The sequence below is a fragment of the Alsobacter sp. SYSU BS001988 genome (assembly GCF_054796215.1).
The window spans coordinates 438891-493172 of the sequence record NZ_JBTAMK010000003.1 but is presented as its reverse complement, the minus strand read 5'-3'; the positions used below and the strand labels follow the sequence as shown (position 1 = coordinate 493172).

Sequence of the window (54282 nt, the reverse complement as noted above, 5' to 3'; positions counted from 1 at the left end):
TGGTCCAGCCCGGTGAGGGCGAGGCGCAGCGGCATGAAGAGCGGCTTGCCCTTGCGGCCGGTCGCCTGCGCCACCGCTTTGGTCCATTCGCTCCAGGTCTGGTCCGTCCAGGGCTCCTGCGGCAGCAGCCGGGCGGCCGCGTCGGCGAAGCCCGCATCCTCGATGACGGGCGCGCAGGGACCCTCGACGACGCCCTTCCAGACCGCGACGTCCGCGAACACGGCGCAGTTGCCCCGCACGGCGAGCCAGAAGGCCTCGCCCCCCGTCACGCCGGCGGCCGTGAGGCGGTCCGCCACGTCGGCGTAGTCGAGGCCGTGCAGGACCTTGGCGTTGAGCGCCTCGAGTTCGGCCTCGTCGAAACGCGCCGGGGCCCGCGACAGGCGGGCGATGTCCACGAGCTTCGCCAGTTCGTCGAGGCTTCGCACCGGCCGGACGGCCTCGGCCGAGCCGACCAGCACCGCCAGGGCGGCGACGGCCAGCGGCTCCATGCCGCGCTCGCGCAGCGAACCGAGCGAGAGGTGGCCGAGCCGCTTCGACAGCCCCTCCCCGCTCGCCGTGGTGAGCAGGTTGTGGTGGCCGAACAGGGGCACGGCTCCGGGGCCGCCCAGCGCCTCGAAGATCTGGATCTGCACGCCCGTGTTGGTGACGTGGTCCTCGCCGCGGATGACATGGGTGACGCCGAGGTCGATGTCGTCCACCACCGAGGGCAGCGTGTAGAGATAGGCGCCGTCATGGCGCACGAGCACCGGATCGGAGAGCGACGCGCCCTCGACGTGCGCCTGGCCGCGCACGAGGTCGTCCCACGCCACCGAGCGGTGCTCCAGCAGGAAGCGCCAATGCGGGCGCCGACCCTGCGCCTCCAGGTCGCGCCTCTCCTCCTCGGTCAGCCGCAGCGCCGCGCGATCATAAATGGGCGGCAGCCCCCGCGCGGCCTGGCGCTTGCGGCGGCGGTCGAGCTCGTCCTCGGTCTCGTAGCAGGGATAGAGCCGCCCGGCGGCGCGCAGGCGGTCGGCCGCGGCGTCGTAGAGGGCGACGCGGTCCGACTGGCGGACCGTGAGGTCCGGGCGGACGCCAAGCCAGGCGAGATCGACCGCGATGGCGTCCGCGAACTCGGCCCGCGAGCGCTGAAGGTCGGTGTCGTCATAGCGCAGGATGAAACGGCCGCCATGGCGACGGGCGAAGAGCGCGTTCAGCAGCGCCGGCCTCGCATTGCCGATATGCAGGCGGCCGGTGGGCGACGGGGCGAAACGGACGACGGGCGCGGTCATGAGTGGCTTATGGCCGAGCCGCGCGGCCCACGCAACGACGCCGAGGGCGGATCGGCCCGTGCGCCTGACATGCGTTAATCGCCTTAACCGGACAGTAACGTTACCGGTTTACTCATCACAACATCGATTTCCGGGCGAGCGCCCCCTCCTGGCAAGGGTTTCACCCATGCGTTTTCTATCCCTGATCGCCCTCGTCGTTGCGGCTCCGACGCTCGCGCAGGCGGCGGACTACCTGCCGCCCGCCCCTCCCCTGCCCTATGCCGGCCCTGCGGCCGAGTTCAACTGGGGCGGCCTCTATGGCGGCATCCACGCCGGCGTGACGACGGCCGACTTCAAGACCAAGGAGCTCGGCAGGACGCTGGTGGACGACGCCTACTACGCCCACATCGCGCATGACCTGGCCTCGACTTTCGTGCGGCTCGGCCGCGACTTCTCCGACCAGCAGCCTCACCTGGGCGGGTTCGTCGGCTACAACATGATGTTCGAGGACGCCGTGTTCGGCCTCGAACTCGACTACACCCACATGAAGGACAAGCTGCTCGGGCAGACTTCCATGTCGGACGGCCGGCGGCAGGACCGCGGGACCTATTCGGACAACATCAGCTACACGGCCAGCGCTCGCGCCGAGATGGGCGACTACGCCATCCTCAAGGCGCGCGGCGGCTACGCGTTCGGGCGCTTCCTCCCCTTCGCGACGGTCGGCCTCGTGGTGGGACGCCAGCGGCTCGCCGCCGCCCTGAACAGCCAGTACACCGAATATCTGATCGACCCCGACACCGGGCGCCTGGGCGGGATCAATGTCGGCCCCACCCCGCGCAACTCCAGCATCGGCAAGACCGGCTACAATTACGGCGGCGCCATCGGGCTCGGCTTGGACGTCGCCGTGCTCGACAACGTGATGCTGCGGGCCGAGTACCAGTATATCGGCATGGCCTCCTACCAGGGCCTCAGCACGGCCGTCAGCTCCTTCCGGGTCGGCGCCGGCGTGAAGTACTGAGCTCGCCCGCCCCGGCGGACGCTTCGCCTCACACGAAAACGGCGCCCCGAAGGGCGCCGTTCTGGCGTTCAGGCCCGCGCCTCACTCGGCGGCTTCGACCATGGGCCGGCCGCGCGCGATGCGCTCGCGCTTGAGCTGCTCGGCCACCAGGAAGGCGAGTTCGAGCGCCTGCTCCGCGTTCAGCCGCGGATCGCAATAGGTGTGGTAGCGGTCGTGCAGGTCCGTGTCCGTGATGGCGCGGGCGCCGCCGGTGCACTCCGTCACGTTCTTGCCCGTCATCTCCAGGTGGATGCCGCCCGCATGCGTCCCCTCGGCTTGGTGGACGGCGAAGAAGTCGCGCACCTCGGCGAGGATCAGGTCGAACGGGCGGGTCTTGTAGCCCGTCGCGGCCTTCACGGTGTTGCCGTGCATGGGATCGCAGGACCACACGACGGTGCGGCCCTCGCGCTGGACGGCGCGCACCAGCGCCGGCAGGTGGTCGCCCACCTTCTCGGCCCCGAAGCGGCAGATCAGCGTCAGTCGGCCGGCCTCGTCCTGCGGGTTCAGGACGTCGATGAGCTTGACGAGTTCGTCGGGCTTCAGCGACGGGCCGCATTTCAGGCCGATCGGGTTGCGGACGCCGCGGCAATACTCGACATGGGCGTGGTCGAGCTGGCGGGTGCGGTCGCCGATCCACAGCATGTGGCCGGAGGTGGCGTACCAGTCGCCCGTGGTGGAGTCGACCCGGGTCATCGCCTGCTCGTAGCCGAGCAGCAGCGCCTCGTGCGAGGTGTAGAAATCCGTGATGCGCATCTCCGGATGCGCCTCCGGATCGAGCCCGATGGCGCGCATGAAGTCGAGCGTCTCGGTGATGCGCTCCGACAGCTCCTGGTAGCGGCCGGACTGAGGGCTGTCCTTGACGAAGCCCAGCATCCAGCGATGGGCGTTCTCCAGATTGGCGTAGCCGCCCGTCGCGAAGGCGCGGATCAGGTTCAGCGTCGCGGCCGACTGCCGGTAGGCCTCGGTCTGGCGGCGCGGATCGGGAAGGCGCGCCTCGGGAGTGAACTCGATGCCGTTGATGATGTCGCCCCGGTAGGACGGCAGCTCCACGCCGCCGACGGTCTCGGTCCCGGCCGAGCGCGGCTTGGCGAACTGGCCGGCGATGCGGCCGACCTTCACCACGGGCGACGAGCCCGCGAAGGTCAGCACCACCGCCATCTGCAGGAACAGGCGGAAGAAATCGCGGATGTTGTCGGCGGAGTGCTCGCCGAAGGACTCGGCGCAGTCGCCGCCCTGCAGCAGGAACGACTCGCCCGCGGCGACCTTGCCCAACGCCCGTTTGAGCTTGCGCGCCTCGCCCGCAAAAACCAGCGGCGGAAAACCAGCGAGCTGCGCCTCGACGGACTTCAGTTCGTCCCCGTTCGGATAGACGGGCGCCTGCTGGATGGGCTTGTCTCTCCAGCTCGACGGGGTCCAACGCTCGCTCATCACCCTCTCCTCCATCATCCACGGCCCTGGCGGGTCTCCGCGGAGGGTGTTCTTCTTCGGGAAGCCGGGCTTATACAGAATGCTTCCGCGACACGCCACCCACAGGGCCGCGCCGTGACTTAAAATGGGACAGGCTTGTAGCGCGCTCGCCTCAGCTCCGCCGCGCAAGCCGGATGCGCAAGCAACGGTTTGGCTTCATACTGCGTTGAGACGGCGCCGAAATCGCGATGCGTACCAGCGTAGGGGGCCCGAATGGCCGATCTTCATCGTCGAGCAGTCCTGACCGGAGCAGCGTCCGCCGCCATGGCCCTGGCGGCCGGTTCGGCGCGCGCGGGGCAACCCTTCTGGCTGCCCTCCTCCCCCGAACCCGCGCCCTACGGCTATGGGGCCGGCACGGGCGGCCTCTATCCCGAGCCGATGCAGCCCAGCATGCGCGGCCGGCGTCCGCCGGCCACGGGCGGCGGCCTTTACGGCCCGGTGGCGGGCGAGCCCTTCCCGGTGCCGGGCCTGAAGCCCTCGATCGTGCCGGAGGCTTTCCACCGCACGGTGGTGGCCTATGACAGCGGCGAGGCGCCCGGGACCATCCTGGTCGATCCGCGCAGCCACTATCTCTATTTCATCAACGGAGACGGGTCGGCCATCCGCTACGGCGTGGGCGTGGGCCGCAGCGGCTTCGGCTGGTCCGGCGTCGCCAATGTGCGCACCAAGCAGGCCTGGCCGGACTGGTATCCGCCCAAGGAGATGCTGGAGCGCCAGCCCGACCTCGCCGCTAAGATGCAGGACCTGCAGAGCGGCATCGGCATGCCGGGCGGCCCCGGCAATCCGCTCGGCGCGCGGGCGCTCTATCTCTGGCAGGGCAACAAGGACACGCTCTACAGGATCCACGGGACGGTGGAGCCCTGGACCATCGGCAAGAGCGTCTCGTCCGGCTGCATCCGCATGATCAACCAGGACGTCATCGACCTCTACGACCGCGTCCCGGTCGGGGCCAAGGTGATCGTGGCGGGCTCGGCCACGCCGACCGCCAAGGTGCGCCGCCGCCGCCGCGACGACGACATCGACGACGCCGCGCTGTGAGGCTGGCGCCTCACCGGCCCAGATAGGTGGTCTGCAGCGACGTCGCGATCTGCGAGAACACGGCCGCCAGCGCGGCGGATTCCACCGCGTCGAAATAGTGGTCCGAGCCCGAGGCGCAGTTCTGCAGCAGCGTCTTGGCCGCGGCGTCGTCCACCATCAGGGCGATGCTGTAGATCTCGATGCCCTTCTTGGCGATGTTGGCGCACAGCTTGGCGGTGGTGTCGTCGGCTTCGTTGCGGCTCGACCCGGTGTGCCACTGCTTGCTGCTGTCGAGCGACTTGGTGTTGTTGCCGTCGGTCATGAACACCATGACCTTGCGGGGAAGCTTGTTGACGGGGTCATAGGCGCCGCCTTCGTTGAACGGGGCGTCGGGCGACAGCACGTTCAGGCCCCAGACCAGGCCGGACGGCAGATAGGTCTCGCCCTTGGGGGTCATGGCGTTGATGGTCGCCTTCACGGCGGCGTAGTTCTTGGTGAGCGGGATCAGGGCCGTGGTGCAGGGAGCCGTGCTGGCGCTGGGGTTCTTGATGCGCACGCCCGGATAGGGGATCAGCGGCTGGTCGTCCGTCAGCCGCAGCGGGGTCGGCGTGCGCGAGCCGACGCAGCCCAGCCAGCGGTACCAATCCGTCCCGCTGGAGGCCGGCGTGCACTGGCGCACGCTGGTCGACGAATACTCGTAGTCGCATTTCGTCGACGAGCAGGAGTAAGGGACGCCGTCATTGTAGCAGGTGCTGATCGTCTTCACGCAGTTGTAGGTGCGGGTGACCGGGTAGTAGTCGGTGCACCTCTCGGGTGTGGACCAGCCGGCGCTGTAGTCGGTGGTGCCGGAGAGCCAGAGCTGGGACCGGTTGGAGAGGCCCACATTGACGTAGTCGGCGAAGGGAACGACGCCGATCTTCACGTCCGCCTTGGGGTCGGAGGTCAGCGTGTCCACCATGGCGTTGGCGGCGGCCTTCAGCGTCGTCATCTTGTTGGACATCGACATCGAGTTCGTCGTGTCGAGCACGAGGACCAGTTCGACGCTGCCGGTGACCGCCCGGTAGGCCTGCGCGGTGGCCCCGATGATCGTGAAGTCGTTGCCGAAGCGCGCCATGAAGACGTTCTTGACCGAGGTCGTGGCCGTCACCGTCACGGACCGGCCGTCGGGGGACAGGGACGCCTTGACCTGGAGCGGGTTGGCGAAGGCGTAGCCGGACTTCGTCTCCGCCGCGAGGATCTGCTCGGCGGATCCCTGCATCATGTCGGCGGTGTAGCGCGGGTTGCTGAGCGCCAGGGCGGTCGAGTCGGTGATCGCCTGCAGGGCCGCCTGGGAGGCGTTGCTGCGGCTGTAGTCGACGGCAGACCCCAGCGCCGCCACGAGCGGGATCAGCAGGACTGCGAACAGGACCGCGGCCATCCCGCTGTCATTGCGGCTGAACTGCAAGGGGGAACGCACGTGAGCCACTCCTGGGTTTCTCAACCCTAGATTGCACTCACATCCATCGCGTTTTTGTTAATGTGCGGAACGAATCCGCCGGACTTTCGAAAGCATCCGGTCACCATTCCGCCCGCCCCAGGACCGAAGCGGCGGTCAGGTGAAGCCGCCGCCCTCCCAGGGGGTGCGCATGGTCACGAGCTCCTCGGCCGCCGTGGGGTGGACGGCCAGCGTCATGTCGAAGTCGCGCTTGGTCGCGCCCATGCGCACCGCGATGGCCAGACACTGGATCATCTCGCCGGCGCCCTCGCCGAAGATGTGCACGCCCAGCACCCGGTCGGTGGCCTTCTCCACCACGATCTTCATCAGGGTGCGGTCGACCGAGCCCGACAGCGTCGCCTTCATGGGCCGGAAATTGGTCTTGTAGACGGTCACCTCGCAGCGGCTGCGGGCCTGCCCCTCCGTGAGGCCGACGGAGCCGATCTCCGGCGTGGTGAAGACGGCGGAGGGCACGAGCGAATGGTCGACCTCGGTGGGCCTGCCGCCATAGACCGTATCGGCGAAGGCGTGCCCCTCCCGGATGGCGACGGGGGTCAGGTTCACCCGGTTGGTGACGTCGCCCACCGCAAAGACGGACGCCGCCGTGCTGCGCGAGGCGCGGTCCACCCTGATCGCCCCCGCGGCGTCCACCTCCACGCCCGCGTCGGCCAGCCCGAGGCCCGCGGTGTTGGGGATCCGGCCCGTGGCGTAGACGACGCGCTCGCAGGCGATCGCGGCGCCGGTGGTGAGGTTGACGGAGATGTTGCCGGCGCGCCCGTCGATGCTGGCGATCTCCGCCCCGGCCACGATCCGGACGCCCCCATAGGGCAGATGCGCCGTGAGGGCGTTGCGCATGTCCTCGTCGAAGCCGCGCAGCACCTTGTCGGCGCGCAGCACCAGCGTGACCTCCGACCCGAGCCGGGCCAGGAGGCTGGCGAATTCGACCGCGATATAGCCGCCGCCGGCGATCACGACGGATTTCGGCAGGCTCTCCCACTCGAAGATGTCGTTGGACGTCTCCACCAGCCCGCAGCCCTTGATGGCCTCCGGCACGAAGGGATGCGCGCCCACGGCGACCAGGATGCGCTCGGCGGTGACGCGCGAGCCGTCGGCGAGGCGCACCGCGTTCGGGCCCTCCAGGACGGCGCGGCCCGGGACCAGCGTGGCGCCCGAGCGCTCCAGATTGGCGCGGTAGGCGCCCTCCAGGCGGACGATCTCCTTGTCCTTGGCGGCCTTGAGCGCGGCGAAGTCGAAATGCGGCTCGGGGAGCGACCAGCCGAAGCCGGCGGCCTCCTCGAACTCGGCCGCGAAACGGCTGGCGTAGACATAGAGCTTCTTGGGAACGCAGCCCCGGATGACGCAGGTGCCGCCGACGCGGTGCTCCTCCGCAACCATGACCCTGGCGCCGTAGCCGGCCGCGATCCTGGCGGCCCGAACGCCGCCGGACCCTGCGCCGATCACGAAAAGATCCACGTCGTAGCCGGACATCGGGTTCTCCCGGCGGCGGCGGCGGCGCGCCGTCCCGCTCACGTTTCGAGGGCGCGCCGGCGCTTTGGCCGGCGCGCGCTAAAGGCGGCGCGCAAGCGTCAGAGATCGACGCCCTTCTTCTTCATCTCGGCGCGGACCCGGCCGATCATGAACTCCGACAGCCGCTGGCTCCAGGCCTGCATCTGGCCGAACAGCTCGTCCATGACGGGCGGCTGGGCGGCGACGTATTTCTGGCCCGAGGCGGACTTGTAGAAGGCGGCCACGTCCTTCAGCTCCGGCTCGCTGAGACGGGAGGCGAAGATGCGCGCCGCGGCGTTGAGGATGTCCTCGCGCTGGCCCTCGAATTCCGGCTTCAGCCGTCCGAGGACCTCGGTGAGGTCCTTGCCGATCTCCGGGCGCGTGGTGAGCAGGTTGGACTTCATCTGCTCCATGAATTGCGGGACCATCGACTCGAAGGAACGCGACAGGCCGGAGGCGACCACCACCTCGCGGGCGACCGCCAGATGGGTCGCGGTGGGCTGCGCCGCCTGCTGGGCGACGGCCGGGGCGCCGGCGAGGGCCAGCGCGAGGCCGGCGGCGGCCAGCATGGTCTTCAAGGGGCGGCTCCTGGACGTGGGAAGGATGGCGGACACGCTGCGTCTCCTGTCTGTGATTCGCGCGGGGCGCGACGAAGGGTGATGAGGGATCACGGCGTCAGCCGAGGTCGCCGATGACGTCGACCCCCTGCGCGGTCGCCAGGATGGCGGCGTCCGCGAGGCCGATGAAGAGGCCGTGCTCCACCAGGCCTGGCACGCCGTCCAGCCGGGCCGCCAGAGCGTCCGGGTCGGGGATGCGGCCGAGGGCGGCGTCGAGCACGAGATGGCCGCTGTCCGTCCGCACGGCCGCGCCGTCCGGGCGGCGGCGCAGGGCGAGACCGCCCGAGCAGCCCGTCGCGGCGAAGACCTTCTCGATGGCGACGCGCGTGGCGCCGAGGCCGAACTCCACGACCTCGAGCGGCAGGGGGAAGCGCCCCAGCGTCGCAACGAGCTTGCTGTCGTCGGCGATGACGATCATCCGCCGCGAGGCGTTGGCGACGATCTTCTCGCGCAGATGCGCGGCGCCGCCGCCCTTGATGAGGCGCAGTTGACCGTCGACCTCGTCCGCGCCGTCGACGGTGAGGTCGAGCTCGGGCGTCTCGTCGAGGGTGGTCAGCGGCACGCCGAGCGACGCCGCCTGCGCGCGGGTGGCCTCGGAGGTCGGCACGCAGACGACCTTAAGGCCGCCGCGGACGCGCTCGCCCAGAAGGTCGACGAAGTGCCTGGCGGTGGAGCCGGTGCCGAGCCCCAGCCGCATGCCGGGCTCGACCAGCGCCACGGCCCTGGCCGCCGCCTCCCGCTTGAGATCCTCGACGCTCACGGCCGAGCCGCTGTGGCGGCGCGGGCCGGAAGGGCGAAGGACGCCCGCGCCCGGCCGGGGCGCCTGAGGACGAGGCGTCGCCGCTCGGGCGCCGCGCGATGGTCGATCATGCCGATGTCCGCTCTGAATGGCGCGAGCGCGTGTTCGACGCTCGTGACGAGGATGCGCCGCCCCTCCGGGAAAGGGCCGGCCGATGTCCCCTAGCACGCCAGCGGTGCGCCAGAAAAGAAGCGAGATCAAGGCTCGGCGAGCGGCGGACCCCGCGCGGGCCCCGCGGATCAGGGCTTGCGGACGGCTCCGGTCGTCTCGCCGCCCGCGCCGGTGCGGGCCGAGGCGTCGGCCACCGCGCCCTTTTCGGACGGGGTGCAGACCACGCGCTCGTCGAAGACGTAGCAGACGCTCATCGCGCCGGTGCGGGTGTCGACCCGGAACACGCCGCCCTCGCGCTCGTGGCGGGACGAGACGAGGCTGTACTCGGACGGCTCCTGCTTGCCGGCGCCGTCGCCGGCGGGGAAGCACAGCGTCACCCCGAAGGTGCCTTCCTTCTGCCCGTACTGGCAGGCGCCGACCTCGCCGGTGACGCGGTCGATCCGGTAGATCCGGTTCAGATCGGTCTGCGGGGCGGGAATGAACTCGAATTGGCCGGCCATGGCCGGGGCCACGCCGGACGCGAGCGCCACCAGGGAAATCATGAGCCGCTTCATCGTCGCAAGGTCTCCAGAACCGTCGTCCCGCCGGCGGTCGCGCCGGTCGATTCGGCCCGCGCTGCGCGCTGCGGCCCCCGCGGCGACTCTGGGTCGCTATGGTTAATGAATGGTAACCGCCACTTAGCCCGGCGCGTTGACGCCGCCGCGACGATCCGGCACACAGCCAGCATGGCGAGACAACCGCTCACAGACCGCGCCACCGTGGTCTTCGACCTCGACGGGACGCTGGCCGACACGGCCGCCGACCTGATCGAGACCATGAACGTGCTGATGCGGCGCGAAGGCGTCGAGCCGGTGCCGATCGATCGGGCGCGCGACGTGGTCGGCGCGGGCGCGCGGGCGATGATCCAGCGCGGCTTCGCGCTGGGCGGCCAGGCGCTGGCGCCGGAGCGGCTGGACAGGCTGTTCGTCGACTTCCTCGACCACTACGCGCAGAACCTCGCGGTGAAGACGCGGCTGTTCCCGGGCGTGGTGGAGGCGCTCGACGCCCTGCAGGCCCATGGCCACCGGCTGGCGGTGTGCACCAACAAGGTCGAGAGCCACTCGGTCGCGCTGCTGGAGGCGCTGGGCGTGGCGGACCGGTTCGCGGCGATCTGCGGCCGCGACACCTTCGCCTACGCGAAGCCCGACCCGCGGCACCTGACGCTCACCATCGAGCGGGCCGGAGGCGACCCGCGGCGCGGCCTGATGGTGGGCGACTCGCGCACCGACATCGACACCGCCAGGGCGGCGGGCCTGCCGGCCGTGGCGGTGACGTTCGGCTACACGGACACGCCGGTCTCGGCCCTGGGGCCGGACCTGATCATCGACCATTTCGATGCGCTGCTCGACGCCGTGCGGGCGCTCGACCCGGATCTCGCGAGCGCGGTGGCCTGAGGCCCCCGCGCCGCGCGCCGGCGTTCAGTGCGCAGGGTGGGCGTCCCCCGGCTTGCCGGCGGCCGGCTCGCCAGGCTTGGCCCCGATCGACTGGACCTTGAACTCCACCGGGACCGGCCCGGCCTTCTCGAAGGTCAGCACGCCCTTGACGCTGTCGCCCGCCTTGAGGGCGTCCTTCAGGTCCATGAACATCACGTGATAGCCGCCCGGCTTGAGTTCGAGCGCCCCGCCCGGAGGAATGGGCAGGCCCGCCGGGACCGGGCGCATGGTCATGACGCCGTCGACGTTCGACATCTCGTGGATCGTGACGCGGCCGGCGACGTCGGACGTGACCGACAGCAGGCGGTCCGGCGCGGTCCCGGCGTTTCGCACGGACAGGTAGCCGCCTCCGACGGAAGCGCCGGGCGGCGTGGCGCGGGCCCAGGGGTGGTTGATGACGAGGTCGCCGGCCTTGTAGTCGTGCGCCGAGGCGGGCGCGGCCAGAGAGGCCGCCGACAGCAGCGCGGCGGCGAGCAAAGTGCGGGTGATCATGGCGTAACGCTCCGGGGCCATGGGCCCCATTATCCGAATCTCGTGAAAGGGTTCAGGCGAGGCGTTCGGACGCGGGTGGAGCGCGCTGCGCCGCGGGCGCGGCGGGCGGAGGGCCGGAGGGGGCGAACCCGGCGTCGGCCAGCGACGGACCGCCGCGGGCGGTCTCGTGGTCCGGGCCAGGGACCCGCCCCTCGGCGGGAGCCAGGAGGACGCCGGCCGCATGGCATGCGGCGACGAGGCAGCACTCGTCATGTCCGGAGGCGGGATGATGGGCGGGGCCGGCGGGCGCAGGGGCGTCCGCGCCGCCATGCTCAGGCAGGCACAGGACCGGGACGGCCGAGCCGGGGTGAGACGCCGCGTGCTGGGCCCAGGCGCCCGCGAGCGACTGCAGCGCAAGCGCATAGGCGAGCAGCACGGCCCCGATCAGCCTGAACCCGCTCCTCTGGCGCACCTTCGGCCCTCCGCCGGCCGCCGCCCGGCTCAGGGCGGCGCTACCGTGGAGCGTGGCCTAGCACGGCTCCGGCGCCGGGCCAATTGAGCTGCGACAAACTCGCGTCAAAGAGGGGCGGCCTTGGACGCGCCGCGCTGCTTCTTCTTCGAGCCGAAGCTCTTCATCATCTTGGAGATGCCGTGCTGGTTGCGCACGGTGGGGTTCGACTTGTCGATCGGCTCGGTGCGCATGGTGCTCTCGCCGCTGATCGACGAACCGGCCGGAGCCCGGCCCGACTGGGCCGAGGCCGGCGAGGCAAGGACGGCGGCGCCCACGAGGGCGCAGGAAACGACGACGGCGCGTGTGCTGGTGCGGAACATGGCGTCCTCCCGTGTAGGGTCGCAAACTCAACCCGATGGGGGAGCCGATCGTTCCTGAAAAGGCTGGAGGAGGCGGCGTTGGCGGCCGCCGAAATGGTGGGCGCGACAGGGATTGAACCTGTGACCCCTCCCGTGTGAAGGGAGTGCTCTCCCGCTGAGCTACGCGCCCGTCCGGCGGCGGCGCTGGGCCGCTCTCTCGAACGTGGTCGGCCTTCTAGGCAGGCGCGCCGCGCAAGTCAAGCGCGCGGCGCCGGGCCCGCTCCCCGTCGCGCCCACTCGGCCGGCTCGGCCAGACCGCGGGCTCAAGCTAACCGGCCGGCGTAATACGCCATGGCTACGCTCCAGCCGGCCTCAAAGCGGCCACATCGCCGCCATTGTGTGTTCTACTCGTCACGTCTGTGCGAAATGCAACAATCTGTGATGAAACCAAGTGCGAGGGTGTTGAATTCCTTAGGAACAGCCGCGTAACGCTCAAGCCGCGCGGCCCCGCCGCCCTGTGTCAAAACCGAGACCGAAATCGAGGCAACCCTCATGCGCCGTTGGACTCTTGCGCTGTGCAGCGCCGCGGCAGGCCTGCTCCTGTCGGGCGCCGCCCACGCCTACCAGATCGACCCCCTCACGCGTCAGCCGCTCGTCGAGGCCTACCCGGAATCGGCCAAGCCGCAGGCGACGGCCGTTCCGCGCGAGATCGTGAGCTATGACGGGCGCTTCGCCCCCGGCACGATCGTGATCTCCACGTCCGAGCGGCGCATGTACTACGTGCTGGGCGACGGCAAGGCCGTCCGCTACGGCGTCGGCGTCGGCCGCCCGGGCTTCGAATGGTCGGGCGTCAAGACCGTCACCATGAAGCGCGAGTGGCCGGATTGGCGTCCGCCGTCCGAGATGCTGCGCCGCCGCCCCGACCTGCCCCGCTACATGCCGGGCGGCCCGGACAACCCGCTGGGCGCCCGCGCCATGTATCTGGGGACCTCGCTCTACCGCATCCACGGCTCGAACGAGCCGGAGACGATCGGCCAGGCCGTGTCCTCGGGCTGCATCCGCATGGTCAACGAGGACGTGATCGATCTCTACGAGCGCGTGAAGGTCGGCGCCAAGGTGGTCGTGCAGCACTGAACCCTTCGGGTTTTGGCGAAGAGGCCGGCCGTCGCGCCGGCCTTTTTCGTGCGCGCTCCTCGGTCAGCGGCGGCGGACGGGATCGCGGCTCAGGCCTTTCTGGGCGAGTTCGGCGAGGTAGGCGGCCCATTTCTCGTCATGCCGGTCACCGAGTTCGCGCAGATAGGTCCAGCTGAAGAGGCCCGTCTGGTGCATGTCGTCGAAGACGAGCCGCACCGCGTAGTTCCCCACGGGCTCAACCCCGATGATCTCGACGGCGCTCTTGCCCGGCACGGTCTTGCGCTCGCTGGCGGCGTGGCCCTGCACCTCGGCGCTGGGGCTCTGGGTGCGCAGATACTCCGCCGTGAGGTCGAACGCGGCCCCGTCGTCGAAGGCCACGTGCAGCGTCCGCTTGTCCTTGGACAGCCGGATCTCGGTCGGCCACACTGTCGACATGGCGTGATCCTCATCTGATCGGCACATCGGGGCGCAGGCGCCTGACATCCCTTGCCAGCGTCCCTATATCGGGCAAGATGCCGCCCGTCACGCGGGCCGCCGCGCACCGAAATCGAGAAACATGCCCGAATCCATCCGAGTCCCCTCGCCCGCGCAGCCTCTCGTCGATCCCTTCGGGCGCTCGATCACCTATCTGCGCGTCTCCGTGACGGACCGGTGCGACTTCCGCTGCGTCTACTGCATGTCGGAGGACATGACCTTTCTGCCCAAGAAGGACCTGCTGACGCTGGAGGAGCTCGACCGGCTGTGCAGCGCCTTCGTGCGCCAGGGCGTGCGCAAGCTGCGCATCACAGGCGGCGAGCCGCTGGTGCGCCGGGACATCATGACCCTGTTCGCCAACCTCTCGCGCCACCTGCAGTCGGGCGTGCTGGAGGAGCTGACGCTGACCACGAACGGATCCCAGCTCGCCCGCTACGCGGCCGACTTGGCGGCCTGCGGGGTGAAGCGCATCAACGTGTCGCTGGACACGCTGGACCCGGACAAGTTCAAGGCCATCACCCGGCGGGGCGACCTGGGGGTGGTGCTGAAGGGCGTCGAGGCCGCCCAGAAGGCCGGCATCGCCGTGAAGGTGAACGCCGTGGCGCTGAAGGGCGTCAACGAGGACGAGGTCGAGCGGATGATCGACTGGGCCCATGCGGGCGGCATGGACATGACCTTCATCGAGGTGATGCCCATGGGCGACATCGAGCCGGACCGCTTCGACCAGTACTGGCCGCTGAAGCAGCTGCGCGCCCGGCTGATGGAGACCTACACGCTGGAGGACATCCCCTACCGCACCGGAGGGCCGGCGCGCTATGTGCGCGTCAAGGAGACCGGCGGGCGCATCGGGTTCATCACGCCGCTCACGCACAATTTCTGCGAGAGCTGCAACCGCGTGCGCGTGACCTGCACGGGCACGCTCTACATGTGCCTCGGCCAGGAGGACGCGGCCGACCTGCGCGCGCCCCTACGGGCCTCGGAAAGCGACGAGCCGCTCGACGCGGCGATCGCCGCCGCGATCGCGCGCAAGCCCAAGGGGCACGACTTCATCATCGACCGCGAGACCTCCCGCCCGGCGGTGGGGCGGCACATGAGCGTGACGGGCGGCTGAGGCCGCCGCCGCGCCTCACGACGACCAGTTGTGCTTGAAGTCCGGGTAGAGCGTCAGGCCGCCGTCAATGAACAGCGACTGTCCGGTGATGTAGCGCGCCTCGTCCGAGGCCAGGAAGGCGTAGGCCGGGGCCATGTCCTCCGGGTCGGCGGCGAACCCCATCGGGATGTGGCTCTCCACCGCGCGGCGCTTCTGCGGATCGTCGCGCCAGGAGTCGTTCATGGCCGTGACGGTGGCGCCGGGGCCGATGGCGTTCACCCGGACGCCCTTGTCGGCGAACTCCAGCGCCAGAGTGCGGGTGAGATGGCCGAGGCCGGCCTTCGACATGGCGTAGGCGGCGTAGCCGGGCTTGGGAATGACCTCGTGCACGCTCGACGTGTTGAGGATGACGCCGCCGCCGGGCCGCCCGAGGAAGTGCCGGATGGCGATGCGCGACGCCATCGCGGGTCCCTCCAGGTTGACGGCGATGATGCGGCCGATGTCTTCCGCCGTCATGGTGTCGCCTGGCGTCTCGCTCTGGACGCCGGCGTTGTTGACCAGGATGTCGACGCGGCCCCAGGCGGAGACCAGCGCGGCGAACATCGCCTCCAGATCCTGCTCCTTGGACACGTCGCCCACCTCGATGCGGTGGGCCGCCTGCGGCAGGCCCGCCTGCGCGGTGGCGGCGTTCAGCGCCTCCAGGGTCTCCCGCGCCGCGTCCGGATCGTTGCGATGATTGATCGCGACCACGGCGCCTTCCTGGGCGAAGCGGATCGCGACCGCCTTGCCGATGCCGCGCGAGCCTCCGGTGACGAGGGCATGCCGGCCGGCGAGCCGTTGGGGGAACTGGGGCACTGGCGTCTCCTGGGCGCGGCGGGATCGGACGAGGCGCGGGACGGACCCGCGTTCAAGCAGAGCGCAAACGGGTGACCAGAAGGTCGAGTTCCGATCCGAACGCGCTCGACTGCTGGGCGAGCAGCATCGAGCGCCGGCGCATCTCCCCGCCCGACTTCTCCAGCGCGTCCATGGCGTCGCGCACGCTGTGGGCGGCGTCGCCCACGGTGGCGGCTATGCGGGCCGCGTCCTGCGCCCCGGTCGCGATGGCGTTGGTGGCGGCGCTCTGCTCCTCCACGGCCGAGGCGATGACGGAGGCGATGTCCGACACCTGGTCGATGGAGCCCACCATGGTGGCGATCTGGTTCACGGAGGCCTGCGTGGCGGCCTGGATGGCGTGGATCTGGTTGGCGATGTCGTCGGTGGCGCGGCTCGTCTGCGCCGCCAGGGACTTCACCTCCGAGGCGACCACCGCAAAGCCCCTGCCGGTTTCGCCCGCGCGCGCCGCCTCGATGGTGGCGTTGAGGGCGAGGAGGTTGGTCTGGGCCGCGATCTCCGAGATCAGGCCGACCACCGACCCCACCCTTTCGACGGCGCCGGCGAGTTCGCGCATGGTGCGGGCCATCTCGGCCACGTCCATGGAGGCCTGCTGGGTGATGTTGAGGCTTTTCTGGACCTGTTCGCCGATGTCGGCGATCGAGCGCGACAGCGTCTCGGTGGCGTCGGCGGTGGCGGTCACCCGGTCGGCGCTGTCGCGCGAGGCGCGGTCGGCCCTGTCGACCTCGGTGCGGGCCCGATCGGAGGCGTTGAGCGTCTCGGCCGCGGTGGTCTCGACGGCTTCGGCGGCCTGCGTCAGCGCGGTCGAGACGCCGCCCGCCGAGGTGGTGAAGCCGGTGAGGGCCTCGTCCACCCGCGCGCGCCGCTCCTCCAGGCCGTGCTTCAGGTCCGCCTGCTCCACCGCCATGGCGTTGAGCGCGTCGACGGCCACATAGCGGATGACGGCCGCGCATTCGTCCGCGACGCGCCGGCCGGAGAATCTGTGCCTGCGGCCGATCAGGTCGAACAGGTGGGCGCTGAGCGTGACGGCGGTAGCCAGCCGGATGCGCGGCCCATAGCCGTCGCGCATCTCGCGCCCGATGGTCTCGCGCAGGCGCTCCACATAGGCGTCGTCCATCCGCCCGTCGAACATGCGGGCGTAATAGTCGGACTGGAAGCCCACATAGGCCTCCGCATGCCGCTGGGCGAATTCGCTGAAGCCGGGAAGCGCGTTCCAGCTCTCGTAATAGCCGCGCAGGACCCTCTCGACGTCGCGCGCCACGAGCGGCTGCAGTCCGCGCACGATGGCGGCGGTCCGGTCGTCGATGGCGAACGCCTTCTGACGCGAACGAAGATCGTCGAGGAACGACATCGAGCCCTGCTGAACTTTTCAGTGGCAGGGATGCTAGGGCGCCAGACTTAACGAGCACCTAAGCAGGTCTGACGCCGTCGGTTGAAAAATGTCATACCCGATCCGGTGGTCGGCGGCCGGCGCGACCTCCCATGACGCGACCTTTTCTCCGGGCGGACATGCGCCCGGACGGCGCCCAAGCGCATCGGGATGGGATAGGGTCCCGTCCCCGCCCGCGCTTGCCCCCGAGACCGATGTCCAGCTTCGTCCAGAACCGCCGCGGCGTCCTCGCCATGCTCGCCGCCATGGCGGTCTTCACCACCAGCGACGCCCTGATGAAGCTGGTCCGCACCGCCCTGCCGCCCGGAGAGGTGGTGTTCGTGCGCGGGGTCTTCGCCGTCCTGTGCAGCGTCGCCCTGCTGGTGGGGATGGGCCATGTGCGCGACACGCGCCGCGTGCTGGCCGGACCGGCGGTCCTGCGCGCCGGCGTCGAGGCGATCGTGGCGCTGTGCTTCGTGACGGCGCTCGGCCATATGGCCCTGGCCGACCTGACGGCCATCGGCCAGTCCTCCCCCATCCTGATCGCGGTGTTCTGCGCCGTGACCGGGCTGGAGCCGATGGGCTGGCGCCGGTGGGCGGCGGTGCTGACGGGTTTCGCCGGCGTGCTGCTGGTGGTCAGGCCCACGGGCGAGAGCTTCGACGTCTACACGCTGGTCGCGCTGCTCTCCGCCGTCTTCGTCGCTGTGCGCGACCTCGTGACGCGGAGGATCCATTCCTCCGTGCCGACCGCGGCGGTGCTGGCGGCGACGTCGACCGCCGTGTGCGCCGCGGGCGCGGTCCTGGGGCTGTCGGAAGATTGGATCGCGCCGACGCCCGCCCAATGGGCCGGGCTCGCCGGCGCGGGACTGGCGGTGGCGCTGGGTCATCTGTGCGTCATCACCGCCTTCCGGGGCGTCGACGTCACGGTCGTGTCCCCGTTTCGCTACAGCGTGATCGTCTGGGCGATCCTGGCCGGGGCGGCCGTGTTCGGCGAGATTCCGGACGCCACGACGCTGGCGGGCGCGACGCTGGTGGTGGGCAGCGGCGTCTACACGGTCCATCGCGAGCGCATCCGGGCGCGCGACGCCGCGCGGGAGCTCGGGACGGCGGACGCCTGAGGCGAGCTTTCGCAGTCCGCGCGCTAGCCCAGTTTTCGCCATGATGTTATAGCGGTCAGGCTTGACGACGCTCCCCCATCGTGAAGAAGAGGGCTCGTCTGGCGAGAAACGTCCGAAGGGCGGTTTCGAGGAGGGGTGCAGGTGTCAGGTTTGCTCGGACTGAGCCGTCTGATCGACGGAATGAATACGCGCATCGGACGGTGGGTCAGCTGGCTGATCGTCGTGGCCGTCGTGGTCTCCACCAGCAACGCCATCATCCGCAAGCTCTTCGACATGTCGTCGAACGCGTGGCTCGAGTTGCAATGGGTGCTGTTCGGGATCGTCTTCCTGATGTGCTCCCCCTGGACGCTCCTGAGCAACGAGCACATCCGAATCGACATCGTGAACAGCATGCTGCCCAAGCGCGGCCGCGACTGGATCGACGTGATCGGCCATGCGCTGTTCCTGCTGCCGCTCACGATCGTGATGCTGATCACCTCCGTGCCCTTCGCGCTGCGCAGCCTGAACATCAACGAGCAGAGCGCCAATGCGGGCGGGCTGCCGCAATGGCCCTCCAAGATGCTGCTGCCGATCGCCTTCTTCCTGCTGTTCCTGCAGGGCGTGTCGGAACTCATCAAGCGGGTGGCCATCATGCGGGGCCAGCTCGCCGACACGGCGTCGGGCGGCGGCCATCATGCGGCGGCGGAGGCCGAGGCGGAGCGCCTGCTGGCGGCCGCGGGGCTGGAGCCGCCCAAGCCCGTCCACTGACGACACTCCCAGGCGGGCCGGCTGGGCCGACCGCCCCCGCGCCCAGCGCATCGCCTCTCCGGGATCTCTCCCCATGACCGCATTCCTGATCGAGAACATGGCGCCGATCATGTTCGGCGCTCTCGTGCTCTTCCTCCTGCTGGGCTACCCGGTGGCGTTCGCCCTGGCCGCCAACGGCCTGTTCTTCGCGCTGCTCGGCATCGAGTTGGGGCTGTTCCGCCCGGACTTCCTGCAGGCGCTGCCGGAACGCGTCTACGGGGTGATGAACAACGACACCCTGCTGGCCATTCCATTCTTCACCTTCATGGGCCTGATCCTCGAACGATCAGGCATGGCCGAGGACCTGCTGGACACCATCGGCCAGCTCTTCGGCCCGGTGCGCGGCGGCCTCGCCTATGCGGTGGTCTTCGTGGGCGCCCTCCTGGCCGCGACCACCGGCGTGGTGGCGGCGTCGGTGATCTCGATGGGCCTCATCTCCCTGCCCATCATGCTGCGCTACGGCTATGACCGCAGGCTGGCCTCCGGCGTCATCGCGGCCTCCGGCACGCTGGCGCAGATCATCCCGCCCTCGCTCGTGCTCATCGTGATGGCCGACCAGCTCGGCCGCTCGGTCGGCGACATGTATGAGGGCGCGTTCATCCCCGGCATCGTGCTGGCGGCCCTCTATGCGCTCTACGTCTTCCTGGTCGGCGTGTTCAACCCGAAGGCGGCTCCCGGCCTGCCGCCCGAAGCGCAGACCCTGCAGGACGCCGACGGACAGACCCGCCGCCTCTCGGTGCTGGTGGTGACGGTGCTGTCCGGGGTGATCGGCTACCTGACGATCAGCAACTTCACCAAGGTGGGCGCTGGCGCCGACTTCGTCGTCCTCACCATGACGGTGGCGGTGGCGGTGTCCTTCGTCATCGCGGTCCTCAACAAGATCTCCGGCCTCGGGCTGCTGTCGCGCATGGCGGAGCAGACCGTCTTCGTGATGGTGCCGCCGCTCGGCCTCATCTTCCTGGTGCTGGGCACGATCTTCATCGGTCTCGCCACCCCGACGGAAGGCGGCGCGATGGGGGCGGCCGGCGCGATGCTGCTGGCCATCGCCAAGCGCCGGCTGAGCTGGGAGCTCGTCCGTCAGGCCACCGAGTCCACCGCCAAGCTGTCGGCCTTCGTGGTGTTCATCCTGGTCGGCGCGCGCGTGTTCTCGCTCACCTTCTTCGGCGTCAGCGGCCATGTCTGGGTGGAGCACCTGCTGACCTCGCTGCCGGGCGGCCAGGTCGGCTTCCTGATCTTCGTGAACCTGCTGATCTTCATCCTGGCGTTCTTCCTCGACTTCTTCGAGCTCGCCTTCATCGCCGTGCCGCTGATCGGGCCCGTCGCCGACAAGCTCGGCATCGACCTGATCTGGTTCGGCGTGATGCTGGGCGTGAACATGCAGACCTCGTTCATGCACCCGCCCTTCGGCTTCGCGCTGTTCTATCTGCGCTCCGTGGCGCCCCGGGAGGCCTACAAGGACCGGGTCACCGGCGCGACGATGGAGCCGGTCACGACCGGGCAGATCTACTGGGGCGCGGTGCCCTTCGTGGTGATCCAGCTCATCATGGTGGCCCTGGTGCTGCTCTTCCCCAGCATGGTCATGCACTACAAGAACAGCGGGCCCGTGGTGGACCAGAAGAAGGCCATGGAGCAGTTGGACAACCTCACGCCCAAGATGGACGACGCGCCGCCGACGCTGGACTTCGGGACGCCGCCGAAGATCCAGTAGCCGGCGGAAGGTTTTCAGCACGCGAAAAGGCCGGGGTCACTCCCGGCCTTTTTCGCGCGCCCGTGACGACTGTGACGCCTATAGCCCGCTCAAGGGGGCCAGCGTCACCGCCTTCGGGTCCTGGGCGTGGCCGGGCAGTTCGCCCGTCGCCTCGATGGTCTCCAGCGCGCGGCGGATGAGGCGCAGCCCCATGGGGGCCAGTTCGCGCTTCCACAGAGAGCCCGCGTCGTCGTCGGGGTAGACGAAGCACCATTCCTGCTCGCCCACGAGGCCGTCGTCCCAGCCGTCGGCCAGATGGTAGATCGAGCCGCCCGCGATGGGATCGCGCGCCTTGATGGTCCACTCCACCGCCGCGATGCCGCGGTGGCGCGGCAGCAGCGACGGATGGTAGCCGAACGCCTCCTTGGCCCTCGCCCGCGCGTCGGCGTCGATGAAGGCGTGGCAATGCGCCGCGATCATGGCGTCGAACCGGCCGCCGGGCAGCAAGTCCGCGCCGATCCTCCTGGGATTGTCGAGCAGCCTGTGGGGCGCTCCCTTCTCGACCGCCAGCTTGCCGAGCTGGTCCTCGCCGTTCGTCCCGATCACGAAGACCTCGTCGCCGCGGTCGAGCAGGATGTCCAGCACGCGGGCGGCGAACCACCGGGATCCGATCAGGGCGACTCTCATGCGGCTCAATCCCATGCTGGTGGACGTCGCCTCCTTCATAGCGCGGCGAGCCGGGACGTGAACCCCCGTTCGCTGCAGCGCAGCATGAACCGGCGCGAGGCGCCCAACGAAAAAGCCCCGGGACTGGCCCGGGGCTTCCTGCGATCGATGAGGCCGGCGTCCGCTCAGCCGCGGGCGCGCGCCCGGATCATGAAGTTGTCGTAGGTGAACTCGGCGACCTGGAACCAGAGATATTCCTCGTTCCGGTAGGCGATCATCGCGTTGATCGCCTTCTTGAAGTCCTCGTTCTTGGCGCTGATCTCGGCGTAGAGCTCGTTGGACGCCTTGAGGCAGGCCTCCATCACCTCCTGCGGGAAGGGACGCAGCTGCACGCCGGCGCCGACGAGGCGCTTCAGGGCGCCCGGGTTCTGCATGTCGTAGCGCGCCTGCATCCAGGTGTTCGCGGCCGTGCAGGCGTTGAGCAGGATGGCCTGGTAGTGCTTCGGCAGCGCGTTGAACTTCTCCTGGTTGAAGAAGGCGTGGACGGTCGGGCCGCCCTCCCACCAGCCGGGATAGTAGTAGTAGGGCGCGACCTTGTTGAAGCCGAGCTTCTCGTCGTCATAGGGGCCGACCCACTCGGCCGCGTCGATGGTGCCCTTCTCGAGCGCCGGGTAGATGTCGCCGCCGCCGATCTGCTGCGGAACCGTGCCGAGCTTCTGCAGCACCTGGCCGGCGATGCCGCCGATGCGCATCTTGAGGCCGCTCAGGTCCGCGGAGGTCTTGATCTCCTTGCGGAACCAGCCGCCCATCTGGGTGCCGGTGTTGCCGCAGGGCGCGCCGACGACGTTGTACTTCTTGTAGAACTCGTTGAAGAGCTCGTTGCCGCCGGCCTGGAACAGCCAGGAGTTCTGCTGGCGGGCGTTGAGGCCGAACGGGACCGACGCCGCGATCGCGAAGGTCGGGTCCTTGCCGACATAGTAGTAGGAGACGGTGTGGCAGGCCTCGACGGTGCCGTTCTGCGTGGCGTCGAGCGCCTGCAGGGCGGGCACGATCTCGCCGGCGGAGAACACCTGGATCTGGAACTTGCCGTCCGTCATCTCGGACACCTGCTTCGCCATGTATTCGGCGCCGCCATAAATCGTGTCGAGGGACTTGGGGAAGCTGGAGGTGAGGCGCCACTTCACCTCGGGGCTGGACTGGGCGATGGCGGGGGCGGCCACCGCGCTGGCCGCAAGGCCCACGCCAGCGGTCTGGATAAACTGACGACGCTTCATTCTGAGTTCCCTCCGATGGCCTCGCGAAGAGGCCAGAAACCGATGTCGTTTTTTGATGACCGCGGCCGCGCTCGGGAAAGCTGGACGCAGGGCGCCGAATGTGGACCATCGCATCCGGCGGGGCAATCGCACCGCCGGGGATCGAACCACGCCTAGCGTGGCGCAGCTATGCGACGGGCGCGGATCGATGGCAAGAGAAGACTGCGAGAAAGGTGAGTTTTTGCGGTCAATCGCCGCCGTCCCGGACGGAGCGGGCGCAGATCCCGCCCTTTGATCGCGTTTTCAGGAGCGGAAGGTGTTCTCATCCGTCTCGGCACGAGACCTCATCGCGGCGGCGGGGGCGTATGACCTCGCTTTCGCCCTGTTTCACCTTTGCTTCCCGCTGATCTTTCGCTGGCGCAGCCGGCTGGCGAAGCTCGACCCGGTGAACCGGGCCATCGTGCACACGCTCAACCTCATGTTGGTGTTCGTCTTCGCCGGCGCCGGGGCGGGCCTGGCGGCGAAGCCCGAGGTCGTCGCCGCCGACCCGCTCGGGCGCGGACTGCTGTTCCTGGGAGCCGGGTTCTGGCTGCTGAGGACCGCGCTGCAACCCATGATGTTCGGACTGCGGCACTGGGCCTCGAAGCTGCTCTTCGTGGTCTTCGTCGCCGGCGTGGCGCTGCACGCCGCGCCGGCCTGGCCCTAGAGGTTGTATTTCTCAACCTGCAATCCGTTGTCTTCGAGTCCCGACTGTCGCTGCGGCAGCGTTGGCCTTGATCGGCGGCGCGGATTGCGCCTGGGCCGAGTGTCGCGTCTTCACCAGAAACCAGCGTTTCTTTCCCGCCCAGAACGACTCGGTGACCTGGCGTTCCATGATCGGAGCCGACTCGAAGCGCTGCTCCTACACTTTTACATCCGCCGGCAAGCTCATCTTCACGTCCTCGAAGATCGCGACGCAGCCCAGCAGCGGCGTCCTGACACAGACGGGAGCGTTCAAGTTGGCCTACGCCAGGAAGGGCGCGGGAACCGGCCGGGACAAGTTCGCCGTCTCGGTGTGTGGGACCGGCCCCCAAGGCAGCGGATGCTCGACGGTCAACTACGACGTCGTCCTCGAATAAGGGCGCGAGCGGGCCGGCTTATTCGATGACGATCCGGGGAGCGGGCCGCGCGCTGGCGGCGCCGCCCTCCAGCGCGGTCCAGACCTGATCGGCGATGGCGCGGTAGGCCAGCGCGTGCGGGCTTTGCGGGACCGTGGCCACCACCGGCAGGCCCGCGTCCGAGCGCTCGCGGATCTCCATGTCGAGCGGCACCTCCCCCAGGAAGGGCACGCCGAGCCGAGCCGCCTCGTCGCGCGCCCCGCCATGGCCGAAGATGTCCGACCGGCCGCCGCAATGCGGGCAGATGAAGGTCGACATGTTCTCCACGAGCCCCAGCACGGGCACGTCGGTGCGCTTGAACATCGCGATGCCGCGGCGCGCGTCGATCAAAGCGAGATCCTGGGGCGTGGAGACGATCACCGCGCCCGCGAGCGCCACCGCCTGAGCCATGGTGAGCTGCGCGTCGCCGGTGCCGGGAGGCATGTCGACCACGAGCACGTCGAGGTCTCCCCAGGCCACCTCGCGCAGCATCTGCTGCAGGGCGGACATCACCATCGGGCCGCGCCAGATGACGGGAGTCTCGTCCTCGATCAGGAAGCCGATCGACATGATCTTCAGGCCGTAGCGCTCGAGCGGCTTCATGATCTTGCCCTCGAGGATCTCGGGCTTCTCATGCAGCCCGAAGAGCTTGGGCATGGACGGGCCGTAGATGTCGGCGTCGAGCACGCCGACCTTGAGGCCGCGGGCCGCGAGCCCAAGCGCCAGATTGGCGGCCGTCGTCGACTTGCCGACGCCGCCCTTGCCGGACGCGACGGCGATGATGCGCTTGACCCCCGGCACCCCGGCGCGCGCCGTGGCGGCCGTCGCGCGCGGGCCCGGAGAGGCCGGGCCCGGAGAGGCGCCCGCGGCTCCCGGCGCCCGCTCGGCCGTGAGCGTGGCCAGCACGGCCTCGACGCCGGGAAGCGCCTTGACGGCGGCTTCCACCGCCTTTCGCATCGGCTCGGCGGCGGCGGCGCGGGACGGGTCAGCCGCCAGCGAGAGGTACACTTTCGCGCCCTGGATCGAGAGGCCGGAGAGCGCGCCGCTCTGGGTGATGGGCGTGCGCCCGTCGGGTCCGGGAACCCGCGCGAGCGCGGCGAGGACGTCCTTCTCGGTGACCAACGGCTGACTCCTCACGGCGAATTCGGCTTGGCGCCCCACCGGGGGCGCTGCGATCGGCGGCCCGCGCCCGCTCTGGGGTCCCGACGCCGCCGCCTCTATGTAAAGATCGGCCGGAGCCGGTCAATGACGCGGCGCCGCACGAACAGGAGTCGGCCATGGAGAGCGAGAGCGGGTCGCAGCGCGCGCCCGAAGCCGTGCTGGGCGTCATCCTGGCCGGCGGGCTGTCGTCCCGGATGGGGCGCGAGAAGGCCTTCGTGGAGCTGGGCGGCCGGCCGCTGCTGGCCCATGTGATCGAACGGTTCGAACCGCAGGTCGACCGGTTGGCGCTCAACGCCAATGGCGACCCCGCTCGTTTCGCGCCGTTCGGACTGCCTGTGGAGCCGGACCGGCACGGCGAGAATCCCGGGCCGCTGGCCGGCGTGGCCGTCGCGATCGCGCTGGCCCGGCGCGACGGCTATTCGGTCGTGGCGACCTGCCCGTCGGACGCGCCGTTCCTGCCGCTGGACGCCGTCGCGCGGCTGCGGGACGCCCTGACGGCGGAGGTCGACGTCGCGATCGCCGGCGGCCCGAACGGGCTGGAGCCGCTGTTCGGGCTCTGGCGGATCCGGGCCGGGGCGGCCGTGGAGGCCGCGCTGGCGGAGGGACGGCGGGCGGTCCATCGCGTACTGGCCCGCCTCGCGCACCGGATCGTCGCGTTCCCGGCGGGCGACGGCCCGGACCCGTTCTCCAACCTGAACACCCCGGAGGAGCTGTCGGCGGCGCAAGCGCTGCTGGCTTCGCAATAAACCGCATTGCCGCGTCCATGGCGCTGCGCATAATGCCAGCGCAATCGTGAGCCCGGCCGGGCCGCCGTTTTTCAAAGCAGAGCCGTGAACAAGAGCCTGCCCATCGCCGTCCTGGCGGCCCTGCTCGCAGGCGCCCCGATCCCGTCGTCGCGCGCCGCGGACTGGGCCACCATCCGCATCGCCACCGAGGGCGCGTATCCTCCGTTCAATTTCGTCGAGGACGACAAGCTGCAGGGCTTCGAGATCGACGTCGCCAAGGCCCTGTGCGAGCGCATGAAGGCGGAGTGCGTCTTCGTGCTGGACGACTGGGACGACCTCATCCCCGATCTGAAGAAGCGCAAGTTCGACGCCATCGTGGCCTCGCTGGAGATCACCGAGGAGCGCCGGCAGAAGATCGCGCTGACCAAGCGCTACTACCGCACGCCCGCCGTCTTCATGGCCCGCAAGGACACCGACCTGGCCGACGTCACGCCGCAGGCCCTGAAGGGCCGCAAGCTCGGCGCGATGAGCGGGACGGTGTACGCCACCTATCTGGAGGATCTCTACAAGCCCGGATCGGAGATCAGCCTCTACGCCAACCAGGACGAGGCGAGCCTCGATCTCGCCCTCGGGCGCCTCGACGCCGTGCTGGGCGACAAGATCGCCCTGACCGAATGGCTGAAGCGCGGCCAGGAGGCGAGCTGCTGCGCCTTCCTGGCCGACGCGCCGGACGACGTCTCCTATTTCGGCGAAGGCTACGGCATCGGCCTGCGCAAGTCCGACGGCGACCTCAAGCGCCTGTTCGAGGAGGCGCTGGACGGCATCCAGGCTGACGGAACCTATGCGCGCATCCGTGCCCGGTACTTCCCCTTCGACGTGAAATAGCGGGCAGGCTTTGCCCGACAAATCAGCGGCTTCCTCCGGCAAGGCTGTTGCGTCGCGCAAAGCGGCGGTGTCCAATGCGCCACCATCGTCCCAATAAGGTCAAGCTGGAGGCGCGCTGCGCCCCTGGAGCAAGACGGGACGGTCGAACGAGCCCCGCGCACAGCGGGACCACTGGAGGGTTTTTGATATGAAGACCATTCGCATCGCTGCCGTCGCCGTCGCGGCTATTTTGGCCGCCGCGGGCATCGCGCAGGCGCAGCAGAAGGAATGGAAGGAAGTCCGCGTCGGGACGGAAGGCGCCTACCCGCCCTTCAACAACCTGAACGCCAAGGGCGAGCTCGAGGGCTTCGAGATCGACTACGTCAACGCCCTTTGCGACAAGATGAAGATCAAGTGCACCTGGGTGGCGCAGGACTGGGACGGCATCATCCCGGCGCTGCTGTCGGGCAAGTACGACATCATCGCGGCCGGCATGAACGCCACGGACGAGCGCAAGAAGAAGGTCGACTTCACGGCCGTCTACACCCGCACGCCGATCTCGGTGATCGCCGCCAAGAGCGTGACCAGCACGGACACCTCGCCGGCCGCCCTGAAGGGCAAGTCCATCGGCGCCCAGAGCTCGACGGTCCACGCCAACTACCTGGAGAAGTTCTACTCCGGTTCGTCGGTGAAGCTCTACCCGACCCAGGAAGAGGCCAATCTGGACCTCAAGAACGGACGCCTCGACTACATCGTCGCCGACATGCTCTCGCTGGAGGACTTCATCAACGGCCAGGGCAAGGATTGCTGCAAGTTCGTCGGCGAAGTGAAGCGCGACCCGGCCATCCACGGCCCGGGCGTCGGCATGGCGGTCCGCAAGGAGGACACGGCGCTGCGCGACATGTTCTCCAAGGCGATCGAGGAGTCGCTCAAGGACGGCACGCACAAGAAGATCGCCGACAAGTACTTCAAGATCAACATCATGGTCGACTGAGGCTCACGGCCTCGCCTGACGCGACCCGACGTGGAGCGGCCCAGCGGGGCCGCTCCATCCGCCTGACGCCGGCCGGTCCCGACCGGCGTCCCCTCCCCGCCTGACCTGCGCGGCGCCATGGATTACTACCTGAACCTCCTCGCCTGGGGCGACAAGGGCTGGGGGGACGAGCTGGCCCGCGGCGCGCTGGTGACCATCACGCTGGCGCTGGCCACGCTGCCGTTCGGGGTGGCGCTCGGGCTGCTGGTCGCCCTGGCGAAGCGATCCGACAACCGGGTCCTGCGCGCGTTCGGGACGTTCTACACCACCGTCTTCCGCGGCGTGCCGGAGCTTCTCACGCTCTACATCGTCTATTTCGGCCTGCAGCTCGGCCTGCAGAAGCTCTGGAAGACGGTCGGCCTCTCCGGCAACATCGAGATGCCCGCTTTCGTGGCCGGCATGATCGCGCTGGGCCTGGTGCTCGGCGCCTTCTCCTGCGAGGTCTGGATCGGCGCGCTGAACGCCATCCACAAGGGCCAGCGCGAGGGCGCCTATGCGCTGGGCCTGAGCAAGGGGCTGGCGTTCCGCCTCGTGGTGGCGCCGCAGCTGCTGCGCGTCGCCCTCCCCGGCCTCGGCAACAACTGGATGGTGCTTTTGAAGGAGACCTCGCTGGTGTCCGTCATCGCCCTGCCCGACCTGATGTTCTGGACCGGGCGGGCCAATGTGGTGACCAAGGAGCCCTTCCTGTTCTTCGGCGCGGCCTGCCTGATCTACATGCTGTTCTCGGTCTCCTCCGCCTGGGGGATCTCCAAGCTCGAGGACCGGACCAATCGCGGCTTCGTCTCCGGCGCGGGGCGCGGCTGATGAACTGGTGCCAGTATCCCGGCTACGTCATCGGCAACGAGGCCCTGACCAATTACGGCTGCCGCATCTTCGGCGGGCTCGGGACGACGATGCAGCTCGTCGCGATCTCGATCGTGCTGGGCTCGGCCCTGGGGCTCGCGATCGCGCTGGTGCGCCTCTATGGCGGCCCCGTCACGTCCGGGATCGCCACGGCCTACACCACCTTCTTCCGCGGCACGCCGCTGCTGGCGCAGCTGTTCCTGTGCTACTACGGCGCCGGCCAGTTCCGCCCTTTCCTCGACAGCATCGGGCTGTGGACCTATTTCCGCGAGGCGTTCTTCTGCGCGGCCTTCACCTTCACGCTGAACACCGCCGCCTACCAGGCCGAGATCTACCGCGGCTCCATCCAGTCGGTGCATCGGGGCCAGTGGGAGGCGGCGCGCGCGCTCGGCATGAAGGCCCGCCACATCTTCTGGAAGGTCGTCGCGCCCCAGGCCGCCATGGTGGCGCTGCGGCCGCTGGGCAACGAGCTCGTCATCATGGTGAAGTCCTCGGCCGTGGCGTCGCTGGTCACCATCCTGGACCTGATGGGCTCCACCCGCTTCGCTTTCGCGCGCTCCTTCGACCTGATGGTCTATGTCTTCGCCGCGGTGCTCTACCTGCTGATCGTCGAAATCATCCGCCGTGTGTGGGACGTCGCCGAGCGGCGCTTGACGCGGCACCTGTCTCACGCCTGATATCGGCCGCCCGGTTCCGGCCGGCCCTGATCCCTCACCGTCTCCGGGAGCGCCGCTGCGCGCCCCGCGCAGGAGTTTCGATATGGCGAAAGTCGCGTTCCTCGGCCTCGGCGTCATGGGCTACCCCATGGCCCGCCACCTCAAGGCGAAGGGCCATGAGGTGACCGTCTACAATCGCACCTTCGCGAAGGCGCAGACTTGGGTGAGCGAGAATGGCGGCATGGCCGCCCGCACCCCCAGGGAGGCGGCCGCCGGGCAGGAGATCGTGTTCGCCTGCGTGGGCAATGACGACGACCTGCGCTCGATCGTGCTGGGCGACGACGGCGCCTTCGCCGGCATGGAGAAGGGCGCGACCTTCGTCGACCACACCACCGCCTCGGCCGAGGTGGCGCGCGAGCTCTACGCCAAGGGTCGGGAGCTCGGCCTCCATTTCATCGACGCTCCCGTCTCGGGCGGCCAGGCCGGCGCCGAGAACGGCGTGCTGACCGTGATGTGCGGCGGCGATGAGGACGTGTTCGCCAAGGTCGAGCCCGCCATCATGAGCTTCGCCCGCGCCTGCCGCCGGCTCGGCCCCTCGGGCGCGGGCCAGCTCACCAAGATGGTCAACCAGATCTGCATCGCCGGCCTCGTGCAGGCGCTGTCGGAGGGCGTGCATTTCGCCAAGAAGGCGGGCCTCGACGTGGAGGGCGTCATCGAGACGATCTCCAAGGGCGCGGCGCAGTCCTGGCAGATGGAGAACCGCTACAAGACCATGAACGCCGGCAAGTTCGAGTTCGGCTTCGCGGTGGACTGGATGCGCAAGGACCTGTCGATCTGCCTCGCCGAGGCCCGCCGCAACGGAGCGCACCTGCCCGTCACGGCGCTGGTCGACCAGTTCTACTCCGAGGTGCAGAAGATGGGCGGCTCCCGGTGGGATACGTCCAGCCTCGTGGCGCGCCTCGAAAAGTAAGACGGGTCACTCCCGCGACGCCAGCGCCGCCCAGGGCCGCGCCGCCGCGTCGCGGGACCGGAACGCCTCGATGGCGGGACGCTCGGCCAAAGTCAGGTCGATGTCGTCCCAGCCGTTCATGAGCTGGGTCTTCCACACCGGGTCGATCGCGAAGGGCACGACCAGGTTGCCGGCCGTCACCGTCTGGGCCGCCAGGTCGACCCGGACCAGGCGGGCCTCCTGCACGGCCGAGGACGCCAGCAGGGCCTCCGCGTCCTCCTCCGAGACGAGCGCCGGGACGAGGCCGTTCTTCACCGCGTTGGAGGCGAAGATGTCGCCGAAGCTCGGCGCCACGACGCAGCGCACGCCGAAATCGCAAAGCGCATAGACGGCCGCCTCGCGCGACGAGCCGCAGCCGAAATTGCGCCGCGCCACCAGCACGGCCGCGCCGGCGCGGCGCGGGTCGTCGAGAGCGGCGGCGGCCGAGACCTCGGCGCCGGCGCGCAGATCGTGCAGGAGGAAGGGGCCGTAGCCCTCGCTGCGCGGCCGCTTCATGAAGCGGGCCGGGATCAGCTGGTCGGTGTCGACATTGGCCAGCGGCAGCGGGACGGCGGGCGTCTCGATGATCGCGACGGGGGTCATGAGCGGCCCTCCTGCGGGAACGCGCGCCCCGCCAGCAGGTCGCGCGCGTCGGCGAGGCGGCCCGCGACGGCGGCGGCCGCCACCATGGCGGGCGACATCAGGTGGGTGCGCGAGCCCGGGCCCTGCCGGCCCTTAAAGTTGCGGTTGGTGGTGGAGGCGCAGCGCTCGCCGGGCGGCACGACGTCGCCGTTCATGCCGACGCACATGGAGCATCCCGAGTCGGCCCATTCGAGGCCGGCGTCGCGGAAGATGCGGTCGAGCCCCTCCTCTTCGGCCTGGCGCTTGACGGCCGAGGAGCCCGGCGACACCAGCCCGGGGACGACGGCCTTGCGGCCCGCCAGCACGGCCGCGGCGGCGCGAAGGTCCTCGATGCGGCCATTGGTGCAGGAGCCGATGAAGGCCCGGTCGATGCGGATCGAGCTGAGCGGCGCGCCGGGCCTCAGATCCATATAGGCGAGCGCGTCCCGCACGACCTGCGCGCGGCTCTCGTCGGCGATGCGGGCGGGGTCGGGCACGACGCCGTCGATGGGCGCGGCGTGCTCGGGGCTGACGCCCCAGGTCACCGTGGGGGCGATGTCGGCGCCGGCCAGGGTCACCTCGCGGTCGAACGCCGCGTCGGCGTCGCTGGCGAGCCTGCGCCAGTCCTCCACGGCGGCGTCGAAGGCGGCCCCCTGCGGGGCGAACGGGCGCCCGCGCAGCCAGGCGAAGGTGGTCTCGTCCGGGGCGACGAGGCCGAGCCGGCCGCCCGCCTCGATGGAGAGGTTGCACAGGGTCATGCGCCCCTCCATCGACAACGCCCTGACGGCCGAGCCGGCGTATTCGATGGCGCAGCCCTGGGCGCCGTCGGCCCCGATCCGGGCGATGATGGTGAGGGCGATGTCCTTGGCGGCGACGCCCGGCGCCAGCGGGCCGTCCACCGCGATGCGCATGCGGCGCGGCTTCTTCTGCCAGAGCGTCTGCGTCATCAGCACATGCGCGACCTCGGACGCGCCGATGCCGAATGCGTAGGCCCCGAAGGCGCCGTGCGTCGAGGTGTGGCTGTCGCCGCACACGACCGTGAGGCCCGGCAAAGTGAGCCCCTGCTCCGGAATGGCCACATGCACGATGCCCTGGCGCGGGTCATGCAGGCCGATCAGCCGGACGCCGTGGCGCGCGGCGTTGGCGGCGAGCTGGTCGACCATCCGGGCGATCTCGGGATTGTCCGGCCGGCCGGCCCGGCCGCGCGTCGGCACGTAATGGTCGGCGATGGCGAAGGTGAGCTCCGGATGGGCCACCGACGCGCCGCGCCTCTCCACCTGGTCGAAGGCGTGGAACGAGCCCTCATGCAGCAGATGGCGGTCGATCCAGAGCAGGCTGACGCCGTCCTGGCGGGTGAGGACCACATGGGCGTCCCAGAGCTTGTCGATGATGGTGCGGCTCATGGCGGGGTCTTCCGAGGTCTGCCGGGCGTCCGTCCGAAAGGCGCTTGACGGCTCCATGTTGTATCATACTGTAGACAATTAGAAGTCCTATCGAGAGGGTGAATTGGCTGGAGTCGAGCTGCCCAAGGCCCGCCAGGTCTATCTGGTGCTGCGCGAGCGGATCGCCAGCGGCGGGCTCTCGTCGGGCGACGCCCTGCCGGGGGAGCAGGCGCTCGCGGCCGAACACAGCGTGTCGCGGATCACGGTGCGCCGCGCGCTCGCCGAGCTGGAGCGCGAGGGACTGATCGACAGGCGCCGGGGCGCCGGGACCTTCGTCACCTCCCGCCATGCGGCCAAGCCGGTCGTGGCGGACCTCGCGGACGTCCTCACCAACCTCATCCAGATGGGCCGCTCCACCGACGTGCGGCTGCTGGCCTTCGGCTATCAGGACCCCTCCGCGGCGGTGGCCGAGGCGCTTCGCCTCGCGCCCGGCGAGCGGGTGCAGCGCTCGGTGCGGGTGCGCATCATCGACGGCGAGCCGTTCAGCTTCCTGACCACGCAGGTCCCGGAGCGCATCGGCGTCACCTATTCGGAAGGCGAGCTCGCCTCCCGGCCGCTGCTGGCGCTGCTGGAGCGCTCCGGCGTGCTGGTGGACCGGGCGACGCAGGAGATCAGCGCCGTGCTGGCCCCGCCCGAGGCGGCGGCCGCGCTCGGGGTGGACATCGGCTCGGCCCTGATCGCGCTGACACGCGTGGTCTATGACGGCGACGGGCGCGGCGTGGAGCATCTTGCGGCCCTGTACCGGCCCGACCGCTACGCCTTCCGGATGGACCTCACCCGCACGGGCGCGAATGGCGGGCGGCGCTGGGCGCCGACGAGCGTGGCCAACGACGCCGCGCCGGCCGAGACCAAGTCTTCATCGAGGAAGCGGGGACCCAACTCCCGCGTTTGACGCACGACCATTTGGCGAGGGGAACAGGACATGGACAAGCTGATCAGCGGACTGACGCGTCGCGACGCCCTCAAGGCGGGCGCGGTTCTGGCGGGCGCCGTCGCGGCCCCGGGCGTGCTGCGGGCGCAGGCGGCCAGCGTCAAGGTGGGCGTGCTGCAGCCCCTCACCGGCGCGCTGGCCTTCGACGGACAGGCCGGGCAGCTGGGCGCGGAGCTCGCCATCAAGGCCGTGAACGCGGCCGGCGGCATCAAGTCGCTCGGGGGCGCCAAGCTCGAGGCCGTGATCGCCGACGCGCGCTCCACCCCGGAGGGCGGCAGCAGCGAGGTCGAGCGCCTCGCGGCCGAGAACGTCAGCGCCATCGTGGGCGGCTTCGCCAGCCCGATCTGCCTCGCCGCCACCCAGGCGGCCTCGCGCTACGACCTGCCCTACATCGTCGATGTCGGCGTCAACGACCAGATCGTCAGCCGCGGCCTGAAGAACACGTTCCGCTTCGCGCCCGGCTCCTCCATCGTCAGCGCGCAGGCGCTGGACAACCTCGTGAAGCTCAACGAGGCCGCCGGCAAGCCGATCAAGACCGTGCTGCTGGTGCATGAGGACGGGCTTTTCGGCTCCGGCCTCGCCAAGCTTCTGCAGGCGGAGCTGCCCAAGCGCGGCTTCGAGGTGATCGACACGATCGCCCACCCGACCCCGGCGCGCGACATGTCGAACGTCGCCCTGCAGATCAAGGCGAAGAACCCGGACCTGGTGATCCCGTCCAGCTACTACGGCGAGTTCGTGCTGCTCGCCCGCACCATGCAGCAGCAGCGCATCAAGCCGAAGGCCGTCTACGCGGTGCTGAACGGCGCGGCGTCGAACTACCGCTTCGTCAAGGAGTTCCCGGACGCGGCGCAATACGTCATCGACACCAACCACTGGTACGACCCGCGCAACGAAGTCGCCATCGCCCTCAAGAAGGAGGTCGACGGCATGGGCAAGTTCTTCACCTACAACGTGGCGCTGAACTACTCGGCCGTGCTCCTGCTCGCCGACGCCATCGAGCGGGCGGGATCGGCCGACCGGGCCAAGATCATCGCCGCGCTGGAGACGTCGACCTTCGACAAGCACATCATGCCCTACGGGCCGACCAAGTTCGTCAATGGCCAGAACACGGGCGCGGCCCCGGTGAACACGCAGGTCCAGGGCGGCGACATCAAGGTGATCTTCCCCGAGAAGTTCGCCGATGCGAAGCCCGTGTTCCCGATCCCGGCGTGAGGCCGGCGCCCCGCGCTCCGGCGCTGGGCGCCTTTTGCGGAACCCTTCTGGATCCCCTTCCCCTCCGCGGCTGCGCCGCTCCGGCCGGGGATGACGGGGAGAGGGAAGCACGTGGATAGGTTCAAGAGCCGAGAACTCTCCGCCGTCATCCCCGGCGGCGCGGAGCGACGGGAAGGGGATCCAGCCGGGCGCCGTCGGAGAGGCCTGGATCCCCTTCCCTTCCGCAGCTGCGCCGCTCCGGCCGGGGATGACGGGGAGAGGGTGACGTCGTCAGGGTCGAGCGGGGCCGGCGGGCCGGGATCGCCAACACGGGATGCGCATGTTTTCGCCTGAGATCGTCATCGCCGCCGTCATCAACGGGCTTCTCACGGGCGCGGTCTATGCGCTCGTGTCGGTGGCGCTGACGCTCGTCTACGGCGTCCTGCACATCATCAACTTCGCCCATGGGGCGATCCTGACGGCGGCGATGTTCGCGGCGTTCTTCGCCCAGCAGGCCGGGGTCGATCCGCTCATCGCGGTCGCATTCATCGCGCCGGCGTTCTTCCTGCTGGGCTACGCCATGCAGCGCTGGATCATCGGGCCGGCCAGCCATGGCGACGACCGTAACATCCTCCTGGTGACGCTCGGGCTCTCCATCGTCATCGAGAACGCCCTGCTGGCGGCGTTCCGCTCCGACACGCGCAGCATCGACGTGCCCTACGGCTTCTCGAGCGTGGATCTCGGCTTCGTCTTCCTGCCCATGCCGCGGGTCATCGCCTTCGGGGTCACGTGCGGCGTGGCGCTGCTCCTCTGGGCGCTGCTGACGCGCACCGACGCCGGCAAGGCGATCCGGGCGGTCGCCAAGGAGAAGCTCGGCGCCGCGCTCGTCGGCATCGACGTGCCGCATGTCTACGCGCTGACCTTCGGCATCGGGGCGGCGTGCCTGGCGGTCGCGGCCTGCGTGCTCCTGCCCAGCTACTACGTGCATCCGCGCGTCGGAAACGCCTATGTGCTGATCGCCTTCACGGTGGTGGTGCTGGGCGGCATGGGCTCGGTGCCGGGCGCGATGATCGGCGGCCTCTTCATCGGCGTCGTGGAGAGCCTGTCGGGCCTCTATTTCGGCGAGAGCCTCGGCCAGCTCGGCGTGTTCGTGATCTTCATCCTGGTGCTGCTGGTGCGTCCGACGGGACTGTTCGGAGCGCGCGCATGAGCGCCCCGCGCAAGGCGTCCGCCCGCCAGGGCCTGCTGGCCGCCTATGGGCCGATCCTGGCGGTCGCGGCCGTCCTGGCCCTGCTGCCGCTCGCGACCTCGGCCAACACGGTGCTCAACGCCATGGTGCTGGCCCTGCTGATCGCGCTCGCCGGCCAGGGCTGGAACATCCTGGGAGGCTATGGCGGGCAGTTCTCCTTCGGGCATGCGGCGTTCTTCGGCACGGGCGCCTACCTCACCGCGATCCTGCAGGCGCGCTTGGGCGTCAACGCCTATGCGGCCTTCGCGGCCGCCGTCGCGACGGGAGCGGCCGTGGGCGCGGCGATCGGCTATCTCAGCTTCCGCTCCGGCCTGCGCGGCTCCTACTTCGCGCTCGTGACCCTGGCCTTCGCGGAGGTGTTCCGGATCATCGCCAATGCGGCGCCGTTCACCGGAGGCGCCGCCGGCACGCTGATCAAGCTCGACGTCCGCCCCGAGACCTTCCAGTTCGCGAGCCGGGCCGTCTATTTCTGGATCGCGCTCAGTCTCGTGACGCTGGTCCTGGCCGCGACGCGGGCCATGGAGCGCTCGCGCTTCGGCGCCTATCTGGTGGCGATCCGCGAGAACGAGGACGCCGCCAAGGCGCTGGGCGTGAACACGCTCGCCGTCAAGCTTAAGGCCATCACGGCCTCGGCCGCCATCACGGCGGCGGCGGGGGCCTTCTACGCGCAATATTTCCTGTTCGTCGACGCCAGCATCGCCTACGGGTCCTGGATCTCGGTGGAGGCGCTCCTGGTGCCCATCGTGGGCGGGCTCGGCACGGTCTTCGGGCCGCTCATCGGCGCGCTCGCGCTGCATGGGCTGGCGGAGGCGACGAAGGCGGCGGCCGGCCGCATCCCGGGCCTCGACCTGGCGCTTTACGGGTCGCTGCTGGTGCTGGCCATCGCGTTCGCGCCGAACGGCGTGCACGGCCTGCTGGCGCGGCTGCGCGGCGGCCTCGCCTCGCGGAGCGCGTCATGAGCGCCCCGCTCCTCGCCGTCGAGGCGGCATCCAAGCGGTTCGGCGGACTGCTGGCGGTCGACGGCGCGTCGCTCGCCGTGCCGGCGGGTAGCATCACCGGGCTGATCGGCCCCAACGGCGCCGGAAAGACGACTCTGTTCACGTTGATCTCCGGCTTCGAGACGCCGACCAGCGGGCGCATCGTCTTCCAGGGCCGGGACGTGGGCGGCCTCGCGCCGCACCAGCGCGCCGCCCTGGGCGTGGCGCGCACCTTCCAGATCGTGCAGCCCTTCGCGGGGCTGAGCGTCCGCGAGAACATCGCGGTGGGAGCCCATCTGCGCCACCCGGGCCGGGACGAGGCGCTCGACCGGGCCGAGGCGGTGGCGCGGCTCGTCGGCATCGACGAGCGCCTCGACGCGCCCGCCGCGGGGCTGACGGTGGCCGGGCGCAAGCGGCTAGAGCTGGCGCGGGCGCTCGCCACCGAGCCGAAGCTGCTGCTGCTGGACGAGGTGCTGGCCGGGCTCAATCCGTCGGAGGTGCGCGACATCGTGCCCGTCATCCAGGAGATCCGCCGCGCCGGCGTCACCATCCTGATGGTGGAGCATGTGATGCAGGCGGTGATGAGTCTGTGCGACGACGTCTATGTGCTGGCCCAGGGCCGCGTCATCGCGGCCGGCCCGCCCGCCGTGGTGACCCGCGACCCCAAGGTGATCGAAGCCTATCTGGGCCACGGCGCCGCCGCGCGCCTGGCGGCCCGGGAGGCGGCGCATGGGTGAGCCGCTGCTCAGCGTGCGCGGGCTCGTCGCCGGCTATGGGCGGACGCAGGTGCTGCGCGGCGTCGATCTCGACGTGGCGGCGGGCGAGATCGTCGCGGTGCTCGGCTCCAACGGCGTCGGCAAGACGACGCTGAACAAGACGCTCTCGGGCGTCGTGCGGGCCCAGGCGGGCGGGATCCTGTTCGACGGAGCGCGCATCGACGCGCTCGCGCCGCCGGCCATCGTCGCCGCGGGACTGATCCACGTGCCGGAAGGCCGGCGCATCTTCCCCGACATGAGCGTGCGCGAGAATTTGGAGCTCGGCAGCTACCGGCGGGGCAAGGCGGATCGCGCCGCCAATCTGGAGAAGGTCTTCCAGATCTTCCCGCGCCTGCGCGAGCGGCGCCGGCAGGCGGCGGGCACGCTCTCCGGCGGCGAGCAGCAGATGCTGGCGATCGGGCGCGGCGTGATGGGCGAGCCGAAGCTGCTCATCCTCGACGAGCCGTCGCTGGGCCTCTCGCCGCTGCTCGTGGAGGAGATGTTCGCGCTCATCGCGCGGCTGAACGCGGACGGCCTCGCCATCCTGCTCGTCGAGCAGAACGTCATGCAGTCGCTGGCCGTCGCGGCCCGGGCGCATGTGCTGGAGAACGGGCGCTTCGTGCTCTCCGGCGCCGGCGAGGACCTCGCCCGCAATCCAGACCTCGAGAAAGCCTATCTGGGGATGTGACGATGACGCACGACCTGCGAACGGACCCGGCCGCAGCCGGGACGCCCGGCCTGAAGCGGCGGATCGGCGGCGGCGGCATCGTGATCGCGCCGGGCGTGTATGACGCGCTGACGGCGTCGCTGGCCGCCTCGGCCGGGTTCGAGGCGCTGTACCTGTCGGGCGCGGCGATCGCCTATACGCGCCTCGGCCGGCCCGACATCGGGCTCGTCTCCATGACGGAGGTCGCCGAGGCGCTGGCGCATGTCTGCGAGCGGGTCGACACGCCGGTGATCGTCGACGCCGACACGGGCTACGGCAACGCGCTCAACGTGCAGCGCACCGTTCGGCTGTTCGAGCGCGCCGGCGCGTCCGGCGTGCAGATCGAGGACCAGACCTTTCCCAAGCGCTGCGGCCACCTCGCCGACAAGGGCGTGATCCCGGCGGGCGAGATGGTCGGGAAGATTCGCGCCGCCGTCGACGCGCGCAGGAGCGAGGCCACGATGATCATCGCCCGCACCGACGCCGTCGCCGTGGAGGGCTTCGACGCCGCCATCGAGCGCGCCGGGCGCTATGCGGAAGCCGGCGCGGACATGCTGTTCGTCGAGGCGCCGCGCACCCGCGACCAATTGGGCGCCGTCGCGGCCGCCCTGCAGGGCCGGGCGCCGCTGATGGCCAATATGGTGGAGGGCGGCCAGACCCCCATCCTGTCCGGCCCTGAGCTGGAGGCGCTCGGCTTCGCCCTCGTGATCTTCCCGGGCGCGATCGTGCGCGCCCTCGCCCGGGCCGCGCAGGACTTCTACGGCGTGCTCAAGCGCGACGGCACCACCGACGCGTTCCGCGACCGCATGTTCGACTTCGCGGCCATCAACGCCATCGTGGAGACCGAGGCGACGCTGGAGCGGGGACGCCGCTACGAGGGCGACGGCCCGGCCGCAAGTCGCGCGGGAGCCCTCTGATGGCCGGGCTCGACGCCGTCACGCTCGCAGTCCTGAAGGGGCGGCTGGAGCAGATCGCCGACGAGATGGACGCGACGCTCTACCGCTCGGCCTTCAACCCGATCATCGCCGAGGCCCGGGACGCGTGCCACGGCCTCTACCACGCGCGCACGGGCGCCACGCTGGTGCAGGGCACGACCGGGCTGCCCATCTTCGTGGGCGCCATGGCCTTCGCCGTGAAGGCCGTGATCGACAAGGCGGCCCGGGACGGCGGGCTGGCCGAAGGCGACACCTTCCTGTTTAACGACCCTTACGACGGCGGCACCCATCTCAACGACTTCCGGCTGGTGCGGCCGGTGTTCCGCAACGGCGAGCTCTTCTGTTGGCTGGCCTCTGTGGGGCACTGGCTCGACATCGGCGGGAACGTGCCGGGCGGCTTCAACGCCCGCGCCACCGAGAGCTTCCAGGAGGGCGTGCGGATCCCGCCCGTGAAGCTGATCGCGCGCGGCGTCCTGAACGAGGACATCGTGGCGATCCTGTCCGCCAACAGCCGCGTGCCCCGCTCCAATTACGGCGACCTGAACGGCCAGCTGAATGCGCTCGATCTCGGCGAGAAGCGCCTCGCCGGCCTCCTGGACGACTATGGCGAGGCGACCGTGGCGGCGGCCTTCGACGCCTTCACCCAGCTCGCCGAAGCGATAATGCGCGAGAACATCGCGGCGCTGCCGGACGGGACGGTGAGCTTCGAGGACTTCCTCGACAATGACGGCGTCACCGACGAGCCGCTCAGCATCGCGCTGGACCTCACGGTGACGGGCGACCGCATGCGGCTCGACTTCTCGCGCTCCGCGCCGGCCTGCGCGGGACCGCTCAACATCGCGCGCTCGACCGCGGTCGCCTGCTGCTACGTGGCGCTCAAGCACGTCTTCACGGACGTGCCGGCCAATGCGGGCTGCCTCGCGCCGATTGACTTCGTGATCCCGGACACGACGCTTTTGGGCGTCAGCGCGCCCAAGCCCGTGGGGGGCTACACCGAGACCATCCTGCGCGTCATTGGGGTGGTGTTCGGGGCGCTGGCCAAGATCATGCCCGAGCGCGCTACGGCGGCGCCGTTCGGCACCATCAACGCGCTGTCGCTGGCGGGCCACCGCTCCAACGGGCGACGCTGGGTGATGTTCTCGTTCTTCGGCGGAGGATTGGGCGGCAATCCGGAGACGGACGGGCTCAACCACGGCAACAACCCGATCTCGATGGCGACCATCCCGCCCGCCGAAATCCTGGAGGCGTCCTACCCGGTCATGTTCAGCCAATGGGCGCTGCGGCCCGACAGCGCCGGAGCGGGCCTCCACCGCGGCGGGCTGGGCGCGGTCTACGAGATCGAGGCGCTGGCGCCGGGCGGCGCGGACGTGTTCCTGCTGGGCGAGCGCGGCCGATTCGCGCCGTTCGGGGTGAATGGCGGCGGCCCGGCCGCGTTGAACCGCTTCTCCTGGAACACGGACCAGGGCGACGCCGTCCCGCCGCTCGCCTCCAAGGTGACGGACGTGAAGGTGAGGCAGGGGCAGCGCGTCCGGCTGGAGACGCCCGGCGGCGGCGGCTGGGGCGATCCGCTGCGGCGCGAGCCCGCGCTGGTCGCGCGCGACGTGCGGCTCGGCTATGTGTCGCCCGCCGCCGCCGCGGCGGATTACGGCGTCGTGGCGTCGGCGGACGGCGCGCTCGACGAGCGCGGCACGGCCGGGCTCCGGGCGGGGCGCCGGTCATGAGCGCGCGCGGAACGAAAGGCGCCATCGTGGGCGTCGACGTGGGCGGCACGTTCACGGACCTGTTCTATTTCGACGAGGCCTCGCGCCGGTTCGCCACCGCCAAGGCGCCCTCCAACCGCGGAGACGAGGCGGTGGGCTTCATGGAGGGCCTGCGCCGCCTGGGATCCGTGGCGGAGTTCGGCTCCATCGTGCATGGCACGACGGTGGGCACCAACGCCCTGCTGGAGCGCAAGGGCGCCCGCATCGGCGTGATCACCACGCGCGGCTTCCGCGACGTCCTGGAGATGCGACGCCGCGACCGGCCCCGGACCTGGGGCCTGTGGGGCGACTTCGTCCCCGTCGCCGACCGCGACATGCGCATCGAGGTCGACGAGCGCACGCTGGCGGACGGCTCGATCCGGACCGCATTGGACGCCAAAGAGGCGCAGGACGCCGCCCGCGCGCTGCTGGCCAAGGGCGCGCAGGCGGTGGCCATCGCGTTCATCAACGCCTACGCCAACCCGGCCAACGAACGGGCCGCGGCGGCCGCCGTCAGGGCGGTTTGGCCCAACGACCATGTTGCGATCTCGTCTGAAATACTGCCCGAAATCCGTGAGTTCGAAAGGACTTCCACGACGGCGCTCAACGCGTACTTGCAGCCGATTGTGGGCGCCTATCTGGGCAAGCTCACCGACGCGCTGCACGAGGCGGGGTTCGCGGGCCAGTTCCACATCGTCCAGTCCAATGGCGGGGTGATGTCCACCGCGACGGCGCGACGGCTGCCGGTGAGGACGGCGCTGTCCGGGCCGGCCGCGGGCGTGATCGCGGCGGCCGCCATCGCTCGCGCGGCGGGCTTCGAGAACGTCATCACGGGGGACCTCGGCGGCACGTCCTTCGACGTCTCCCTCATCGCCAACGGCGAGTCCACGCTGACGGCGCAGACCACGATCGATTTCGGCATGGTGATCCGCACGCCGATGATCGAGATCACCACCATCGGGGCCGGCGGCGGGTCCATCGCGCATGTCGACAAGGGCGGCCTGCTGCAGGTCGGACCCGAGAGCGCCGGGTCGAGGCCGGGGCCGGTCTGCTACGCGGAAGGCGGAACCCGCCCCACCCTCACGGACGCCAATGTCGTGCTGGGACGCATCAACGCCGAACGGCCGATCGGCGGCAAGCTCGCCCGCCTCGACGCGCAGGCCGCGCGCGCCGCCATCGAGGAGCACGTGGCGCGGCCGCTGGGGCTTGGCGTCATGGAGGCGGCGGAAGCGGTCGTGCGGATCGCCAACGCCCGGATGGCCGGCGCGATCCGGCTGGTCTCGATCGAGCGGGGGCACGATCCGGGCCGCTTCGCGATCATGCCCTTCGGCGGAGGCGGCGCGCTGCACGCCGGCGCGCTGATCCAGGAGGTGGGGCTCTCCGGCGCGCTGCTGCCGCGGTTTCCGGGCATCACCAGCGCGCTCGGCTGCGTCATCGCCGACCTGCGGCACGACCAGGTCCTCACCGTGAACCTCGATCTCGCCGGCCTCGACGCGGCCGCGCTGGACGCCCGCATGGTCGAGGCCGGCCGTGAGGCGAAGGCCGTCGTGGACGCGGCCGGCGTCGCGGTGGACCGCGTGGACGTGCTCTACGAGCTGGACATGCACTACCAGGGCCAGACCCACACGGTCTCGGCGCCCTTGCCGGTCACGCTGGGCGAGCATGGCGTGGGCGTGACGGAGGCCATCGTGCGCGGCGCCTTCGAGGCGGCCTACCGGCGCCAGTTCAGCCGCCTGCTGCCCGACATCCCGGTGCGGATCGTGTCGCTGCGCACGGCCGCGGTCGGCCGCAGGCCGGCCTTCGACCTCGGCGCGCTCGCGCCGGCGGCCGACCTCACGCTGGAGGGCGCGAGGCTCGGCGCGCGGCCGGTCTGGTTCGCCGGAGGCTGGCGCGAGGCGAGCGTCTGGGCCAGGCTCGACCTTCCCGTCGGAGCCGTCGTGGACGGACCGGCGGTGCTGGAGCAGCCGGACGCCACCACGGTGATCGATCCCGGGCTGCGCGCCCGGGTGGACAAGCTCGGCAACATCGTCATCGAGAGGGCGCCGGCATGAGCGGACGCGACATCCCGATCTCGCGCACGGCGCTGCTGATCTGCGACCTGCAGAACGACTTCATCCACCCGAAGGGCGCCTATGGCCGGGCCGGCCAGACCGCGCCGGAGATCGCCGCCGCGCCGGGCCGGGTGAGGCCGCTCGCCGACCTCATGCGGCGCAAGGGCGGCTGGATCGTCTCCACGCATTTCACGCTCGTGCCCGGCAAGGGCGGCGAGCCGATCGTCAGCCCGCATCTGAAGGCGCTGCGGCCCTTCCTGGCGAAGGGGGACTTCCAGCCGGGGACCTGGGGCCACGCTTTGGTGGACGAACTGGCGCCGGCCGACCTCAGCGTCGAGAAGGTCGCCTATTCGGCCTTCTACATGACCCGCCTCGAATGGGTGCTGCGCAAGAGCGGGATCGAGAAGCTCTTTGTCTGCGGGATCGTCACCAATGGCGGGGTCGCGTCGACGGTCCGGGACGCGCATGTGCGCGACTTCGAACCCATCGTCCTGTCGGATGGCTGCGCGGCGTTCTCGACGCGCACGCATGACGTCGCCATCGAGGCGTTGCGCCCGGTCTGCGCCGTCATGACGGTCGAGGAGGCCATCGCCTCCCTCGAGGCGTCATGAGCAGGGTCGAGAGCGCGGCGGGCGTCGCCTTCGACGCCGAAGCGCCCGTGCTGATCGTCGGCGCCGGCGCGGCCGGGCTGTGCGCGGCGCTGGCGGCGATCGAGGCGGGCGCCGAGGTCGTGATGCTGGAGCGCGACCCGGTCCCGCGCGGATCGACGGCGCTCTCGGCCGGGCTCGTGCCGGCGGCCGGAACCCGCTTCCAGGCGGCGCTGGGCGTGGCCGACAGCCCGGGGCTGTTCGCCGCCGACATCCAGCGCAAGGCCGGGGGCGAGGCGGATCCCGCCACGGTCGACGCGGTCGCGGCCGGAGCCGGGCCGGCCGTCGAGTGGCTGGCGGACGCCTATGGGCTGCCCTTCTCGGTGGTGGACGACTTCGATTATCCGGGTCACTCCGCGCGCCGGATGCACGGCCTGCCGTCACGCTCCGGCGTCGAGCTGGTGGACCGGCTGCGGGGCGCCGCCGAGCGCGCCGGCGCGGTCCTCCTCACGCAGGCGACCGCCACGACCCTGTTCGCCGATCCTGACGGGACGGTGCGGGGCGTCGCCGCCGAGCGGCCGGACGGCGGCGTGGAGCGGATCGGCTGTCGGGCTCTGATCCTGGCCTGCAACGGCTATGGCGGCGCGCCGGACCTCGTGCGCCGTCACATTCCCGAGATGGCGGGCGCGCTCTATTTCGGCCACCCCGGCAACCGCGGCGACGCGGCGCTGTGGGGCGAGGCGCTCGGCGCGGAGCGGCGCTTCATGTCGGGCTACCAGGGGCACGGGTCGGTCGCCCACCCCCACGGCGTCCTGATCAGCTGGGCCGTCATCATGGAGGGCGGCTTCCAGGTCGACGCGACGGGCGAGCGGTTCTCGGACGAGACGCACGGCTATTCCGAACAGGCCGCCCGGGTGCTGCAGCGCCCCGGCGGGATCGCGTTCGACGTCTTCGACGAGCGGATCGCCGCGGTGGCGCGGCAATTCGAGGATTTCAAGCAGGCCGAGGCGGCGGGGGCCATCCTGTCGGCGGACAGGCTGGAGGACCTCGCCGCGATGGCGAAGCTGCCCGCCGACCGCCTCGCGCGGACCTTCGCCGAGGTGGAGCGGCTGAAGGCGTCTCATCGAAAGGACGCGTTCGGGCGCACCTTCTCGGCCGGGCAAAGGTTGGTCCCGCCCTTCAAGGCGATCCGGGTGACGGGCGCGCTGTTCCACACGCAAGGCGGGCTGGCGGTGGACGGCTCCGCCCGGGCGCTTCGGCCGGACGGAACGCCTTTGCCGAACCTCTTCGCGGCGGGCGGCGCCGCGGCCGGCGTGTCGGGCTCCACCGCCGCGGGATACCTGTCCGGAAACGGGCTGCTGACGGCCGTCGTGCTCGGCCGCAACGCCGGGCTCGCCGCCGCGCGCCTCATCTGAGCCGGCGCGCCTCAGTCCGCCCCGATCGCCGCGGCGGCTTCGGCGCGCAGGACGGGCAGGAGATCCTGCGCGAACCATGGATTGCGCTTGATCCAGGCCGTGTTGCGCCAGGAGGGGTGGGGAAGCGGGATCATGCCGGCCTGCCCATGGATGCGGGCCCAGTTCGCCACCATGGCGTCGAGCGTCGGGGCGAGAAGGTCGCGCCGACCCAGCCGCGTCAGGTGCCACTTCAGCGCGTGCAGGCCGAGGCCGACGGTGAGCCTGGGCGGCGGCATCAGCGCCAGCAGCCGCTCGCGCCAGGCGGCCGCGCATTCGGGCCGCGGCGGCAGGTCGCCGCCCTTGGCGTCCTGGCCCGGAAAGCAGAACCCCATCGGCAGGATGGCCACGCGGGCCGGATCGTAGAAGGCGTCCTCGCCGATCCCGAGCCATTCGCGCAGCCGATCCCCGGACGCGTCCGTGAAGGGCCGCCCCGAGGCGTGCACCTTCGTGCCCGGCGCCTGGCCGACGATGAAGAGCCGCGCGCCGGAGGAGGCCTGCAGCACCGGGCGGGGCTCGTGCGGCAGGGGAGCCTTCCAGGGCGCGTCGCGGCAGATCCGGCACAGCCGGATGGCGGCGAGCAGATCGTCGAGGTCCTGCGCGCTCATCGCAGACCCTGCCCCGCTCGCGGCGGGGTCAGGCCGAGGCCGACGGCCTGGACGACACCTCGGCTTTCCAGCGCTTCAGGTTGACGAGTTCGTCCGGCACGGCGATGCGGGTCGGACGGAGGAAGTCGATCGCGCACAGGGCGGTGATGTCGGCGATGGTGAAGCGGTCGCCGGCGATATAGGCCCGGTCGGCGAGCTCCCGGTCGAGATAGGCCAGCTCCGCCATGAGGCGCGGCTTGTTCGCCTCGCCCCATGCGGGGCATTGGTCCTCGAGCTTCGCCATCGCCGGGTGGAGATGGCGGAAGACGGCCTGCACGGTCGCGAGCAGCCCCAGCTCCACGCGGCGCTGCCACATCTCGGTGAACGCGCGCTCCCGGGGCGACGCGCCGAACAGGCAGGGCTCGGGATGCAGCTCCTCGATGAAACGGCAGATCGCCACCGACTCGCTGAGGGCCGCGCCGTCGTCCAGCACCAGCACCGGAACCTGCTCGCGCGGGTTGAGGGCCCTGAACTGATCGCCGCGATGCTCCATCCTGCCGAGATCCACGGCCTCGGTCGGGATCGAAAGTCCCTTTTCGGCCAGAAAGATGCGGACCCGGCGCGCATTCGGCGCCGTGGGGCTGTCATAGAGCTTCATCGCGGGCCTCCCGTCAGGACTGGTATCGATCACGAGCGATAGCCGTGGGTCAATGCGCCTGGCCGATGCAGCTTGCGATCAAGGCCTTGGATGCCTCGCCCGCCAGTCGGCCGGGCGCTCGAAGCGGGAGCCCCAGACGCCGCGCCCGGCGCGGTGCGCCTCGGCTTCCTCGGTTTCATAACCGCCATACGACATCGCCTGCCCGGCCAGGACCATCGCCCGGTTGATGTCGACGTCCCCGGCGCGGCACACCGCCAGCTTGCGGCCGTAGCGATCGGAGCCATGGGAGACGCAGACCAGCGCGCCCGCCCCGATGAGCTGAACGAGGGCCGACCTGGCCTGCTTCCCGCAGGGCTCCTCGCGGTCGCCCCTCCAGCAGGTCTGCCGGTATTCGGGCGCGTCGATGCCCTCCAGGCGAATCTCCTGGCCATCCAACCTGAGGCTGTCGCCGTCGATCACGGCCACGCGCCCGGTCAGGGTCTCGGCGCGCCAGGCCCGGACGGCCTCGCGGCCCATGGCGAAAAGCGCGGCCGTGATGGCGAGCGCGAGCAGCCCTGGGAGGCCCCGGCGAAGGCTGCGCGGCCCGGACGCGTAATACGTCATACGGCGAATCTCTCCCTGCGCGTCAGGCGCAAGTTAACTGTTTCCGATCAAGATGCAGCCTTACCTCGCCGCCGAGTCCCGCGTACCTCGTCCATGTCAGAACTGACGCCCGAAATCATCCAGCGAGGCCGTGGCGCGGACCCGATCGAGGTGGCGCGCCGCCGCCGCGCCAACCGGGAGCTCCAGGCGACGCGCGAGAAGCTGACGTCGACCTCCGGGCTGGAGCGCGCGTTCGACTACGAGATCCTCCGGCAATTCGCCGAGACCCGGCGCAACGCCGTGGTGGTGATGTATCTCCTGACCGGGATCATCGGCGCCGCCTCGGCGGTCTGGGTCAGCGCTCCGCTCGTGTTGATGTGGACGGCGCTCATCATGATCGCGATGAGCGTGTCCTTCGTGTTCACCTCGCGCTACCTGAAGCTCGATCCGGCGACGGTCGTGGTCGGCGCGTGGCGCCTGCGCTTCGTCATCGGAGAGTTCGTCCAGGGCGTCGCCTGGGCGGTGCTTCTCGTCGCTCTTTACCAATCGGGGGCGCAGGGCGCGCAGACCTTCCTGCTCTTCCTGGCGCTGCTGATCACGGCCGTGACGGCGATGCTGGCCGCCAACGTGCCGGCGGCGGTCTATTTCGGCGTCGCGCCGCTCTCGGGCGCGATCCTGGCCAGCATCGGGTCGCTGCACAACATCGAGTGGCTGACCATGGCGATGGTGGCCGCGGGCGGACAGCTCTATTTCGCCATCCTGGCGAACCGCCTCTATTCGTCGACGGTGGCGACGCTGGAGTTCCGGGCCGAGAAGGACGCGCTGATCGCCGAGCTCGAGCAGGCCAAGGCCAACTCGGACGAGGCGCGGCGCCGGGCCGAGGAGGCCAACATCGCCAAGTCGCACTTCCTGGCGACCATGAGCCATGAGCTGCGCACGCCGCTGAACGCCATCATGGGCTTCTCGGAGGTGATGAAGGGCGAGCTGTTCGGCAAGCACCACGTGCCGGCCTATCGCGAATACGCCAACGACATCTATTCCAGCGGCAAGCTGCTGCTGGACATCATCAACGAGATCCTCGACCTGTCGCGCATCGAGGCCGGACGTTACGAGCTGAAGGAAGAGGCGGTCAGCCTCGCCCATGTGGTGGAGGACTGCCACCACATGCTGCAGATGCGGGCCAAGAACCGCTCCATCACCATCCGCGAGACGATCGAGCGCAACCTGCCCAAGATCTGGGCCGACGAACGCTCGATCCGGCAGGTGGCCCTCAACCTGCTCTCCAACGCGATCAAGTTCACGCCGACCGGCGGAGAGGTCACCATCAAGGTCGGCTGGACGTCCTCGGGCGGGCAGTATCTCAGCGTCCGCGACACCGGGCCGGGCATTCCCGAGGAGGAGATCCCGGTGGTGCTGCAATCCTTCGGCCGCGGATCGCTGGCGATCAAGACGGCCGAGCAGGGCACCGGGCTGGGGCTGCCGATCGTCAAGGGGCTGATCGACATGCATGGAGGCCAGCTGATCCTGAACTCCAAGCTGCGCGAGGGCACGGAGGTGATCGTCACCCTGCCGCCGTCGCGCGTGATGGACACGCTCGCCCCCATGGACGAGTCCGGCCTGGAGCCCGCTCCGGCGCAGGCCCCGCGCACGGCGCGCCGCGCCGCGGCCTGATCAGCCCGCCTGCCCGTGGTCCGGCCGGTCGTCGACGCCGGCCTGGGCGAAGGTGGCCATGCCGGCGTGGCAGGCGGCGGCCGCCTTGATCACGCCCATCGCCAGCGCGGCGCCGGAGCCTTCCCCGAGGCGCATGCCGAGATCGAGGAGCGGCGGCTTGCCGAGCCGCTCCAGCACCTCGCGGTGCGCACCCTCGGCCGAGACGTGGCCGGCCACGCAATGATCCAGCGCCGAGGGATCGAGCGCGTGCAGGACGGCCGCCGCGGCGGTCACCACATAGCCGTCGAGCACCACCGGAATGCGGTTGAGGCGCGCCGCCAGGATGGCGCCCGCGATGGCGGCGATCTCGCGCCCGCCCAGGCGGCGCAGCAGCTCCAGCGGATCGTCCAGATGCCCCGCATGGACCATGATGGCGCGCTCGACGGCGGCGGTCTTGCGTTTCAGGCCCTCATCGTCGAGGCCCGTGCCGCGGCCGACGAAGCGGGCGGGATCGCCGCCATACAGGGCGGCGTAGATGGCCGCCGCGATCGTGGTGTTGCCGATTCCCATCTCGCCGAGGCCGAGCAGATCGGTCCCGCCGGAAATCGCCTCCATGCCGAAGGCCATGGTGGCGACGCAGCTCTTCTCGTCCAGCGCGGCTTCCACGGTGATGTCGGCGGTCGGGATGTCGAGGGCGAGATCGAAGACCTTGAAGCCGAGATCGTAAGAGGCGCAGATCTGGTTGATGGCCGCTCCGCCCGCCGCGAAGTTCTCCAGCATCTGGCGCGTGACGCTCTGCGGATAGGGCGAGACGCCCTGCGCGACGACGCCATGGTTGCCGGCGAAGACGCAGACGAGGGGGCGGGTGATCTGGGGCGTGGGCTTGCCCTGCCACTCGGCGAGCCAGACGGCGACGTCCTCGAGGCGGCCGAGGCTGCCCGGGGGTTTGGTGAGCATGGCGTCGCGCGCCCGGACCGCGGCGGCGGCGCCCAGGTCGGGGCCCGGCATGACGGCCAGCAGGCTGCGGATGTCGTCGAAGGGAAGGCCGGTGGCGTTCGTCGCCATGTTCGCTCCTGTGGCCTGAGTCCCGTCCGGCGGGATTCGCTGCGCGAGGCCTGCTATAGCGGTTGCGTCACCCTGCGGGAAGCCAGCGGACCACGATGTCGATCGCGCCCACGAATGACCGCCCTCCCCTGCTCTGGCGCGCCCTCGCGCTGGAGACGGCGCAGTGCCTGCGCTTCTACACGCGGCTGCCCACGCCGAGGCTGGCCGGGGAGGCCGAGCCGCACGCCGCGCCGGATTTCACCCGGATCCCGCGAATGCTGCCGGTGGCCGGCGCGATCGTGGGAGGGGTCGGGGCGGCGGCGCTGCTCGCCGCGTCGTGGCTCGGGCTGCCGCCGACGGTCGCCGCCGCCATGACGCTCGCGGCCCTGGCCATCGCGACGGGGGCCCTGCACGAGGACGCGCTCGCCGACATGGCCGACGGGTTCTGGGGCGGCTCCACCGCGGCGCGCCGCCTCGAGATCATGGCGGACAGCCGGATCGGCTCCTACGGGGCGACCGCGCTCGCGATCGTCCTCCTGCTGCGCTTCTCGGCGATCGCGGGCCTCGCCGCGCAGGCGGGCCCCGGCCGGGCCGCGTTGGCGCTCGTGGCGGCGGCGGCGATCGGGCGCGTGGCCGGCCTGTTCCCGCTCTGGGCGCTGCCGCCCGCAAGGCCGGGCGGCAAGTCGGCCGCCGTCGGCCGGCCCACCGACCGCACCATGGCGACCGCCTGCTCGATCACGCTCGCGCTGGCCGTCCTGCTGCTGGCGCCCGGCTTCGGCGTCGTCAAGGCGGCGCTCGCGCTCGCGCTGGGCGGCCTGACGGCCTGGCTGTGCGTCAGGCTCGCGCGCGCCAAGATCGGCGGCCAGACGGGAGACGTCGCCGGAGCCGTCACGCTCATCGCCGAAACGGCGGCGCTGCTGGGCTTGCTGACGAGGATCTGACGCCGAGCCGGGCCGTCAGGCCGCCTCGATGCGCCCCGGCGCGGCGTCCTGGCGCGACACCATCGCGACCGCCGCCCGCAGCACGTCGAGGCCCGCGCCGGGCTTGACGGCCTCCGTGGCCAGATGACGGCGGAAGGCGCGCGCTCCGGGCCGGCCCTGGAATAGTCCGAGCATGTGGCGCGTGATCGAGGACAGCCGCACGCCTTCGGCGAGCCGCATCGCCACATAAGGTTCATAGGCTTCGACGGCCTCGAAGGCGTCCGCGACGGGCGCGGCTTGCCCGAACAGCGCGGGATCCACGTGCAGCAGGATCTCCGGGTCGTGATAGGCGGCGCGGCCCAGCATGACGCCGTCGACATGGGCGAGCTGCTCGCGGCAGTGATCGAGCCCGGTCAGCCCGCCATTGATGGCGATGGGCGTCGACGGCAGCCGCCGCTTGAGGCGATGGACCCGGCCATAGTCCAGCGGCGGCACGTCCCGGTTCTCCTTGGGGGAGAGCCCCTGCAGCCAGGCCTTGCGGGCGTGCACGATGATGGCGTCCGCCCCGCCGGCGAGGACCGCGTCGGCGAGCCGGTCCAGCGCCTCCTCGGGATCCTGATCGTCGACGCCGATGCGGCACTTGACCGTGACCGGCACGGCGACGGCCGCCTTCATGGCGGCCACGGCCTCTCCGACGAGGGCGGGCTCGCGCATCAGGCACGCGCCGAAGCGGCCGTCCTGCACCCGGTCCGACGGGCAGCCGACATTCAGGTTGACCTCCGCGTAGCCCTCGCCCTCCGCGATGCGGGCCGCCTGCGCGAGGTCGGTCGGCTCGGAGCCGCCGAGCTGGACGGCGACGGGATGCTCCGGCGCGGAGAAGCCGAGGATCCGCCGCCGGTCGCCATGGATGACGGCGCCGGTCGTGACCATCTCGGTATAGAGCAGCGCGCGCCGGCTCATGACGCGATGGAGCCGCCGGCAGTGCCGATCAGTCCAATCCATCATGGGCGCGACCGAGAAGCGCCAGGGGCTGGGGGGCGTGAAAGGGTCCGTCATCGCTCTGGGATCGTGGGCAGGCCGATCGCATAGCCGGATTGGGGCGCGGCGCCAACCGTGGGCGGGGCGGCGCGCCTTTCATTCCCGCGCCAGCCTCCCATATCGTGGGCGTCGGGAACGAGACGGAGCGGACGGATGCGGATGGTCACCCTGGTCACCGGCGCGTCCGGCGGCATCGGCCTGGAGCTCGCGCGGGCGTTCGCGGCGGGCGGCGACGACGTGGCCGTCACGGCGCGTTCGCAGGAGGCGCTGTCGCAGCTGGCGAACGAGATCGAGGCTGCGGGCCGGCCCCGTCCCATTGCGATCGCGCTCGACCTCGCCGAGCCGGGCGCTGCGGACCGCCTCCTGGACGCCATCGGCCGCGAGGGCGCGCAGGTGCGCCGGCTCGTCAACAACGCCGGCTTCGGACTGAACGGAGACGCGGCGTCGCTGCCGCGGGCGGAGCAGGTCGCGATGGTCGACCTGAACGTGCGGGCGCTGACCGACCTGACGCTCGCGGCGCTGCCCTCGATCGTGGCCCTCAAGGGCGGGGTGCTCAACGTGGCCTCGACGGCGGCGTTCCAGCCGGGGCCCGGCATGGCCGTCTACTACGCCACCAAGGCCTTCGTGCTCAGCTTCTCGGAAGCGCTCGCCTATGAGCTGGCGCCGGGCGGCGTGACCGTGACGGCGCTGTGCCCGGGGCCGACCTCCACCGGGTTCCAGGAGCGGGCGCGGCTCAATTCGGCCCTGTTCGACGTGATCAAGCCCATGGACGCGGCCGAGGTGGCCCGCTACGGGCGCGAGGCTTTCCTGCGGGGCGACCGCGTCGCGGTGCCGGGCCTGATGAACCGGATCATGGCCGGAACCGCGGGGCTGACCCCCAGGGCGCTGTCGCTGGCGGTCATCTCCCGCCTGCAGTCCAAGCGGCGAAGCGGCTCGGGCGGCTAGCGTCAGATTTCGCCGGTCTCGAAGAAGCGCTCGATCCTGGCCTCCCAGGGCGCCAGCTCGATGCCGCGGGCCGCGAGCCAACCGTCGTTCAGGCATGTGCTGCGGTAGCGCTCGCCGCTGTCGCACAGCAGCGTGACGATGGATCCCGTCTCGCCCCGCGCCTCCATGGCGGCGGCCAGATGGGCCGCAGCCCAGATATTCGTGCCCGTCGAGCCGCCGCAGGAGCGCCCGATCCGGCGCGACAGCACGCGTGCGGCCGCGATGCTCGCCGGATCCGGCACGGCGAAAGCCTTGTCAATCAGGTCCGGCATGAAGGACGGCTCGCAGCGCGGGCGCCCGATTCCCTCGATGCAGGAGGGCGGGCCCGACGCCGTGCAGACGCTGCGGTCGGCGAGGTGGCGATGGAAGACCGACGCCTCGGGATCGGCGAGGCAGAGCCGCGTCGGCAGGCGGCGGTAGCGGATGTACCGCCCCAGCGTCGCGGAGGTGCCGCCGGTGCCCGCGCCCACCACGATCCAGGCCGGGATCGGGTGCTGCTCGCGGCTCATCTGGCCGAAGATGGACTCGGCGATGTTGTTGTTGCCGCGCCAGTCGGTGGCGCGCTCGGCGAAGGTGAACTGGTCCATGTAGTGGCCGCCGAGGTCGGCCGCGAGCCTTGCGCTCGCCTCGTACATCTCGCCGGAGCTGTCGACGAAGTGGCTTTCGCCGCCGTAGAAGGCGATCTGCTCCACCTTCTCGGGCGAGGTCGTGCGCGGCATCACGGCGATGAAGCGCAGCCCCAGCATCCGGGCGAAATAGGCCTCCGACACCGCGGTCGACCCGCTGGAGGCCTCGATGACGGGGGTCTCGGGCCCGATCCAGCCGTTGCACAAGGCGTAGAGGAACAGGGAGCGGGCGAGCCGGTGCTTGAGGCTGCCCGTCGGATGGGTCGACTCGTCCTTCAGGTAGAGCGCCACGCCCGACACGCCCGGCAGCGGCGCCCGCAGGAGGTGGGTGTCGGCCGAGCGGGTGAAATCCGCCTCGATCAGCTCGATGGCGTGCGCCACCCAGGCGCGGCTGGGACTGGTCTGGGGCATGGTCGCGGCTCCTTCGCCTCCGTCCTGATCCCGTTTTCCTCGTCTGTCGAGCCCGGATCGGGCGGCGCCCCGTTGCGCCGTGAGATCGTCACTTCTCCGCCACGAGCGGCGGGCATAGGCTACGCCGATCCTGCCCCAGTCCGAATGCCATCCGGAGCTCATGATGACGTCCTCTTCGACCCCGTCCGCGAACGCTGGACCCTCCGCGGCGCAGGCCGTATCGCGGCGTCAGGTCGTTTTGGGCGCCGGCGCCGTCCTCGCCGCGGGGGCGTTGGCCGCAGGTCCCGCGCAGGCGGGCTCGTCCCGGGTCAGGCTGAGGCTGCTGGGGACCACGGACCTGCACGTCAACGTGCTGCCCTACGACTACTACCGCGACAAGCCGGACGACATGGTGGGCCTCGCCAAGACGGCGACGCTGGTCAAGGCGGCGCGCGCCGAGGCCAAGAACAGCGTCCTGTTCGACAATGGCGACCTGCTGCAGGGCAGCCCCATGGGCGACTACATGGCCTACCGGAAGGGCATGAAGGCCGGCGACGTCCACCCGATGGTGGCGGCCATGAACGGGCTCGACTACGCCTGCGGGACGCTGGGCAACCACGAATTCAATTACGGCCTGAGCTTCCTGGGCTTCTCGCTCGCCGGCGCGGCCTTCCCGGTCGTGTGCGCCAACCTGCACAAGGCCGACGGCGCGCATCTGGTGCGCCCGACGCTGGTCATCGACCGGGACGTGGAGGACGAAGCCGGGGTCCGGCAGCGCCTGCGCATCGGCGTCATCGGCTTCGTGCCGCCGCAGATCATGCAATGGGACGAGGCCAATCTCGCCGGCAAGGTGCAGACCATCGACATCGTCGACGCCGCCCGCAAGCACGTGCCGGAGTTGCGGCGCCAGTGCGACGTGCTGGTCGCGCTGTGCCATTCGGGGATCGAGGGCGGCGAGCGCCGGGGCGGCGAGGAGAACGCCGCGCTGCATCTGTCGGCCGTTCCGGGCATCGACGTGATCTTCACCGGGCATCAGCACAAGGTGTTCCCGGGCGGGAAGGACTTCGGCGGCATCCCCGGCGTCGATGTCGAGCGGGGGACGCTGAACGGAGTTCCGGCCGTCATGGCGGGGTTCTGGGGCAGCCATCTGGGCGTGGTCGACCTCACGCTCGACAAGACCGCCGAGGGCTGGAAGGTCAGGGAGTTCAAGACCGAGGCCCGGCCGATCTACGAGCGCAAGGACCGC

At 70.5% G+C, this 54282-nt stretch carries 55 protein-coding genes and 1 tRNA gene (2 of these 56 running past the window's edge); 31 read left to right on the top strand and 25 right to left on the bottom strand.

What is annotated here, in order from left to right:
• Positions 1 to 1268, bottom strand: partial view of a glutamate--tRNA ligase gene (locus ACYVO7_RS09390; RefSeq protein WP_460449554.1) — the 5' portion only. The gene continues 79 nt to the left of window position 1, outside the view; 1268 of the gene's 1347 nt are visible here — the first part of the coding sequence; it begins with the start codon at positions 1266 to 1268; its stop codon lies off the left edge, out of view.
• A 166-nt stretch (positions 1269 to 1434) separates the two neighbouring features.
• Here ACYVO7_RS09390 and ACYVO7_RS09385 point away from each other — a divergent pair, with 166 nt between their 5' ends.
• On the top strand, positions 1435 to 2265 hold the full coding sequence (locus tag ACYVO7_RS09385; RefSeq protein WP_460449553.1) for an outer membrane protein: 831 nt from the start codon (positions 1435 to 1437) through the stop codon (positions 2263 to 2265).
• An 81-nt stretch (positions 2266 to 2346) separates the two neighbouring features.
• Here ACYVO7_RS09385 and ACYVO7_RS09380 read toward each other — a convergent pair whose 3' ends face one another.
• Positions 2347 to 3732, bottom strand: coding sequence for a class II 3-deoxy-7-phosphoheptulonate synthase (locus tag ACYVO7_RS09380; RefSeq protein WP_460449552.1), 1386 nt, complete (start codon positions 3730 to 3732; stop codon positions 2347 to 2349).
• Positions 3733 to 3984: 252 nt separating this feature from the next.
• Between ACYVO7_RS09380 and ACYVO7_RS09375 the strand changes: the two genes are divergently transcribed.
• Positions 3985 to 4809 (top strand): L,D-transpeptidase, encoded by an 825-nt coding sequence (locus ACYVO7_RS09375; RefSeq protein WP_460449551.1) that lies wholly within the window; start codon positions 3985 to 3987, stop codon positions 4807 to 4809.
• A 10-nt stretch (positions 4810 to 4819) separates the two neighbouring features.
• On the opposite strand, the gene ACYVO7_RS09370 is transcribed toward ACYVO7_RS09375, so the two are convergent.
• From ACYVO7_RS09370 to ACYVO7_RS09350, 5 genes are all read right to left on the bottom strand, one after another.
• Positions 4820 to 6244, bottom strand: coding sequence for a vWA domain-containing protein (locus ACYVO7_RS09370; RefSeq protein ID WP_460449550.1), 1425 nt, complete (start codon positions 6242 to 6244; stop codon positions 4820 to 4822).
• A 135-nt stretch (positions 6245 to 6379) separates the two neighbouring features.
• The gene (gene gorA, locus ACYVO7_RS09365) at positions 6380 to 7750 is read right to left on the bottom strand and encodes a glutathione-disulfide reductase (protein WP_460449549.1); all 1371 of its coding nucleotides are present in this window, start codon (positions 7748 to 7750) and stop codon (positions 6380 to 6382) included.
• Between the two features lie 98 nt (positions 7751 to 7848).
• On the bottom strand, positions 7849 to 8382 hold the full coding sequence (locus ACYVO7_RS09360) for a DUF2059 domain-containing protein (RefSeq protein ID WP_460449548.1): 534 nt from the start codon (positions 8380 to 8382) through the stop codon (positions 7849 to 7851).
• A 61-nt stretch (positions 8383 to 8443) separates the two neighbouring features.
• The gene (rpiA, locus tag ACYVO7_RS09355; protein WP_460449547.1) at positions 8444 to 9145 is read right to left on the bottom strand and encodes a ribose-5-phosphate isomerase RpiA; all 702 of its coding nucleotides are present in this window, start codon (positions 9143 to 9145) and stop codon (positions 8444 to 8446) included.
• Between the two features lie 278 nt (positions 9146 to 9423).
• Positions 9424 to 9849: a hypothetical protein gene (locus tag ACYVO7_RS09350; protein WP_406856962.1), complete on the bottom strand. Its 426-nt coding sequence runs from the start codon at positions 9847 to 9849 to the stop codon at positions 9424 to 9426.
• A 171-nt stretch (positions 9850 to 10020) separates the two neighbouring features.
• Here ACYVO7_RS09350 and gph point away from each other — a divergent pair, with 171 nt between their 5' ends.
• Entirely contained in the window at positions 10021 to 10728 is a 708-nt protein-coding gene (gene gph, locus ACYVO7_RS09345; protein ID WP_460449546.1) for a phosphoglycolate phosphatase, read from the top strand.
• A gap of 24 nt (positions 10729 to 10752) precedes the next feature.
• Here the strand turns inward: gph and ACYVO7_RS09340 are convergent, their stop codons facing one another.
• The 4 genes from ACYVO7_RS09340 to ACYVO7_RS09325 form a co-directional block, all read right to left on the bottom strand.
• Positions 10753 to 11280: a copper chaperone PCu(A)C gene (locus ACYVO7_RS09340; RefSeq protein WP_460449545.1), complete on the bottom strand. Its 528-nt coding sequence runs from the start codon at positions 11278 to 11280 to the stop codon at positions 10753 to 10755.
• Between the two features lie 31 nt (positions 11281 to 11311).
• The gene (locus ACYVO7_RS09335) at positions 11312 to 11710 is read right to left on the bottom strand and encodes a hypothetical protein (protein WP_460449544.1); all 399 of its coding nucleotides are present in this window, start codon (positions 11708 to 11710) and stop codon (positions 11312 to 11314) included.
• 104 nt (positions 11711 to 11814) lie between these two features.
• Positions 11815 to 12069, bottom strand: a complete 255-nt coding sequence (locus tag ACYVO7_RS09330) for a hypothetical protein (protein ID WP_460449543.1) — start codon at positions 12067 to 12069, stop codon at positions 11815 to 11817.
• A 94-nt stretch (positions 12070 to 12163) separates the two neighbouring features.
• Positions 12164 to 12238 (bottom strand) — tRNA-Val (locus tag ACYVO7_RS09325).
• A gap of 362 nt (positions 12239 to 12600) precedes the next feature.
• Between ACYVO7_RS09325 and ACYVO7_RS09320 the strand changes: the two genes are divergently transcribed.
• Positions 12601 to 13182 (top strand): L,D-transpeptidase, encoded by a 582-nt coding sequence (locus tag ACYVO7_RS09320; RefSeq protein ID WP_460449542.1) that lies wholly within the window; start codon positions 12601 to 12603, stop codon positions 13180 to 13182.
• Positions 13183 to 13245: 63 nt separating this feature from the next.
• Here ACYVO7_RS09320 and ACYVO7_RS09315 read toward each other — a convergent pair whose 3' ends face one another.
• The gene (locus tag ACYVO7_RS09315; RefSeq protein WP_460449541.1) at positions 13246 to 13617 is read right to left on the bottom strand and encodes a gamma-butyrobetaine hydroxylase family protein; all 372 of its coding nucleotides are present in this window, start codon (positions 13615 to 13617) and stop codon (positions 13246 to 13248) included.
• 121 nt (positions 13618 to 13738) lie between these two features.
• On the opposite strand from ACYVO7_RS09315, the gene moaA reads away from it, so the two are divergent.
• Positions 13739 to 14767 (top strand): GTP 3',8-cyclase MoaA, encoded by a 1029-nt coding sequence (gene moaA, locus ACYVO7_RS09310; RefSeq protein ID WP_460449540.1) that lies wholly within the window; start codon positions 13739 to 13741, stop codon positions 14765 to 14767.
• A gap of 15 nt (positions 14768 to 14782) precedes the next feature.
• On the opposite strand, the gene ACYVO7_RS09305 is transcribed toward moaA, so the two are convergent.
• Together ACYVO7_RS09305 and ACYVO7_RS09300 are read right to left on the bottom strand one after the other, a co-directional pair.
• Complete coding sequence (locus ACYVO7_RS09305; RefSeq protein WP_460449539.1) at positions 14783 to 15601, bottom strand: glucose 1-dehydrogenase; 819 nt, start codon at positions 15599 to 15601, stop codon at positions 14783 to 14785.
• A 52-nt stretch (positions 15602 to 15653) separates the two neighbouring features.
• Positions 15654 to 16988, bottom strand: a complete 1335-nt coding sequence (locus ACYVO7_RS09300; protein ID WP_460449538.1) for a methyl-accepting chemotaxis protein — start codon at positions 16986 to 16988, stop codon at positions 15654 to 15656.
• A 233-nt stretch (positions 16989 to 17221) separates the two neighbouring features.
• Between ACYVO7_RS09300 and ACYVO7_RS09295 the strand changes: the two genes are divergently transcribed.
• From ACYVO7_RS09295 to ACYVO7_RS09285, 3 genes are all read left to right on the top strand, one after another.
• Positions 17222 to 18124 carry a DMT family transporter gene (locus ACYVO7_RS09295; protein ID WP_460449537.1) on the top strand — a complete coding sequence of 301 codons (903 nt, stop codon included), beginning with the start codon at positions 17222 to 17224 and terminating at the stop codon, positions 18122 to 18124.
• Positions 18125 to 18265: 141 nt separating this feature from the next.
• Entirely contained in the window at positions 18266 to 18871 is a 606-nt protein-coding gene (locus tag ACYVO7_RS09290) for a TRAP transporter small permease subunit (RefSeq protein ID WP_460449536.1), read from the top strand.
• Positions 18872 to 18944: 73 nt separating this feature from the next.
• Positions 18945 to 20618, top strand: coding sequence for a TRAP transporter large permease (locus ACYVO7_RS09285; RefSeq protein ID WP_460449535.1), 1674 nt, complete (start codon positions 18945 to 18947; stop codon positions 20616 to 20618).
• A 78-nt stretch (positions 20619 to 20696) separates the two neighbouring features.
• Here ACYVO7_RS09285 and ACYVO7_RS09280 read toward each other — a convergent pair whose 3' ends face one another.
• Together ACYVO7_RS09280 and ACYVO7_RS09275 are read right to left on the bottom strand one after the other, a co-directional pair.
• The gene (locus tag ACYVO7_RS09280; protein ID WP_460449534.1) at positions 20697 to 21284 is read right to left on the bottom strand and encodes a formyltransferase family protein; all 588 of its coding nucleotides are present in this window, start codon (positions 21282 to 21284) and stop codon (positions 20697 to 20699) included.
• Positions 21285 to 21448: 164 nt separating this feature from the next.
• A complete protein-coding gene (locus ACYVO7_RS09275) occupies positions 21449 to 22537 on the bottom strand; it encodes a TRAP transporter substrate-binding protein (RefSeq protein ID WP_460449533.1) in 1089 nt (362 codons plus the stop codon).
• Positions 22538 to 22832: 295 nt separating this feature from the next.
• On the opposite strand from ACYVO7_RS09275, the gene ACYVO7_RS09270 reads away from it, so the two are divergent.
• Together ACYVO7_RS09270 and ACYVO7_RS09265 are read left to right on the top strand one after the other, a co-directional pair.
• Positions 22833 to 23222, top strand: coding sequence for a hypothetical protein (locus ACYVO7_RS09270; RefSeq protein WP_460449532.1), 390 nt, complete (start codon positions 22833 to 22835; stop codon positions 23220 to 23222).
• Between the two features lie 67 nt (positions 23223 to 23289).
• Positions 23290 to 23634 (top strand): hypothetical protein, encoded by a 345-nt coding sequence (locus tag ACYVO7_RS09265; RefSeq protein ID WP_460449531.1) that lies wholly within the window; start codon positions 23290 to 23292, stop codon positions 23632 to 23634.
• Positions 23635 to 23652: 18 nt separating this feature from the next.
• Here ACYVO7_RS09265 and ACYVO7_RS09260 read toward each other — a convergent pair whose 3' ends face one another.
• Positions 23653 to 24774 (bottom strand): Mrp/NBP35 family ATP-binding protein, encoded by a 1122-nt coding sequence (locus ACYVO7_RS09260; protein ID WP_460449530.1) that lies wholly within the window; start codon positions 24772 to 24774, stop codon positions 23653 to 23655.
• Positions 24775 to 24929: 155 nt separating this feature from the next.
• On the opposite strand from ACYVO7_RS09260, the gene mobA reads away from it, so the two are divergent.
• The 6 genes from mobA to ACYVO7_RS09230 all read left to right on the top strand — a co-directional run bounded on the left by mobA (position 24930) and on the right by ACYVO7_RS09230 (position 29904).
• Positions 24930 to 25559: a molybdenum cofactor guanylyltransferase MobA gene (mobA, locus tag ACYVO7_RS09255; RefSeq protein WP_460449529.1), complete on the top strand. Its 630-nt coding sequence runs from the start codon at positions 24930 to 24932 to the stop codon at positions 25557 to 25559.
• An 84-nt stretch (positions 25560 to 25643) separates the two neighbouring features.
• A complete protein-coding gene (locus ACYVO7_RS09250) occupies positions 25644 to 26423 on the top strand; it encodes a transporter substrate-binding domain-containing protein (RefSeq protein WP_460449528.1) in 780 nt (259 codons plus the stop codon).
• Between the two features lie 187 nt (positions 26424 to 26610).
• Positions 26611 to 27396, top strand: a complete 786-nt coding sequence (locus ACYVO7_RS09245) for a transporter substrate-binding domain-containing protein (protein ID WP_460449527.1) — start codon at positions 26611 to 26613, stop codon at positions 27394 to 27396.
• Positions 27397 to 27513: 117 nt separating this feature from the next.
• Entirely contained in the window at positions 27514 to 28239 is a 726-nt protein-coding gene (locus ACYVO7_RS09240; RefSeq protein ID WP_460449526.1) for an ABC transporter permease, read from the top strand.
• On the top strand, positions 28239 to 28955 hold the full coding sequence (locus ACYVO7_RS09235; protein WP_460449525.1) for an ABC transporter permease: 717 nt from the start codon (positions 28239 to 28241) through the stop codon (positions 28953 to 28955). The genes ACYVO7_RS09240 and ACYVO7_RS09235 overlap by 1 nt, the downstream gene beginning before the upstream one ends.
• 82 nt (positions 28956 to 29037) lie before the next feature.
• On the top strand, positions 29038 to 29904 hold the full coding sequence (locus ACYVO7_RS09230; RefSeq protein ID WP_460449524.1) for an NAD(P)-dependent oxidoreductase: 867 nt from the start codon (positions 29038 to 29040) through the stop codon (positions 29902 to 29904).
• Positions 29905 to 29910: 6 nt separating this feature from the next.
• Here the strand turns inward: ACYVO7_RS09230 and leuD are convergent, their stop codons facing one another.
• Both leuD and leuC read right to left on the bottom strand, forming a co-directional pair.
• Positions 29911 to 30525, bottom strand: coding sequence for a 3-isopropylmalate dehydratase small subunit (gene leuD / locus ACYVO7_RS09225; protein ID WP_460449523.1), 615 nt, complete (start codon positions 30523 to 30525; stop codon positions 29911 to 29913).
• Complete coding sequence (gene leuC / locus ACYVO7_RS09220) at positions 30522 to 31946, bottom strand: 3-isopropylmalate dehydratase large subunit (protein WP_460449522.1); 1425 nt, start codon at positions 31944 to 31946, stop codon at positions 30522 to 30524. Before leuC ends, leuD begins: the two co-directional genes overlap by 4 nt.
• Positions 31947 to 32049: 103 nt before the next feature.
• On the opposite strand from leuC, the gene ACYVO7_RS09215 reads away from it, so the two are divergent.
• From ACYVO7_RS09215 to ACYVO7_RS09165, 11 genes are all read left to right on the top strand, one after another.
• Positions 32050 to 32877 (top strand): GntR family transcriptional regulator, encoded by an 828-nt coding sequence (locus ACYVO7_RS09215; RefSeq protein ID WP_460449521.1) that lies wholly within the window; start codon positions 32050 to 32052, stop codon positions 32875 to 32877.
• A 30-nt stretch (positions 32878 to 32907) separates the two neighbouring features.
• Positions 32908 to 34128: an ABC transporter substrate-binding protein gene (locus tag ACYVO7_RS09210; RefSeq protein ID WP_460449520.1), complete on the top strand. Its 1221-nt coding sequence runs from the start codon at positions 32908 to 32910 to the stop codon at positions 34126 to 34128.
• A 319-nt stretch (positions 34129 to 34447) separates the two neighbouring features.
• Positions 34448 to 35317 (top strand): branched-chain amino acid ABC transporter permease, encoded by an 870-nt coding sequence (locus ACYVO7_RS09205; protein WP_460449519.1) that lies wholly within the window; start codon positions 34448 to 34450, stop codon positions 35315 to 35317.
• Positions 35314 to 36315, top strand: a complete 1002-nt coding sequence (locus ACYVO7_RS09200; RefSeq protein ID WP_460449518.1) for a branched-chain amino acid ABC transporter permease — start codon at positions 35314 to 35316, stop codon at positions 36313 to 36315. Before ACYVO7_RS09205 ends, ACYVO7_RS09200 begins: the two co-directional genes overlap by 4 nt.
• Positions 36312 to 37070 (top strand): ABC transporter ATP-binding protein, encoded by a 759-nt coding sequence (locus ACYVO7_RS09195; RefSeq protein WP_460449517.1) that lies wholly within the window; start codon positions 36312 to 36314, stop codon positions 37068 to 37070. Before ACYVO7_RS09200 ends, ACYVO7_RS09195 begins: the two co-directional genes overlap by 4 nt.
• Before the next feature lie 4 nt (positions 37071 to 37074).
• A complete protein-coding gene (locus ACYVO7_RS09190; protein ID WP_460449590.1) occupies positions 37075 to 37776 on the top strand; it encodes an ABC transporter ATP-binding protein in 702 nt (233 codons plus the stop codon).
• A gap of 2 nt (positions 37777 to 37778) precedes the next feature.
• Complete coding sequence (locus ACYVO7_RS09185) at positions 37779 to 38711, top strand: isocitrate lyase/PEP mutase family protein (protein WP_460449516.1); 933 nt, start codon at positions 37779 to 37781, stop codon at positions 38709 to 38711.
• Positions 38711 to 40450 carry a hydantoinase B/oxoprolinase family protein gene (locus ACYVO7_RS09180; protein ID WP_460449515.1) on the top strand — a complete coding sequence of 580 codons (1740 nt, stop codon included), beginning with the start codon at positions 38711 to 38713 and terminating at the stop codon, positions 40448 to 40450. The genes ACYVO7_RS09185 and ACYVO7_RS09180 overlap by 1 nt, the downstream gene beginning before the upstream one ends.
• A complete protein-coding gene (locus ACYVO7_RS09175) occupies positions 40447 to 42519 on the top strand; it encodes a hydantoinase/oxoprolinase family protein (protein WP_460449514.1) in 2073 nt (690 codons plus the stop codon). Before ACYVO7_RS09180 ends, ACYVO7_RS09175 begins: the two co-directional genes overlap by 4 nt.
• Positions 42516 to 43130: a cysteine hydrolase family protein gene (locus ACYVO7_RS09170; protein WP_460449513.1), complete on the top strand. Its 615-nt coding sequence runs from the start codon at positions 42516 to 42518 to the stop codon at positions 43128 to 43130. The genes ACYVO7_RS09175 and ACYVO7_RS09170 overlap by 4 nt, the downstream gene beginning before the upstream one ends.
• A complete protein-coding gene (locus tag ACYVO7_RS09165) occupies positions 43127 to 44521 on the top strand; it encodes an FAD-dependent oxidoreductase (RefSeq protein ID WP_460449512.1) in 1395 nt (464 codons plus the stop codon). The genes ACYVO7_RS09170 and ACYVO7_RS09165 overlap by 4 nt, the downstream gene beginning before the upstream one ends.
• Positions 44522 to 44532: 11 nt before the next feature.
• Here the strand turns inward: ACYVO7_RS09165 and ACYVO7_RS09160 are convergent, their stop codons facing one another.
• The 3 genes from ACYVO7_RS09160 to ACYVO7_RS09150 form a co-directional block, all read right to left on the bottom strand.
• Positions 44533 to 45165: a uracil-DNA glycosylase family protein gene (locus ACYVO7_RS09160; RefSeq protein ID WP_460449511.1), complete on the bottom strand. Its 633-nt coding sequence runs from the start codon at positions 45163 to 45165 to the stop codon at positions 44533 to 44535.
• 28 nt (positions 45166 to 45193) lie between these two features.
• Positions 45194 to 45802, bottom strand: coding sequence for a glutathione S-transferase family protein (locus ACYVO7_RS09155; RefSeq protein ID WP_460449510.1), 609 nt, complete (start codon positions 45800 to 45802; stop codon positions 45194 to 45196).
• A gap of 78 nt (positions 45803 to 45880) precedes the next feature.
• Positions 45881 to 46405 carry a thermonuclease family protein gene (locus ACYVO7_RS09150; RefSeq protein ID WP_460449509.1) on the bottom strand — a complete coding sequence of 175 codons (525 nt, stop codon included), beginning with the start codon at positions 46403 to 46405 and terminating at the stop codon, positions 45881 to 45883.
• A gap of 93 nt (positions 46406 to 46498) precedes the next feature.
• Between ACYVO7_RS09150 and ACYVO7_RS09145 the strand changes: the two genes are divergently transcribed.
• The gene (locus ACYVO7_RS09145) at positions 46499 to 48055 is read left to right on the top strand and encodes a sensor histidine kinase (RefSeq protein ID WP_460449508.1); all 1557 of its coding nucleotides are present in this window, start codon (positions 46499 to 46501) and stop codon (positions 48053 to 48055) included.
• Here ACYVO7_RS09145 and cobT read toward each other — a convergent pair whose 3' ends face one another.
• On the bottom strand, positions 48056 to 49099 hold the full coding sequence (gene cobT / locus ACYVO7_RS09140) for a nicotinate-nucleotide--dimethylbenzimidazole phosphoribosyltransferase (RefSeq protein ID WP_460449507.1): 1044 nt from the start codon (positions 49097 to 49099) through the stop codon (positions 48056 to 48058). It lies immediately after the preceding gene.
• Between the two features lie 95 nt (positions 49100 to 49194).
• Between cobT and ACYVO7_RS09135 the strand changes: the two genes are divergently transcribed.
• A complete protein-coding gene (locus ACYVO7_RS09135) occupies positions 49195 to 50019 on the top strand; it encodes an adenosylcobinamide-GDP ribazoletransferase (RefSeq protein ID WP_460449506.1) in 825 nt (274 codons plus the stop codon).
• A gap of 15 nt (positions 50020 to 50034) precedes the next feature.
• On the opposite strand, the gene dusA is transcribed toward ACYVO7_RS09135, so the two are convergent.
• Entirely contained in the window at positions 50035 to 51054 is a 1020-nt protein-coding gene (gene dusA, locus ACYVO7_RS09130; protein ID WP_460449505.1) for a tRNA dihydrouridine(20/20a) synthase DusA, read from the bottom strand.
• Between the two features lie 135 nt (positions 51055 to 51189).
• Here dusA and ACYVO7_RS09125 point away from each other — a divergent pair, with 135 nt between their 5' ends.
• Positions 51190 to 51981 carry an SDR family NAD(P)-dependent oxidoreductase gene (locus tag ACYVO7_RS09125; protein WP_460449504.1) on the top strand — a complete coding sequence of 264 codons (792 nt, stop codon included), beginning with the start codon at positions 51190 to 51192 and terminating at the stop codon, positions 51979 to 51981.
• Between the two features lie 2 nt (positions 51982 to 51983).
• Here the strand turns inward: ACYVO7_RS09125 and ACYVO7_RS09120 are convergent, their stop codons facing one another.
• Positions 51984 to 53057, bottom strand: a complete 1074-nt coding sequence (locus ACYVO7_RS09120; protein WP_460449503.1) for a PLP-dependent cysteine synthase family protein — start codon at positions 53055 to 53057, stop codon at positions 51984 to 51986.
• A 163-nt stretch (positions 53058 to 53220) separates the two neighbouring features.
• Between ACYVO7_RS09120 and ACYVO7_RS09115 the strand changes: the two genes are divergently transcribed.
• A protein-coding gene (locus ACYVO7_RS09115) for a bifunctional 2',3'-cyclic-nucleotide 2'-phosphodiesterase/3'-nucleotidase (RefSeq protein WP_460449502.1) crosses the window boundary here: on the top strand, positions 53221 to 54282 show its 5' portion. Its footprint extends 936 nt past the window's final position; 1062 of the gene's 1998 nt are visible here — the first part of the coding sequence; its start codon is at positions 53221 to 53223; the stop codon falls past the right edge of the window.

What these genes read in the sequence shown, in the direction of transcription:
- ACYVO7_RS09385 (WP_460449553.1), top strand. Translation starts at nt 1,435, where the DNA reads ATGCGTTTTCTATCCCTGATCGCCCTCGTCGTTGCGGCTCCGACGCTC.
- ACYVO7_RS09380 (WP_460449552.1), bottom strand. Translation starts at nt 3,732, where the DNA reads ATGAGCGAGCGTTGGACCCCGTCGAGCTGGAGAGACAAGCCCATCCAG.
- ACYVO7_RS09375 (WP_460449551.1), top strand. Translation starts at nt 3,985, where the DNA reads ATGGCCGATCTTCATCGTCGAGCAGTCCTGACCGGAGCAGCGTCCGCC.
- gorA (WP_460449549.1), bottom strand. Translation starts at nt 7,750, where the DNA reads ATGTCCGGCTACGACGTGGATCTTTTCGTGATCGGCGCAGGGTCCGGC.
- ACYVO7_RS09350 (WP_406856962.1), bottom strand. Translation starts at nt 9,849, where the DNA reads ATGAAGCGGCTCATGATTTCCCTGGTGGCGCTCGCGTCCGGCGTGGCC.
- gph (WP_460449546.1), top strand. Translation starts at nt 10,021, where the DNA reads ATGGCGAGACAACCGCTCACAGACCGCGCCACCGTGGTCTTCGACCTC.
- ACYVO7_RS09340 (WP_460449545.1), bottom strand. Translation starts at nt 11,280, where the DNA reads ATGGCCCCGGAGCGTTACGCCATGATCACCCGCACTTTGCTCGCCGCC.
- ACYVO7_RS09330 (WP_460449543.1), bottom strand. Translation starts at nt 12,069, where the DNA reads ATGTTCCGCACCAGCACACGCGCCGTCGTCGTTTCCTGCGCCCTCGTG.
- ACYVO7_RS09320 (WP_460449542.1), top strand. Translation starts at nt 12,601, where the DNA reads ATGCGCCGTTGGACTCTTGCGCTGTGCAGCGCCGCGGCAGGCCTGCTC.
- ACYVO7_RS09315 (WP_460449541.1), bottom strand. Translation starts at nt 13,617, where the DNA reads ATGTCGACAGTGTGGCCGACCGAGATCCGGCTGTCCAAGGACAAGCGG.
- moaA (WP_460449540.1), top strand. Translation starts at nt 13,739, where the DNA reads ATGCCCGAATCCATCCGAGTCCCCTCGCCCGCGCAGCCTCTCGTCGAT.
- ACYVO7_RS09300 (WP_460449538.1), bottom strand. Translation starts at nt 16,988, where the DNA reads ATGTCGTTCCTCGACGATCTTCGTTCGCGTCAGAAGGCGTTCGCCATC.
- ACYVO7_RS09295 (WP_460449537.1), top strand. Translation starts at nt 17,222, where the DNA reads ATGTCCAGCTTCGTCCAGAACCGCCGCGGCGTCCTCGCCATGCTCGCC.
- ACYVO7_RS09285 (WP_460449535.1), top strand. Translation starts at nt 18,945, where the DNA reads ATGACCGCATTCCTGATCGAGAACATGGCGCCGATCATGTTCGGCGCT.
- ACYVO7_RS09280 (WP_460449534.1), bottom strand. Translation starts at nt 21,284, where the DNA reads ATGAGAGTCGCCCTGATCGGATCCCGGTGGTTCGCCGCCCGCGTGCTG.
- ACYVO7_RS09275 (WP_460449533.1), bottom strand. Translation starts at nt 22,537, where the DNA reads ATGAAGCGTCGTCAGTTTATCCAGACCGCTGGCGTGGGCCTTGCGGCC.
- mobA (WP_460449529.1), top strand. Translation starts at nt 24,930, where the DNA reads ATGGAGAGCGAGAGCGGGTCGCAGCGCGCGCCCGAAGCCGTGCTGGGC.
- ACYVO7_RS09245 (WP_460449527.1), top strand. Translation starts at nt 26,611, where the DNA reads ATGAAGACCATTCGCATCGCTGCCGTCGCCGTCGCGGCTATTTTGGCC.
- ACYVO7_RS09240 (WP_460449526.1), top strand. Translation starts at nt 27,514, where the DNA reads ATGGATTACTACCTGAACCTCCTCGCCTGGGGCGACAAGGGCTGGGGG.
- ACYVO7_RS09235 (WP_460449525.1), top strand. Translation starts at nt 28,239, where the DNA reads ATGAACTGGTGCCAGTATCCCGGCTACGTCATCGGCAACGAGGCCCTG.
- ACYVO7_RS09230 (WP_460449524.1), top strand. Translation starts at nt 29,038, where the DNA reads ATGGCGAAAGTCGCGTTCCTCGGCCTCGGCGTCATGGGCTACCCCATG.
- leuD (WP_460449523.1), bottom strand. Translation starts at nt 30,525, where the DNA reads ATGACCCCCGTCGCGATCATCGAGACGCCCGCCGTCCCGCTGCCGCTG.
- leuC (WP_460449522.1), bottom strand. Translation starts at nt 31,946, where the DNA reads ATGAGCCGCACCATCATCGACAAGCTCTGGGACGCCCATGTGGTCCTC.
- ACYVO7_RS09210 (WP_460449520.1), top strand. Translation starts at nt 32,908, where the DNA reads ATGGACAAGCTGATCAGCGGACTGACGCGTCGCGACGCCCTCAAGGCG.
- ACYVO7_RS09205 (WP_460449519.1), top strand. Translation starts at nt 34,448, where the DNA reads ATGTTTTCGCCTGAGATCGTCATCGCCGCCGTCATCAACGGGCTTCTC.
- ACYVO7_RS09200 (WP_460449518.1), top strand. Translation starts at nt 35,314, where the DNA reads ATGAGCGCCCCGCGCAAGGCGTCCGCCCGCCAGGGCCTGCTGGCCGCC.
- ACYVO7_RS09195 (WP_460449517.1), top strand. Translation starts at nt 36,312, where the DNA reads ATGAGCGCCCCGCTCCTCGCCGTCGAGGCGGCATCCAAGCGGTTCGGC.
- ACYVO7_RS09185 (WP_460449516.1), top strand. Translation starts at nt 37,779, where the DNA reads ATGACGCACGACCTGCGAACGGACCCGGCCGCAGCCGGGACGCCCGGC.
- ACYVO7_RS09180 (WP_460449515.1), top strand. Translation starts at nt 38,711, where the DNA reads ATGGCCGGGCTCGACGCCGTCACGCTCGCAGTCCTGAAGGGGCGGCTG.
- ACYVO7_RS09175 (WP_460449514.1), top strand. Translation starts at nt 40,447, where the DNA reads ATGAGCGCGCGCGGAACGAAAGGCGCCATCGTGGGCGTCGACGTGGGC.
- ACYVO7_RS09170 (WP_460449513.1), top strand. Translation starts at nt 42,516, where the DNA reads ATGAGCGGACGCGACATCCCGATCTCGCGCACGGCGCTGCTGATCTGC.
- ACYVO7_RS09165 (WP_460449512.1), top strand. Translation starts at nt 43,127, where the DNA reads ATGAGCAGGGTCGAGAGCGCGGCGGGCGTCGCCTTCGACGCCGAAGCG.
- ACYVO7_RS09160 (WP_460449511.1), bottom strand. Translation starts at nt 45,165, where the DNA reads ATGAGCGCGCAGGACCTCGACGATCTGCTCGCCGCCATCCGGCTGTGC.
- ACYVO7_RS09155 (WP_460449510.1), bottom strand. Translation starts at nt 45,802, where the DNA reads ATGAAGCTCTATGACAGCCCCACGGCGCCGAATGCGCGCCGGGTCCGC.
- ACYVO7_RS09150 (WP_460449509.1), bottom strand. Translation starts at nt 46,405, where the DNA reads ATGACGTATTACGCGTCCGGGCCGCGCAGCCTTCGCCGGGGCCTCCCA.
- ACYVO7_RS09145 (WP_460449508.1), top strand. Translation starts at nt 46,499, where the DNA reads ATGTCAGAACTGACGCCCGAAATCATCCAGCGAGGCCGTGGCGCGGAC.
- cobT (WP_460449507.1), bottom strand. Translation starts at nt 49,099, where the DNA reads ATGGCGACGAACGCCACCGGCCTTCCCTTCGACGACATCCGCAGCCTG.
- ACYVO7_RS09135 (WP_460449506.1), top strand. Translation starts at nt 49,195, where the DNA reads ATGTCGATCGCGCCCACGAATGACCGCCCTCCCCTGCTCTGGCGCGCC.
- dusA (WP_460449505.1), bottom strand. Translation starts at nt 51,054, where the DNA reads ATGACGGACCCTTTCACGCCCCCCAGCCCCTGGCGCTTCTCGGTCGCG.
- ACYVO7_RS09125 (WP_460449504.1), top strand. Translation starts at nt 51,190, where the DNA reads ATGCGGATGGTCACCCTGGTCACCGGCGCGTCCGGCGGCATCGGCCTG.
- ACYVO7_RS09120 (WP_460449503.1), bottom strand. Translation starts at nt 53,057, where the DNA reads ATGCCCCAGACCAGTCCCAGCCGCGCCTGGGTGGCGCACGCCATCGAG.